We start from the raw sequence: 57,671 nt of genomic DNA on the forward strand, positions 1-57,671 counted from the left end.
CCGCGGAGCCCGCGCAAGCCGCGGAGCCCGCGCAAGCCGCGGAGCCCGCGCAAGCCGCGGAGCCCGCGCAAGCCGCGGAGCCCGCGCAAGCCGCGGGGGCTCCGGGTGTGCGGCGTGGGGCGGCGGCGCCGGCTGCGCCTCTGCTGACCGATGGGTACGGGCGGGAGGTCACGCTTCGGGGGTTCAACGTTTCCGGGAGCACGAAGCTGTACGAGAACGGTCTGCTCCCGTTCCGCAGCACCGCTGACGCCGCGAGTTCGGCGAGTGCGATGCGGGAGTTGACCGGGGCGAACGCGGTTCGGTTTCTGATCAGCTGGGAGGGGGTGCAGCCGGCGCCGGACCGGATTGACACGGCTTATCTGGACAGGGTGGCTGCGCAGATCCGCCAGTTCACCGATCGCGGTATTCGGGTGCTGCTCGACTGGCACCAGGACCTCTACTCGTCGTACTTGTTCAACAAGGGGAGTTGGTACACCGGGGACGGGGCGCCGAAGTGGGTGATCGACGCGGGGGACTATCCGGCGGAGTCGTGCGGGATCTGCATCCTGTGGGGGCAGAACATGCTCACCAACAACGCAGTGCGGCAGGCGGCGTACGACTTCTGGCACGACCGGGCGATCCAGGACGCGTATCTGTTCCAGGCTCGTAGCGCGCTCACTCACCTCAGGAGCCGCGTGCCGTACGCGATGATCCTCGGTGTTGATCCTTTCAACGAGCCGTTCGACGGTGGGCTGGACGGGGCTTCCGGCACGACGTGGGAGGCCACCTACCTGGTGCCGTTCTATCAGCGTTTCCGGGCGGTCATGGACGAGTCCGGGTGGGCCGACCGGCCGCTCTACGCCGAGCCGCTCGTCTTCTGGAACACCTCGTTCGGCGAGGCCGGTGGGCTGTCCACGATTCCGCCGCTGGGTTCGCGCTACGTGTTCAACAGCCACTACTACGACGGCTCCAGGATGACGCTCGACCCGAGCGGCGCGGGTGACGGCACCTACGCGGCGGCCATGAACCGCATCCGGGACCGTGCCACCGCGCTCGGCACTGCCGCCTTCGTCTCCGAGTTCGGCAACGCCCTTTCCGGTACGAGCAGCAGCTCGCGCACACCGTGGATGGTCCGCGCCATGTACCAGGGTCTCGACTCCCGGCTGGCCGGCAAGTCGTTCTGGGACAACGCCGCCACCGCCGGGACCGTGCTCTCCGGGACGCAATGGCACTGGGACACCTACAGCGGTAAGCATCGCGAGCTGATGAACGGCAACCCGGACAAGGTGCAGACGACCGGGGACGGCTGGAACGGTGAGGATCACTCGGTCATCGCCGGCGGCGCGCTTCGGCTCGACGCGCGGGTCCTCGACCGGCTCTATCCCACGGCCGTCGCGGGCCGGAGCGTCGCTTTCGGGTACGAGGATCTGGCGCGCGACGGTTATGCCGGAGCCGGCCGCCAGCAGGCGTGGATGACCGTCCCGTCGCGGCTCCCGGCGATCGCTTCCCTGGTCGCCGGCCGCCAGTACGGCGTGCTCGTGTGGCGGGAGCCGGCCGCACCAATCGGCGCACCCACCGAACTGCACCTGCCCGCCTCGTTCCCGTCCGCCCGTACCGTGGTGGTCAGTGACCTCGGTGCGGTGCTGGGAGTCCCCGCGTCCGGCCCGATGGCGGTGGCGGCCGAGACGGGCGCGACCACCGCACGGCGCCTGCTGCTCACCCCGTCCGGCGCGGCCGCGGGAACCGTCCACGTCGCCCTCGTCGTCAACGCCGCGGGCACCCAGGCGATCCCGGCGGCGGCCCTGACCGCCGCCCGCACCGAACTGCTGACCTGGGCCGCGAGCCTCGCCTAGCTGGGGCGGCCGGACCCCTTGTGGACGACCCAGAGGACCCACGTGCCCTTGTCGTCGCCCTTGCGAAGCTCCTTGCAGTACCAGAGCTCCCACTTGCCCTTCTTCTCGCCGGCCTCGCCGTCCGCCTCACAGCCGCTCTGGTACACGTACCAGTCCTCGACCTCGAACTCCGGGCCGGGCGGCCCCGCCGGGGCCACAAAACCACCAGCCGAGGCGGCAAAACCACCAGCCGAGGCGGCAAAACCACCAGCCGAGGCGGCAAAACCGCCGGTCGGGGCGGCAAAACCGCCGGCCGGGGCCACGAAATCGCCGGCTGGAGAGGAGAATGCGGCCGCCGGGGCCGCGGAAACAGCCGTCGCCGCCGAAAGGACAGTCGCTGCCAGGAAATGCGTCATACGCTTCACGAAAACCCCCGGATCAGTCACTTGTAGATGACGTAGAGAACCCAATTACCCCGGCTGCCGCCTTTAGCCACCTTCTTGCAATACCAGTGATCCCAATCGCCATTGTCCTCACCGATGGCGCCGTTGTCCTCGCAGTTTCCGGGAATGTCGTAGAGTGAGTCCATCTCGAACTTCGGCTTCGACTCCGTCGTGCCGGATGCCAAGGCTGCCACGGGCGCTGCCCCCGCGCCGACCGCCACGGCAAGGCCCGCGGTCATCAACAAACGTGTCGTGCGGCTCACGGAAATCTCCTGATCCTCGAATCGGCGCTCGACTGCGCGCACTCATCGTAGGAACCGCCCGGCAGGAGGATAGGCGATACCGAAATATCACTCCCGACGAGAACGCCGGGAATCGGCAGACCATTGCCGGATACTCCGGCCGGGCTCGGAGAGTCCGGGCCCTGACATCAGGATGACCGCGGGGCTTCCTCGTTGAGCAGGGAACCGACCCAGGCGTCGACGAGCGCTCCCCGGTGCAGCAGCCGTCGCCGCAGCGTCCCCTCGACCTGGAACCCGGCCTTCTCCGCGACCCGGCGGGACGGGTGGTTACCCACTTCGGCCCGCCACTCGACCACTTCGAGCCGGAGTTCGTCGAAAGCCCACCGGCACAGCACCTTCGCCGCATCGGTGGCCACACCCCGCCCCCGGGCTTCCGCGGCCATCCAATAGCCGATCTGACCGACACCGATCGGCGTCAGCGCGAGCCCGGCGCGGCCCAGCCGTTCCCCGGTCCCGGCGTCCTCGATCACGAACTCCGCCCGCTCCCGGGTCTCCCAGCCCGCGACGCACATCTGGAGGACGAAGAACTCGGCGTGCTCACGGCGGTACGGCGACGGCAGCCCGAGGAAATGCTGAACCGCCGGCTCCAGCGAGACCCGGTGAACCCAGTCGATGTCGTCCGCCCGGAACGGCCGCAGCACCAGGCGCCCCGCCGGGATCGAAGGTTGCGCCATCTCAGAGCCGTGCCAGGAGGTCATGCCCGGCAGTATGGGATATCGCCCGGCACCCGGGCGACCCTGTGATGGAAAGACCTGACCGCAACCGCCCACTTCAGCCCGGCGGTCGCGCTGCGGCCCGGTGTTGCAGTCGATCGCGCTGACCCCCATGAACTGTGCGAAAAGGCGTACGAAAAAAGCTATTGAATGTGGGTGCCTATCAGTGCGAGATTCTGAATGGCGGCCAGGCCGTAAAGGGCTGTGGTGTTGGTGTCGACCCAGGGCGCTTCGTCGACCGCGTTGAGCACCTCGGGGCCTTCCCGATGGGTCGTCTGCCAGGGTGAGGCATCGGTATAACCATCGGTTGCGGTGAATTCGGTCCAAGCGCGGGCAGCGAGTGTGGTGTCGCCGAGACGGGCGGCGGCATAGGCGGTGAGCCGGGAATGGCCCTGTTTGAGAATGAGGTTGCCGAAGTCGGCGCCGCATTCCGTTGCCTGTTCCGCTTTGGTGGCGTTGAAGAGCCGGCAGTACTGGAGCCAGGCGTTCTCGAATTCCGGCAGGTCCACCAGGGCGATCAGTTCGGCGCAGATCTCCACCTGGCCGAACATCGCGCTCAAATGGGAGACGCTGACCGTTTTCGCGGTGGTGGCGAACTCGCCGGTGTCGATGTCGTAGAGGCCGGCGCCGGTGACGAAACCGTTCGGCATCCGGCCGATCGTGCGCATTGTCGCGAGCAGTTTCTTCTCGGCGACGGCGGCTTTCGGGCCGCGCCGCTCCCATTCGGTGAGCCACGCGGCGGCGAGGCCACTCCAGTCGGTGCCGAGGCCGATCGCGAGGGCGTGCGGGTCCGGCGTGTAGGGCTCGGTGCGGATCTTGCGGAGTGGATCGAGGGCGAGGAAGGTGCGGTCGGAGTCGACGAGTTCGTGCATGAGGTCGCCGGCCCGCTCGTCGGCGGTGAGGAAGTAGAAGACGCGGCGGTAGGCGGCGGTGCTGATCCGTTGCTGCTTGGCGCTGTCGGCCCAGTGCTGGACGCCGTGCCGCGTGCCGAGACCGGCCCATTTGCCCAGGTGGTAGACGTCGACCTCGCCGGTGTGTCGGGTCATCGCCTCGGCGAAGCGGAAGATGTCGGCGCGGCCGGAGCGCAGGTAGGCGAACCACAGCCACAGGTCGGGCGACAGCTCCGAATTGTCCCACGCGTAGCCGCCGACGTCGTAGCGCCAGACGTGCCGATCCACGTCGGGCGTGTGCATCACGTCGCCGTGGTTCCAGAAACCGTACCAATGCCGCTGTTCGACCTGGTCACGGTAGTAGTCGAAGAGGAAGTCGAGCCGGTCCTCGACCTTGGCGCGGGCGGGCGTGGATCGGTCGGCCGGGCTGAACAGCCCGCCGAAGGCCCCGGACGCGGCAAGGTGGGCGGGCGGCGCGATCACCTGGGGTGGATTTTTTACCGTACGGCCCAAAGCTGCCAATTGTTCGGATGAGGGGGTCGCGGCCAGGGCGACGAAGGTGAGCTCGGTGGTGCGGGCGATGCCGTACGGCGTACCGAAGCCGGGTTCGTAGTCCTCGTACGTGATGTTCAGGCCCTCGATCTGCTCCGGATAGGTGTCCTGGCCGAGCCCGTCGTGATAGAAGCGCGTGTCCATCGGCCCGGCCTCCGGCGACCAGAGCCACACGGTGGCCTCCGCCTCGCCGGTGTCGGCGCCCCGGATGTCCAGCTGCGACGGGTACCGCTGCCAGAAATCGCGCATCCCGAAACCGAGCCCGCCGCTGACCCCGCCGACGTATCCGAACCCGCTCGACCGGCGGCCGGCGTCCACGTCGATCCAGCCATGGCCGGCCTTCGTGCGTTTCCTGATCGTGTAGCCCTCGGAGCTGAGCTGGCTGAGCGTGTAGTCACCCCACGTGGGAATGAGCGGAAGCCGGGTGGTGACCCGCTGGTCCCAGGTGGCCGGGTCGGGCAGAGGCCGGCCGGCGACCTGGGCCGACCGCACGGTGGCACCGGGGTCCCGCCGCAGGCCGGTGATGCCGCGCACCGCCTCGCGCAGCACGCCGTCGCCGTCACCGGAGAGGCGGATGTGCCGGTCGTAGTGCTCGTCGCGCATCGGCACCGCGACCCGCACGCCGAGGCCGGCGACGAACTCCTTCTGGCCCTCGCTGTCGAAGAGGAAAGTATGCACCATCCGGACGTGCTCGGCGCCCGCGTAGAAGTAGAAACGCACGGTGAACGGCAGCCACGACCGGCCCCGCCGCCGATGGGTGCCCTCGACACGGACGACCGCCCGGACCGGGCCGCGCTGCTCGACGGTGACCCTGGTGACGGCGCTGGTCAGGCGCTCGCGGGAGGTGCGGCGCTCGTCGTCGCCGTCGTCGGCGGTGGTCTGGCGGAGGCTGATCAGTTCGAGGTTCCGGGCGATCTCGGTGCCGCCGCGGGTGATCGAGCGGATCAGCGCGCTGCCGCGGCTGCCGATCGTGAAGCGGACGGTTCCGGTGTCGGCGGTGACGGTGTCCCGCTGTTCGGTGACGGTGACCGCGGTGGCCGGCTGTGCACCGGCCGCACGGCTCAGCACGTAGGACTCGGCGAGGGGTGCGTCGGCGGCGAGGGCGTGCGCGCTCCATTTGAGCGAGCCGTCCGGCCAGTAGCCGATCGGCCAGGTCTGGATCGGGACCGCAGTGCCGCCGGTGGTGTGCAGGGCGAACGGGGTGCCGGCCGGGAGGGCGCCCTTCGGCCAGGGAACGCCCCACGTGCTGCCCGTTCCGACGGCGGGTGTGCCCTCCAGCCAGTTCAGGGTCACGGTTTCCGGCGCCTCCTGCGGCGCGGCCCCCTTGATCGGGGTGGCCGTCCACGACGGGGCTTCCATCGGGGCGGTCATCAGTGGTGCGGCGGCCATGCCCCGCACAAAGGTACGCCTGGATATCTCGGACATGGTTCTCCCGCCCTCTGCAACGTTTCAGGATTGCGCACCCGTCATCGATGCGATTCGATGGAGTGGCGGCAGCGTCGCACGGTCGTTGTCAGCACGTCAACCACCGGAATTCATAGACAGGAGCCTTTATCGCAGGCGGCTTGACAGGTTCCAAGTGATCGCTAACATCGAGCCGATCCGACGGGCGCCGGGAATCCCCAACCGGGCTCGTCACGCCGCATCTCACATCCCCCGAACAGAGATCGGAGCACCCATGAATCCCCGCAAGCGCCGATGGCGCGCCGGACTGCTCGCCGCCGTCACGATGACGGTCGCCGGCGGCGGTGTCGTCCTCGGCATTGGCCAGGCCTCGGCCGCCGACTGCGGCGCGCTGAGCTACCAGGCGCAGGCAACCCTGAGCGGCAGTACCTGGACCGCTCGCAACAGTGCCGGCAGCAGCGTCTACACCGGCACCGACATGCGCGCGGCCGTGCAGGCCGCCATCGGCAGCCTCTCGTCGGGCCGCACCTCCAAGCAGAACGTGCTGGTGCGCGGCTCCGGCACGGTCAGCGCCGGTTCGCGGATCTCGCTGCCCAGCTACACGCTGATCGACGTCTGCGGCACGATCAACGTGACCGGTAGCGGCACCGGTGACCAGGCGCCGATCTACACGCGCGGCACCACGGACGTCGAGGTCGCCCACCTCAACGTGACGGGCGGCCCGCTCTACGGCATCTTCGCCCGCAGCGTGAACAACCTGACCCTGGGCGCCATCGACATGCGGCTGTCCAAGGGTCTGGGCGTGCGCATCGACAACTACGGCAACACCGCGGTCATGAGCAAGAACATCAAGATCGGCACGGTGTACGTCTCCGGGGCCAGCTCGCACGCGGTCGAGACGTACGGCGTGGACGGCATCACCATCGGAACGGTGACCGCCCGTAGCGTCGGCGAGTCCGGTCTGCTGCTCAACCAGACGATCAACGCCACTGTCGGTACCGTCGACGCGGACAACGCGGGCGCGGGCACCGGGTACGCGGCGTTCCGGATGGCGAACCGCAACGGGCGGATCGGCAGCAGCTACAACACCAACATCCGGGTCGGCACGGTCAAGGCACGCGGTGGTGGCCGTGGCGTCTTCTGCGTCTCGGAGAGCGGTGGTTTCGTCATCGACCGGGTCGACATCGCGAACACCGGCAACAACGCCGTCCTGATCGAGAACTGCTACAACGGCACCATCGCCGGCGTCTCCGGCACCATCAGCGGCGGCGGCGAGGTCCGCATCTCCTCCCGCACCGAATTCTCACCGTCGTCGAACATCACCTTCAAGAACCTGACGGTCAGCAACACGAACATCCGCTGGAGCCCGTGCACCGGCTCCAACAACGTGGTCACCAACGTCACGCGCACGAACTCGACGCTCACCTGGTGCTGATCCCAGTCCGGCGGCCCGGCGGCACTTCTCGCCCGCCGGGCCGTCGGGCGGTCGGGCTTATGCCCCGCAGCCGGCTCCGCGTCGCGGCTTGGGCCCCCCTGACGGCCAGCTGCGTGAGCGGGCTGGTGGTGAGGGGTGGTTTCGCGCGGTTTGGGCACCGCTCACGGCCAGCTGGGTGAGCGGGCTAGTCAGGCGGGCCGCCGGGCGGTCGGGGTGACCAGGCCGGTCTCGTAGGCGACGACCACGGCCTGGACGCGGTCGCGAAGGCCGAGTTTGGTCAGGATGCGGGTCACGTGGGTCTTGACGGTCGCCTCGCTGAGCTGGAGCTCGGCGGCGAGTTCCAGGTTGCTCAGCCCGCCGGCGAGCAGGGTGAGCACCTCGCGCTCCCGGGGTGTCAGGGCGGCCAGGTCGCGGTGCAGCGAAGCCTGTTCCGGGTCGGCCCGGGTGAACCGCTCGACCAGCCGGCGGGTGATCGCCGGGGCCAGCAGAGCGTCACCCTCGCGGACCTGGCGCACCGCGTGGATCAGGTGATCCGGTGTGACGTCCTTGAGCAGGAAGCCGCTGGCACCGGCGGTGAGTGCGGCATACACGTACTGATCGAGGTCGAACGTGGTCAGGATGACCACCCGGACCGGATCGCCGCTGGTGGTGACCGGCGCGTCGGACAGAATGCGGCGGGTGGCCTCCAGCCCGTCCATCTCAGGCATCCGGATGTCCATCAGCACCACGTCGGGACGCAATCGCCGGGTCGCGGCGACCGCCTCCGCACCGTTCGCGGCGTGGCCCACCACCTCGATGCCCTCGGCCGCGAGGATCATCGTGAACCCGGTGCGGACCAGTGCCTGGTCGTCAGCGATCACCACCCGGGTCACGTGCTGCCCCCGTTGACGATGGTTCTCCGGTCGGTCTCGTTCCGGCCAGAGGGGTCGTCGGCTGCCGTCAGGGGAAGTCGCGCGTGCACCTGGAAGCCGCCGCCGACCCGTCGCCCGGATCTCAGGGTGCCGTCGTAGATGCGGAGCCGTTCGGCCAGACCGAGCAGGCCGGTGCCCGCGCTCGGCTCGGCCGGGCGGGCTCCCGGTGGCGGGGCGTCGTTCTCCACCGTGATCACCAGGTCGCGGCCGGTTGGCGTGGGCTCCGCGGCGACGGTGACGGTGGTCCGGGCGCCGGGGGCGTGCCGGAGGGCGTTGGTCAGGGCCTCCTGCACCACACGATAGGCGGCGAGGCCCGACCCGTGCGGCAGGTCGATCGGGATCGCGGAGAGGGTGACCGGCTGACCGGCGCGCCGGACGTTGTCGACGAGCGTCGCGAGCTGGCCGAGGCCGGGCTGCGGGTGCAGAAGGTCTTCGGCGGGTCCGGGCATCTGGCGCGGCCGGTCGTCATGCGGGTCGAGCCACGGGCGCGACGGGTCGTCCTGCGTTGCGGGTCGCGGGTGTGGCGGGTCGTCCTGCGTTGCGGGTCGGGGGTGTGGCGGGGCGTCCTCCGGGCCGGGCGCCAGCACGCCGAGGAGGTGGCGCAGCTCGGCCATCGTTTCGCGGCCGCTGGACTCGACGGCGGAGAGTGCCTCGCGTGCCATGTCCGGCTGGGCGTCGAGGACCTTTCCGGCGGCGCCGGCCTGGATGGTCATCACGCTGACGTGGTGGCTGACCACGTCGTGCAGCTCCCGGGCGATGCGGGCACGCTCCTCCGCCACGGCCAGGCGGGTGGCCGCATGCTGCTCACGCTCGAGAGCCTGTGCCCGCTGCTCCGATGCGAGCGCCCGGCTGCGCGCCGCGCGGATCGCCACGCCCAGCAGGCCGATCGGCACCAGGATGACGAACGCCCCGGACCAGTCGGGCAGGTTCGGCCAGGTATTGGTGTCGTTGGCCGTGATGATGGCGCCGGCGGTGAACAGCGCGCCCATCGACAGCGCGACCGACCGGCCGTGCACGGCGAGCGAGTAGGCGCCGATCAGCAGGGCCGACAGGTTCGCCAGGTTGCCCTCGATGTCGACGAGGAGGAAACCGGCGAACTGGGCCACCCAGCACAGCAGCGGCCACCGCCGCCGGCCCAGCAGAGGCGCGGTGATCAACAGGTTCATCGCGAACAGGGCGGCCTGCGCGGGCTCCTCCTCGGCGGCGAAGTGGGCACCCGCCGGCATGCCCTCCGGCGGCGGCCAGAGGATCATCGAGGGCGGCCCGGGAGCGTCGCCCCGCTCACCCGTCAGCGCCACGGCCGCGAGCGTGAGGAAGAGGACAAGGAGAAGGTCGGCCCACACGGTCGTGCTGCCGGCACGCCACATCGCCGTCAGGCGGGGGATCGGTGACCGGAGCACGGCCCCATTCTGCCGGTCGGCCCGGTTGGGGGCATCAGTCGTTGTGCGTACACAAAAGGATTGATGTCCCGGGTTGAACCGGGACTCAGATGCATCCTTTGGCCGACGACGGCGACCGCACCGCAGCCATAGCGTCCATGGCGACCGGAATCTGCGGAGGGGAACGACATGAGCGACGTGGTGCTGCTGCGGGGTGTCGGAAAGCAGTATGAGCCGGCGGGCCCTCCGGCTCTGGCCGATGTGGACCTGACGGTGGGTGCGGGTGAGGCGGTCGCGGTGATGGGCCCGTCCGGCAGTGGCAAGTCCACACTGCTCAACCTGATCGCCGGGCTCGACCGGCCGACCGGAGGGGAGGTCGGAGTCGCCGGGACGGTGCTGAACAAGCTGTCGGAGAAGGCGCTCGCCCGGTTCCGGCGGGACAACATCGGCATCGTGTTCCAGTTCTTCCACCTCCTCGAGGACCTGACGGCCCGCGACAACGTGCTCGTGCCCGCCCAGTTGGTCGGCAGGTCACGGCAGGAGGCGCGGAAGCGGGCGGACGAGCTGCTCGACAGCCTCGGGCTGGCGGCGCGGGCGAACGCGTACCCGGCTCGCCTGTCGGGCGGCGAGCGGCAGCGGGTGGCGGTCGCCCGTGCGCTGATCAACCAGCCGGCGCTGCTGCTGGCCGACGAGCCGACCGGCGCGGTCGACGCGGCGGCCGGTGCGCAGATCATGCGGATCCTGCAGGATCTCAGCCGCAGCGGCCAGACCATCCTTCTGGTCACCCACGATCCGGACCTCGCGCACCGTTGTGCGACAAGAACAGTCGAGGTACGGGACGGCAGGCTCTCCGAGGCGGTCCCCGCATGAGAGCCGTGCTCAAGGCAGCGTGGGCGGCTGCCCGTCGCCGCCGGGTGCAGAGCCTCGTCGTCTTCGCCGTGGTGCTGCTGGCCAGCGCGACCTCGGTTCTCGCTCTGGGGCTGCTGGTCGCCTCGAGCGCACCCTTCGACCGCACCTTCAAGAACCAGAACGGCGCCCATGCGAGTGCCGCCTTCGACGCCGCCGAGGTGGATGCCGCCGACCTGACGGCCACCGGCTCCCGCCCGGGTGTCACGGGGAGCGCGGGACCGTACGAAATGATCGACGGACAGCTCGCCAAGGGTGGGCCGCGCCGCCCGCCGGGACCGATCGTGGGTCGCGCGGACGCCTCGACGGCCGTTGACCGGCTGGAGATCTCGGACGGGAAGTGGCTGACCGGAACCGGTCAGATTGTGCTCTCCCGGACCACCGCGGGGCTCACTCAGAACGCCTGGAAGGTCGGCGATCAGGTGAGCGTGATCGGCGCCGGCGCGCAGACCCTGACGGTCGTCGGGATCGCCTCGTCGGCGACCGGATCGGCCTCCGCCTGGGTCTGGCCGGACCAGACCGACGTCCTGCATGCGAGCGGGTTCACCACAGGGCTGCAGATGCTCTACCGGTTCGCCGACGCGGGTACGGACGCCGCGGTGGGTGCGTCGCTGGACAACGCCACTGCCGGGCTGCCTCCGGGCGCGCTCACCGGTTCTACCACCTACCTGGCGATCAAGCTGGAGGCGGAAGGGCTGATCAAGGTGATGGTGCCGTTCGTGGTGGCGTTCGCGGTTCTCGGCCTGGTGATGTCCGTGCTCATCGTGGTCAATGTGGTCGCCGGGGCGGTGGTGGCCGGGTTCCGCACCATCGGCGTGCAGAAGGCTCTCGGCTTCACCCCGGGCCAGGTGATCAGCGCGTATGCCGGTCAGGTCCTGCTCGTCGGCCTGCCCGCGTGCCTGCTCGGCGTGGTGGCCGGCCGGCTCGTGGCGATGCCGCTGCTGGCACAGACCGAGTCGGCGTATGCGACGAACGGCAAACCCTCCGTGCCGCCCTGGGTCGACCTGGCGGTGCTGGCCGGCGCCGTTGTCCTGCTCACCCTGGCCGCTGCCGGTCCGGCCCTGCGCGCCGGGCGGCTCTCCGCGGCCCAGGCGATCGCCGTCGGCCGGGCCCCGCGCAGCGGCCGCGGCTTCCTCATTCGCCGGGCACTCGCCGCCACAGCGCTGCCCCGGCCGGTCAGCTTCGGCCTGGCGACCCCGTTCACCCGCCCGGCCCGTGCGGCCGTCACCGTCGTCGCGGTGCTGCTCGGTGTCGCGACCGTCGTGTTCGCCACCGGCCTGTCGGTGTCGCTGACCCGGATCGCCGACGCCGGCAACCGGACCGCAGCGGTACCCGTGCGGGTCAGCGCCGGCGGGCCGATGACCGGTGGCGTCGGCCCGGCCGGTCAGCAGGCAGGACCGCCACCGAACGCGCAGGCAGCCCCGGGCACAGCCGATCCGGCGGCGGTCCGGAAGATCATCGAGGCGCAGCCGGGCACCGCTCACGTCGCCGCGGAGACCTCGATGGACGTCAGCGTCGCCGGGTCCACGGAGCCGGTCGAGGTCCGCGCCTACGACGGGGTCGCCGACTGGACCGGTTATCCGATGCTCTCCGGCCGCTGGTACCAGAACGCCGGCGAGGCGGTGGCGGGCGCGCGGATGCTCAAACAGACCGGTACGCAGGTCGGCGACACCGTGACGATCAGCACCGAGGAGGGCCGGCAGAGCGTGCGGATCGTGGGGGAGGCGTTCAGCAACGGCTCCGACGCCGTGATGCTGGTGGACTTCGGGGCGCTGAAGAACCTGGCCGGCGAGGTGAAGGCGCGCAACTTCGAGATCGGGTTGAGCGAGGGCACGGACCCGTACGCGTATGTCGACGGGCTGACCTCGGCGCTGGGTGGAGCCGGCCTGGCCGCGGCGGCGTCGGTCAGCGCGGACACCCAGGAGAACGAGCTGATCACCGTGATGATGGGGATGATCGCGAGTCTGACGTTGCTGCTCACGGGGGTCGCGGGGCTCGGGGTGCTGAACACGGTGGTGCTGAACACCCGGGAGCGGACGCACGAGATCGGCGTGCTGAAGGCGGTCGGGATGACACCGGGGCAGGTACGGCTCATGGTCATCAGCTCGATGGTGGTGATCGGGGTGGTCGGGGGTGCGCTGGCCGTTCCGCTGGGGTGGGTTCTGCATCAGTGGGCTGTGCCGGTGATGGCCGGGGCTGCGGGTCTCACGCTGCCGGAGGGGATTCTGGCGGTGTTCAGTCCGGTGCGGCTGATGGGGCTGGGGACTGCGGGGGTGGTGCTGGCGGTGGCCGGTGCGCTGGTGCCGGCGGGGTGGGCGGCTCGGACTCGGGCGGCGGCTGCGCTTCGCGCGGAGTGAGCGGCTGAGGCGGCGGCTTGTGGCACCTCGGGGCGGTGGGTGGCTGGGGGATGGGAGTGCGGAAACCGGAGGTGGTCATGACCGCACCGGGTTTCCGTGCAGCGATGTCGTCGACTACTGGCCGTGATGGGGTCGGTGGGGGTTGGGGAGTTGCGGTTCGTGTCGGGGGTGTGGGTGGTCGGGATCCGCCCGCTTTGGGAAGTTGGTGCTGCGTATGGGGGTGGCCCGCGGGTTCCAGATGCTTGGCGGGAGGTGCCCTGAGCGTGACCGATGTGACTGCTTTCGATACAGTCGGTCCTCGCATTCACGGGGGAGGACCGAACATGACTGGCAGCGGGGAGGAGCCGGGCGTCAATCCGGCGGCTTCTGGCGTACCCGATGGGGTTGATCCGCCGGGCGCGACGCCCGCGGGACAGCCGAGCTCGACGGCGGGTTCCGCCGGTGATGGTCCTCCGGTTGAGCCGATCACTGACGTTCTGGCTGGTGGAGCTGTTGCGAACGACCCGCCGGCCGGTTGGCCGGCTCCGGACTCCCGGCCGCCTGCTGACCCCTGGCCCGCGCCCGGAGTGACGCCGGGAGCGGGTGGCCCGGGGCCGGATGCATCGAGGGCTGGGGCTGGGAGTACGGCGCAGTTCGGGGCTCCCGTGTCTGAGCCGACGGCGCAGATGGGGCAGCCGGGTTCGGAGTGGGCGCGGCCGGATGACGAGGGTGTGGTGCCGGGGTTCCCGCCGTCGGCTCCGGGATCCGGGGCCGGGGCGGCGCCGCCGTTTCCGCCGTCGCCTCCGGTGTTCACCGGGGGACAGCCTGGGGCCGCGGGTGCACCGCCGTTTCCGCCGCCGTTCCCTTCCGCGGGGCCCGGGGTGAGTGGGCCTCCGCCGTTCCCGGCTCCCTACGGGCCGCCGACCGGTGGTCAGTCGCCCTACGGCCAGGGGCAGCCGCCATACCCGGGCGCCCCCGGACAGCCTTCGTACCCGGGTGCTGCCGGGCAGCCGGCTTATCCGGGTGCACCTGGTCAGCCGCAGTACCCGGGTGCTTCCGGACAGCCGCCATACCCGGGCGCTTCCGGACAGCCGCCATACCCGGGTGCTCCTGGGCAGCCTCCGTACCCGGGTTCGCCTGGTCCGTACGGTGCTGGGCAGCCACCGTACGGGACCCCGCCGTTCGGGCCTCAGTTCGGTCAGCCGCAGCAGCCGAAGCGACGGGGCCGTGGTGGGGTGATCGCTGCGGTGGTGGTCGGTGTGCTGGTGCTGATCGCGGGGATCGGCACGGCGGGCAGCATCTATGCGCTGCGCTCGTCCGATGACACCGCGACGTCGTCGACCAAGGCGCCGACCGCGCCCGCGACCGAGGGGTCGGAGACTGGCCAGGAGCCCGGGCTGGGCAGCGAGCCGGAATCGGAGCAGGAGGATCCGGTGCAGGAGGGGCCGGAGGCCAGCGAATACCCGGCGGAGAAGGTCTACGACTTCAACCGGATGTGCGACGAGAACGTCTACTACCCGGAGCAGCCGAAACGCGCCGGCAAGGCGCCGCACCCGGTGGTGCTGCTCGTCAACGACGGTGACGGGATCCGCAGCAGCAACGGTACCTACTACTTCTCGCAGGGCCTCTCCGACCCGGTCAAGAACACCTGGGCACCGGAGTCACCGGCGAAGGTGCAGATGATCGCCTGCCTGGACCGCGAGAAGGTCGGCACCAAGATCCGCAGTTGCAAGTACGACGACCCGAAGGACCTGACCGTCACCCTGATGAAGGCGAGCTGGCGGCTGCGGGTCTACGAGGCGGCGACCGGCAAGAAGCTGCTCGACAAGGCGATGACCGGCGACGACAAGGCCTGCCCGTACTTCGTGCTGGTCGGGCCGGACAAGAAGATCTACGCCCAGGTGAGCGACCGGGCGGCGGTCAACGCCCTCAAGAACCTGGTCAAGAAGTAGGCATCCCGTTTCACCGGCCCCGTCGCAGTCGCGGCGGGGCCGGTGTCGTTGTCCACGAGGGCGGCGGGGGCGGCGGTGCGCCTGATGCGGCTGGTGCGTTGACCGCGAACGTTCACCGGGTCTGCGACGCGCCGGGCGACGTCCGCGGCCGCCGCCGAAGACGTTCTGCTGCAGGTTGTGGTTACCGACTTGACCGCCGCGCGTGCCGCGGCTGTCCACGGTGCGGGGTGGGTGGTCTCCGGGGTCAGGAGAAGGTGTTGTGCTGCGTGTTGTGGTCACCGACCTGCACGCCCTTCGAGTCGCGCACGTCGACGGTGTACCTGGCGGCCGGTTTGACCGCTGCCAGCACCCGCTGCGCCGCGGCGATGACCTGCTCGTCGCGGTCGGCGCCGGCCTCGGCGACGTCCGCGCCGAGGCGGGTCTGCCACACGCCCGGGTCGGTCTCCACCGCTTCCAGGGCCTGGTGCGCCCGAGGGCGGCCGGGCAGGCGTTCGCGCAGGGCGTTCCGTAGTTCGAGCTGAGCGTTCTCGGCGGCTGCGGTGTTGCCGACCGCCAGAGCCTTGACGATGATCTCCAGGTTCGTCACATGATCACCTTCCGTAGCCGGCAACCGATTCTGGCACGAGGAATCGATCACGCCCGCTCCGACACGGTCGATCGGGCGGCGGCCAGCTGCCGGCCGAGGGGCACCGGGGTGCGACGGAAACTATTGGACGAGGCGGTAGTTGGGGATCTTCGGCTCCCGATCGGCGCGGGGCCGGCGAATGTCCTGGATGACGGCGCCGTCCGGGATGGCTGTGCGGGACACTCCGATGCCGTGCAGGCAGTGGTCGCACCAGAAGTGGGCGTACCCGATCAGCCGCTCCAGGTCACCGGTGAAGACCAGGCGCAGGCGGTGGTTGCCGCACCGTGGGCACGGCTGGTCGAGAGGGCCGGGCACCGCGTCGTAGGCGGCACTGTACGAGTCGAGCCACTGATCGTAAGTCGCCATCATCGTGTTCTCGGTTCGGGGCGGATCGGTTGATTGTTCCACCATTGCTCCTCGTGGGCGTAGGCCCGGTCCTCGAAGGCGTCGAAGTCTGCCGCGTCCTCGGGGAACGGCCTGCCGGCCGCGAGCTCGTCGTGGTGGAACCGTTCGTGGGCGAGGGTCCGGGCCAGGTTCTCCTCGCTGCGGAAGGCGGTCGGGAACAGCACGACGGAGCCGTCCGGCAGTGTTCGGCCACAGATGCCGCGCACGGTTTTGCTGCCCAGGGAGATGTTCAGGCCGGCGACGTCGATGCCGTACTTCGTGGCGACCTCGCGTACCGAGTCGAGGGTGAACAGTTTGACCGGCCCGGTGCCGCGTTTCTGCACCCGGTTGAGGGACGGCTCCGGAGCGCGGCTGAGACGCGTGAGGATCCTCCTGATCCGGTCGATGAGGTCGCTGACGTGCCCGGCGAGCGGCACCAGATTCCGCAGGCTCGACAGGAGGCTCCGCAGCCAGCCGGTGATTCTCGCGGTCCAGGTGCTGATCAGGGCGGCGACCTGCCCGAGTACGAGAGGCGTCGCCGCGCCGAGCGAGGCGACCGTTTCGGCGGCGTAGATGATCAGCCGGGACACCACTGTCGCGACGGCGTCGCGTACCAGGAGCCGGACGGCCGCAATGAGGAACCCGGCGCCCTCGGTGATCGCGGCCATCGTCTCCGACGCTCGGGCCAGCGCGCCGAGGGCCTGTTGCTGCTGTCCCGTCCATAGGCAGTATCGGTCACCGGCGGCGCCGCTCCACTCGGACAGATCCGCTCGCACGGAGCGTCCGATCTCGTCGGACTGCCGGTCGAGTTCACCGGCGACGTCGCGCCAGGCGCGTGCGTTCGCCGCGATGGTCACCGGGTCACCGGTGAGCCACTCCAGCGCCTCGCTGAGCGGCTTGACGTGCTCGATCAGCCAGGCTGCGCCGCACTGCAGCAGCGCGCCGGCCGGGTCGATGACCATCGCGAGCGCGTCCAGTCCGGCTCCCACCACGCCGAGCGATCCGTCGACCCAGCAGCCGTTCTCCACACCGCGGCGGATCGACTCCAGATCCTCGGCCAGCCAGACCCCCGCCCACTGATCGGGTGCGGGGGCGAGGAGGTCGCCCATCAGCCGCCGCCGTCCTGCCGGAGGCTGAACGCGGCGGCCTCGTCGGTGGACGCGTAAAGGCTCGCTGCCTCGCGCAGGGTCTCGGCGGCGTCGCGGATCGATTGCTTCGCCGTGGCGATCGTGTCGGTCAGTGGTGTCTGCAACTCGGCGAGCAGGACCGGGACCACCGCACAGAGGCGGCCGTAGGCGCCGGACTGCGGAATTCCGGCTGCTGATCGAGCGGCGCCGACCTCATCAGCGATGGCGTCGAGGCGGTCGGCATGCCGGTGCACGTTCTCAGGCGACACGTTCATGAAGGGGTGTACGCCGCCGCCGCTGAGCCGGCTCACCTCAGCGCGCCTCCGATTTGGGAGCGCTTCCATGGATCAAAGTCAATCAACTCTTCGGGGGATGCGTTGACGACGATCTATGGGACAGGGTGCTTCACGGACTGCAACGCAACACCTACACGGGGGAGTGTCTCGGTGCGCGTGTCTAGTCGGTTCAGGCTGCTCTGCCATGTCCTGGTAGCGCTGATCCTGGCCTCCTATCTGGTAACCCAACCTCTGTCACCCGCCCTGGCCGCGCCCGTCGCGGTGCCGGGGGCGGGACCTGTCAACAGCCCCTTGCCGCAGGCGGCGACGCCGAATCATGGCTTGGGCGAGGGCGAGAGTGCTCCGCCCGTACCCCCGCCTCTGGAAGCTGATGGTGCTGCCAGGGTGCCCAGCGCCGCGGAGAAGGCGCAGCGGAAGGCCAAGGCGACAGCCGCGGCGCGTGCGGTGTCGGCGCGGCGGGCCGCGCTGCCGGGGCGGCCGATTGCGCGGCCCGGGTTCCTGCTGGGGGACACGTCGCTGGTCGTTTATTGGGATGCCGAGGTCAACGAGGGTGACCCGAATTCGTGGGGACGGTGGTTCGCGACTGTCACCGACACGGAGTCGGGGGCGGAGCAGCGGTCGGCCGAGTTGGCGCAGAAGGATCTGAGCAGGTGTTACAGCCCGGCGCTGTTGTGCCGCAGTTTCGGTGCGGCTGACGGGTGGGTGCTCGATCCGGCGCGGAGTTACACCGTGACGGTGACCGAGGTCACTGTGGACGGTACCGAGCTGACCAGTGCGGCGTCGGCGCCGGCGAAGTCGCGCACGACCGAGGATGTGCCGGCTGTGCCCGCGGGGCAGGCGGCGGGGTGCGGTTGTGCGACGGTGCTGGGGCAGGCTGTGGTGGCGCAGGCGATGCGCGGGGCCACGGTGAACACGGCTACCGGCGCCTATCTGCGGGTGGAGAAGGATTTCGCGATGCCGTCCTACGGCATCCCGTTCAACCACGCGCGCTACTACTCCTCGGGCAACACCGCGACCGGCATGTTCGGTGCGGGGTGGAGTTCGTCCTATGACATCCGGGTGGCGGCCGCGGACAACGGCGCGGTGCGGGTGCGTGCGGAGGACGGCTCGGAGGCGGTTTACACCGCGAACCAGGACGGGACATTCGAAAGACCTGCTGGGGTACGGGCGAAGCTGTCCAAACTCGACGCCGGGTGGCAGCTGGTCCCGCCGGACCAGCGGGTGCTCCGGTTCAACGCCGCCGGGCAGCTCCAGTCGATCAAGAATGCTCGCGGGTTCGGGGTGACCCTGGCGTACACCTCGGGTGGTCTGCTCAGCACGGTGACCGACGCCGGTGGCCGGGTGGCCCGGTTCGAGAGCCGCGCCGACCTGCGCCTGGTCACGAAGATCACGCTGCCGGACGGCCGGTCGACACAGTTCGACTACCAGGACGGGCGCCTGCTCAAGACGCAGGATCCGCGCAACTACGTGACCAGTTACGGCTACGACGCGGCCGGGCGGATGGCCGAGATCACCGACGCGCGCGGGGCGAAGCTGATCCGCAACGCCTACGACGCCTCGGGACGGGTCGCCGAGCAGCTCGATCCGGAGGGCGGGAAGACCACCTTCGCCTGGTACGCCGCCGAGCAGAAGGCGGTGACCACCGACCCGGACGGCGTGGTGGTGACCGACGGCTACAAGAACAACGTCCTGCTCTACAGCCAGAACGGTGGCAACGACACCGTCAACCACCGCTACACCGGGCGGCTCAACAAGAGCCTCGTCGTCGACCCGAAGGGCAACCAGGAGGAGACCCGGTTCGACGAGAACGGCAGCCCGGTCGCGCGGACCGCGCCGGAGCCCTTCTCGTTCACCGAGACGAGCACGTTCGACGGCCGCACCAACCTGACCGAGTTCAAGGACGGGCGCGGCAAGACCTGGAAGTACGAGTACAACCAGTACAACGAGATGGTCGCCCAGCTCGACCCGGAGCAGAACACCGGCTACCGGTACACCTACGACGCCAAGGGCCAGCTGGCGACGCGCACCGACCCGCGCGGCAAGGCCACCACCTACGAGTACGACGCGCACGGCAACCGCACCGCGGAGATCTCGCCGACCGGGCGGCGCACCGAGATGACCTACGACGGCACCGGCCGCCTCGCCTCCGTGGTCGACCCGCGCGGCACGGTCGCCGGGGCGAACCGGGACGCCTACCGCACCCGGTACGTCTACGACGCCCAGGGCAAGGTGACCGAGGTCTGGCAGCCGGGCAAGTCGCAGCCGGCCCGCACCACGTACGACGAGCTCGGCAACGTGGTCGTCACCACCGACCCGCTGAGCAACTCGGCCCGCTACACGTACGACCGGGCGAGCCGCCTGATCGAGGCGAAGGACCCGATCGGGAACGTCAACACCACCCGGTACACGCCGGGCGGCCGGCGGGCGTCGGTGAGCGACGGCGAGAACAACACCACCAGCTGGACGTACGACCGGAACGGCCGGGTGGCGACCGAGACGTCACCGCGGGGCAACGCCGCACCGGCGCAGAAGGACCTGTTCACCGCGGTCTACCACTACGACTACAACGGCAACCTGATCCGCGCGGACCGGCCGTACGGCTCCGGCGGGCAGCGCGTCGAGGTGGACACCGCCTTCGACCCGCTGGACCGGCCGACCGAGCAGCGTGACCAGTTCAAGCAGGGCACCTCGGTCGACTACGACAACAACGGCAACGTCGTCGAGATGACCAACGAGCGCGGGGAGACGCTCACCAACTCCTACGACGACGCGAACCGCCGTACCGGCAGCGAGGGGCCGGGAGCGGGCGCGGCGGGCATCGAGTACGACGACGCGGGCAACCCGACCCGGCAGACCACACCGACCGGCGGCGTGATCACCACCTCGTACGACGACGACGGCCGGGTCGTGGCGATCACCGAGCCGCGGGGCAACGCCGCCGGCGCCGACCCGGGCGACTACACCACCCGGTACGCCTACGACCTGGCCGGCAACCCGGCCTCGGTGACCGACGCGCTGGGCAACGTCTCGCGGGCCACCTACGACGCGAACAACCGGGCCACCGCGCAGACCGACGCGAACGGCAACACCACCCGGTTCGGTTACGACGCCGCCGACCGGCTGGCGAGTGTGACCGGGCCGGACGCTACCGGCGGGCAGTCGCTCGTCTACGGCTACAACGCCGCCGGCCAGGTCATCAAGCGGACCGACCCGCTCGGCCGGGTGTCGTCCACCGAGTACGACCGGGCCGGCCGTGCCACGGTCACCACCGACCCGCTCGGCCGCCGCCGTGAGTACGCCTACGACGCCGACTCCAACCTCGTCGAGGAGGTCACCGCCCGCATCGTCGAGGAGGGCCGGCCGGACCCGAACCGGCCGTCCCGGACGATCTTCTTCGCCTACGACAACCTGGGCCGGCTGATCAGCAAGCAGCTCGGCAGCGGCGGGGTGACCTACTCGTTCGGCTACGACGCCAAGAACCGCCTGGTCAGCGCCGCCGACCCGGGTGGCGTGCAGTCGTACACCTACGACACGACCGACCGGCTCACCGAGGTCACCCGCGGTGGTGAGACCTTCGGATACGAGTACGACAGCACCGACCGGATCACCCAGCGGCAGTATCCGGACGGCACCACGATCAACGCCGGGTACGACGAGGGTGACCGGATCCGCACCCTCACCGCCTCGCGGGGCGGGACGAGCGCCGAGTACCGGTTCGCCTACGACGTCGGCGACAACCTGACCGGCATCACCTACCCGGCGTCGACCGGCATCACCGAGACCCGCAAGTACGACCGGGCCGGGCGGATGACGGGCATCGCCGCGGCCAAGGGCGACACCACGCTCACCGGCTTCGACCTGACGCTGGACAAGGCCGGCAACCCGAGCCGGATCGTGGAGACCACCGGGGAACCGGGGCAGCCGGCGGTCACCGAGGCGACGGCGTTCAAGTACGACCCGGCGAACCGGCTGACGGCGGAGTGCTTCGGCGCGCAGAGCTGCGACGGTGCGTCGGCGGAACGGACCGACTACACCTATGACCTGGTCGGCAACCGGACGAGGATGACCCGGGTCGCGCCGGGGGAGAACACCACCACGAGTTACACGTACGACGGCGCGGACCAGCTGACCCGGGAGAGCGTCACCGGGACGCGGGCCAGCACGCGGGCGTTCGCGTACGACCTGGAGGGCAACCAGACCGAGGCCGGGTCGGACCGGTTCACCTACGCCCTCGACCACACCATGACCTCGTCCACGGTGGACGGGCGGGCGACGGCCTACACGTACGACGCGACGGGCAACCGGATCGCCGCGAGCAGCAACGGCGCCACCCAGACGTGGAGCTGGGACGTCAACGGCGCCCGGCCGCTGCTCGCCCAGGAACGGCAGAGCAACGGCGTCTCCCGCGACTACCTCTACGACCCGTCCGGACAGCCGCTGGCCCTGCTCGTACCGTCCGGCGACACCCTGTCCGCCCACTCCTACCTGCGGGACTTCCTCGGCGGTGTGGCCGCCGTGGTGTCGCCGTCCGGTGCTCCCGAGTGGAGTTACGACTACGACGCGTTCGGGGTGAGCCGCGGCATCACCCAGGGCGCCGCCGGGGCGCCGGCCAACCCGATGCAGTACGCCGGTACCTATCAGGACGTCAGCCAGGGCGACCGGTACGCGATGGGCGCCCGCAGTTACGACCCGGGGACGGGACGGTTCGCCTCGGCGGATCCGGTCACCCAGCCCGTCACCGATCAGGCGGTGTCGACCTACTCGTACACCAACGCCCGCCCGACCGTGCTCACCGACCCGAGCGGTGAGGACCCGGACGGCAACGGCATGGGTGACTCGTACGTCGCCTACTACCAGGCGATGGCCTGCCAGAACAACCCGTCCGCCTGCTCGGCCACCACCGACGCGAACACGCCGGCCGGTGGTGAGGGTGAGCAGGAGACCGACAACCCGGACTGGCTGAACTCGAAGAAGATCGTCGACGAGGCCGAGGGCTTCGTGAAGCAGATCGGCGACGAGATCGTCAATCTGATCCTCGATCTGGTCGGCTTCAACGACGCGAAGGCCTGCATCACCGAGGGCGACATCGTGGCCTGCGTCTCCACGGCGCTGCAGGCGGTGCCGTGGGGCAAGATGTTCAAGGCCGCCAAGGTCGCGATCAAGGCGATCGGTGTTGGCCGGCGGCTCATCGACGCCTACAGCCGCCTCAAATCGGCGAAGAACGCGCTGTCCAGCATCCCGCGCTACATCAAGAAGGTCACGCAGACCGCTGACGAGGCCGCGGACAGCAAGAAGTACGCGGACGAGGCGGCGAAGGCGGCCAGGAGCGCCAAGGACGCCGGCGGCAAGGCGAAAGCCACCTCGCAGAAGGCGGCCGACGGCGCCAAGAAGGCGAAACAGAAAGAAACGTCGACCGGCGAGAGCTGCAAGATCGCCGAGGGCGGCAAGAACCGGCTCAAGTCCAACTCGTTCGCGGCGGGTACGCCGGTGCTGCTCGCCGACGGCAGCACCGCGCCGATCGAGCAGCTCCAGCCCGGTGACACCGTGCAGGCGACCGACCCGGTGACCGGGGAGTCCGCACCGCAGCAGGTGACCGCCACCGTGGAGGGCACCGGCGACAAGGAACTGATCGACCTCACCCTGGTCGGCGCCGGTTCCGGTGGTGGCGGACCGCCTGCGGTCGTGACCGCCACCGCGGGACACAAGTTCTACAGCACCGAGCGCGGCTGGATACCGGCGGCGGAGCTGCGGGACAAGGAGACGCTGCGGGACGCCTCCGGCGCCGAGGTCACGGTGGCCGGGCGGGACGAACGCTCCGCCACCACCACCGTCTACAACCTCACCGTCAGCGACACCCACACCTATTACGTGCAGGCCGGCGACGAGTCGGTGCTGGTGCACAACTGCGGTGAGGGCGGGACCGGCCTCAAGTACGTCACCTACACGAAGGTCCACCCCGTCACCGGAAAGATCTACTCCGGGCGGACGCGGGGTTACGGCGACCCCAACGACATCGTCGCCGCGCGCGAGGCGGGCCACCACATGAACGACGAGGGATTCGGTCCCGCGGTGCTCGACAAGTGGATGGAGGCGACCCTGCCGGTCGCCGACCGGCACAGCGACCTCGCCTATCAGGCCATGCGAGGACGGGAGCAGAATCTCATCGACCACTTCGGCGGCGCCCGCTCGATGGGCGGGACGTCGGGCAACTCCATCAACGGCATCGCCGAGGACAACAAATTGCGGCACGTCTATATGAATGCGGCCAGGCGGGTCTACGGGCTGCTGTAGGATTTCGCGGGGCTCAGCCGGTCACCCGGTTGAGCCCCGCATTTCTGGCGGAACGGGAGTGGGGTCGGGATCGTGGCGGTCAAGTTCGTACCGGGTGCGGTGTTCAAGGTGCCCGCGGGCGACGGGGACTTCGCCTACGGCGTGATGCTCTCCGACTTCCCCTACGTCGCCTTCTACTCCAAGGACACGTCGTTCGGAGACGACGGGGTGCCGAGTGAGCAGCCGATGTTCGTCCTGGTCGTCGCCAAGGCCGCCTATGCGAAGGGCGGCTGGGGTGAGCCGCTCCGCGTTCTGCCGGCCGGCGCGGTGCACCCGATTCCGCGGTTCTTCTGGCAGAGCCCGGTCAACCGGAACGATTGCAAGATCGTCGAGCCGATCAAGCATCGGGTCACCGCCTCGCCCGGCGATTGTGTCGGCCTGGAGTCCGAAGCGGTCTGGGCCGATGTGCACATCGCGTCGCGCATTTCCGACACCTATGCGGGCCGGCCGAACCTCTTCGCCGAATCGCTCAAGGTGAAGGTGTGACGGCGGTACCGCGGCGGATCCCGATCGCCCGCGAGCCCGGCGATCACACCGGCTTCACCGGCGTCCACGACGAGGGCCTCTTCCTCGGATCGATCGTGCTGAAGGACCACTGGCTGGCGGTCCTGCACCTCTTCGGCCACGACGGTGAGCACCGCTCGTCGGAGATCCGGGACGCCGGGCCCGCCGCTGGTGCCGACCGGGCGCGCGCTCATCTCGAAGGCCTCGTCACCGCCCTTCCCGGCGCGCAGTTCGGCGACATCGCGATCCGGCCGTTCCGTCTCGAGCGCGACGGTGTGCTCTTCGGACTGATCGCCGAGGACGACTACGCCGATCTGCTTCCCAACGGCCTGCGCTTCGGCCCGCCGTGGGACGGAGAGTTCGAGACCTGACAGCGGGCCTGCACGCACGGGGGATTGCCCCGGCGCCGTACCCGGGTGCACGTTGGCCTGGAGAGGGTGAGGCCGATGACCCAGGACCTGATGCTGCGCCTGTCCGAGGACGGCGCGGACGCCGAGCGTGTCGACAAGCTGACCGGCTACCTCCGTGGCGAGCTCGTGCAGCTCGAAGTGGACGATGTGCGCCGCGCGCCGGCCGGGGAGGCGCCGGTGGGCAGCCGCGCGTTCGATCCGGCGATGGCCGGTGCGCTGCTGGTGTCGCTCGGCAGTTCGGCGGAGAGCCTGCGGCAGGTGGTGCAGACCGTCCAGGGCTGGCTCGGCCGCGGCCGCGGCGGTGTGCGCCGGACCGTGCGGCTCGAGCTCGGCGGTGACGTGCTGGAGCTGTCCGAGGTGTCCGAGACGGAACAGCAGCGGCTCGTCGACCTCTTCGTGCGGCGGCACGCGGCCGAGGACGATGCCGACGCGGCCGGTGCGCGCGCGGCCGGGGACGGTGCCTACGCGGCCGAAGACGGTGCGTGATGGCCGGGGCGCGCCGCGCGCTGATCGTTGCCAACGACACCTACGAGCACGACGGCCTGCGGCATCTGCAGGCCCCGGCGGCGGACGCCGAGGCACTTGCCGGGGTGCTCGGCGACAGCGAGATCGGCGAGTTCGGCGTCAGCGTCGTGCACAACGAACCCGCCCACGTCGTCCAGGCGGAGATCGAGGAGCTGTTCTCCGAGAGTCGCTCGGACGACCTCCTCCTGCTGCACTTCTCCTGCCACGGCCTCAAGAGCGAGTCCGGCGAACTGTTCTTCGCCGCCCGCAACACCCGCCCTAACCGGCTCGCCTCCACAGCCACCTCGGCCGATTTCGTTCAGCGCTGCATGCGGACCAGCCGGGCCCGCAGCATCGTCCTGCTGCTCGACTGCTGCTACGGCGGTGCGTTCAGCGCGGGCGTGACGGTCCGGGCGTCGGGCGACGTCAACGTGCTGGACAGCTTCCCTCCGGAGCGTCCCGGCGGCGGGCGAGGGCGCGCGGTGATCACCGCCTCCAGCGCGATGGAGTACGCGTTCGAGGGTGATCACCTCGCCGACGACCACGCGCCGCAGCCGTCTGTCTTCACGAGTGCGCTGGTGGAAGGCTTGATGAGCGGTGAGGCGGATCGGGACCAGGACGGGTGGGTGTCGCTGAACGAACTCTACGACTACATCTTCGACCGGGTGCGCGAGCAGAACCCGCACCAGACTCCGAGCCGTGACGTCGAGATGCAGGGCGAGCTCTATCTGGCGCGGCGGCGAGGTGCGGTGACCGTACCGTCGCCCCTTCCGCCCGAGTTGCAGGAAGCCGCGGCCCATCCGCTTGCCGGCATCCGCGCCGGGTCGGTGACCGAACTTGTTCAGGTTGCGCGAGGCGCTCACGCGGGTCGCGCCCTGGCCGCGCGGCAGGCCCTGGAGACCCTCGCGGACGACGACAGCCGCGCGGTCTCTGCCGCGGCCACGGCCGCACTGTCTCAACTGCCCAGCAGTCGTACGCCGAACGAGCACCCGATCCAACCACCTCCCGCCACCGAAAAAGAGCGACCCGTCCCGCCTTCCCGACGGGCCTCCCCGGCGGCCGGGCCCTCGCCTCCGGCCGGGCCCTCCTCCGACGACGGCCCCACTCCCACCCGGCCCGCCTCCCCCGATCCCGCCCCGGCATCCGCGCCCGCGCCCGCCGCTACGGCTCAACCCGTGCCCGCCGCTACGGCTCAACCCGAGGCCGAGCCCGCGCCCGCCGCCACGGCTCAGCCCGGCATCGCTGCCGCGGCGCGCGGTTGGATGACGAAGTGGGGCCGTTGGGTCCCCGGCGTCGTTGCTGTGCTGGTGGTGGCGGCCCTGCTCGTCCCCGCGTTCGTCTCCGGCTTGGTCGATGGCTGGCGCGACAAGGATGCCGCGTCCTCCGGGGCGATGTCCGCGCCGACGGCCTCCGCCGGGGTGGGCACGCGGTTCACCGAGAGTTCCCCGTGGCGGCTTGTCATCGAGGACCGGATGGGCGGCGGTGACACCGGCTGCGAGGTCACCCTGACCAACACCGGGACCGCCGAGAAGCAGACGCTCATGAGGTACGGGACGACGTCCTGGCAGATGCGGACCTCCGGCGAGTTCGGCTGGACCGCGAACAGCCCGAAGTGCCTGGTGAACCACCGTGCCGACGCGGGATCGCTGAAGCTGCCCGCCGAGGTGCGGATCGGTTCCGGGGACACCGATGCGTTCTCGACCACCGAGGGCGTTTCGGCCACCGTCCGGAAACTGAACAGCGGCACCGAGTGCGAGCTGAGCCTGTACGACTCGGAGAACGGGCAGCTGTACAGCACGTACCAGGTGAAGCTGGGCGAGTCGGTCGGCATCGAGAACTCGAAGGAACTGCCGGACATGGCGTATTTCGGGGACGTTCAGTGCGGCTTGGCCCTGGGGACTTTCGGACCGTGATCGAGCTTCGGGCGTACCGGACATCGCTCAGGGTGGCGGCTGGTTGTGGGTGCTGTGCCGGGAGCCGGGAGTCAGCACCGGGAGCCAGCCACGGAGATCCAGCATGGAGAGACACGGTAGCGGCGCGACCGGATTCGTGTTCCCGGTGTCGGCCGGACACCTCGGCGCCATCATCGCCCGCTATCGTTGCGATCCCATCGGAAGTCCACATCGAGGGCTGAGCGAATGGCCTCTGCGCCCGCTGACGATCTCTACCTGGCCGCGCACGACGGCATCGGGGGCCGGGCCCTGCTGCCACGGCAGGTGCTGGGAGTCGCGCTGGGTGCCGCGCTGCTCGGCGAGCTGATGTTCTGGGGACGGGTCGGGCTGGCCGGTGACGCGCTCGCCGTGATCGACGACCGGCCCACCGCTGACCAGGCGGCCAGCACTGTTCTCGGGATGCTGCGGCAGCCGTCGAGCTCGCTCGGCCCTCGGGAGTGGATCGGGCATCTGTCGACGGTGATCGCCCCGGCCCTGGTGGAGCAGCGGCTGACCGCCGCGGGCGTGCTGCGGCAGGAGACCAAGCGGCGGCTCTTCAGCTCCGAGGTGTCGCTCGTGTTCACCGACCCGCGGAGCCCGGGGGAGCCGGCGACCCGGATCCGTACGCACCTGTCGTACAACCAGCCGCTGGACGCCGCGGACCTCATGGTGGCCGGGCTGTTCCTCGCCACCGGCCTCGACGAGATGGTGCTCGACACGATCAACCCGCGGGACCGGGCACGCCTGCAGGAGCAGTTCCGCCGCAACCTGCCGCACCCGCTGCACCAGCTGGTGGCCCACGCCTTAGGGCTTCTTCGGTAGGGCCGCGTGGCCGGCCGTTCGGGCCAGGGTGAATTTGTCGATCTCGGTGAACGGCTGCTTGGTTCCCGGGAGGGCGTCGGCGAGGCTGCGCACGGTGAGGGTGGTGCGGGCGCCGGGCGCGGCGGGCACCACATCGACCGCGATGAACGCGTAGCCGTCGTAGCGGACCTGGGACCAGTCGATGGTCTCCGGTACGCGGGTCCCGCTCGGATGCCCGGCCGGTTTGATCTCGGTCTTCTCCGCCGACCACACGTAGCTGTTCACGATGTTCCCGGTGTTGTTCTCGCTGCTGTTCGCCCCGCCGGGCGGCTGGTAGCCGCGGTACCGCTCGCCGGCACGGAGCTTCTCCGGTCCCTTGGGTTTCACACCCTTCGGCGCCGGTGCCTTGGGGCCGGGCGCGTCCCGGAACGGGTAGCGGGGCCGGCCGCCGGAGCCGACACAGATGTAGGTGACGCCGTCGGTGGCGGGGTGGATCGTCGCGCCGTCCGGTGCGGGTCGTGTGCGGCGGCCGTACCTGATCGGGTCTGTTCGTTCAAGAAGGTGGTTGTGTCCTTGAATGACCAGGTCCACCTGGTATTTGCTGAACAGCGGATCGAGTGCGTCGCGGACGCCGCCGTCGGAGGCGTGGTTGTTCGTCGTCGAGTAGGCGCAGTGGTGCAGGAACACGACGATGAAGTCGATGTCCGCGGCCTTCCCGCCCTCGGCGCGCCAGTCCTTCAGAGTGCGCTTCAGCCACTCCACCTGGGCGCCGCCCGAATAGCCGGTGTTGGTCCGCACCTCGGAGGAGAGCTCGTTGGCGTCGACCGAGACGAAGCCGACGTTGGCGTAGATGAACCGGTACACCGACGGGCAGGACTTCGGCCCGTTGTCCGGGAAGTCCAGCCGGGCGATCAGGCCGCCGTACCCGTGATCGGGGCTGTCACCGAGGAACTTCGTGTCGCCGTAGAGCGGTTCCATGTCGTGGTTGCCGGTCGCGAACATCCACGGCGTGGAGGCTGCCAGGGGCTCGATCTGATTCAGGAAGACATCCCAGGCGTACGGGTTGAACAGGTTCTTGCCTTTGAGCGGCTTGCGGGTCAGCGCCGTCGTGTCGTCGGCGGGCAGACCCGACCCGGACGCGTTGGCGTAGCAGATGTCCCCGGCCAGCAGGGTGAAGACGGGCTGCTGCGTGGCCATCAGCAGGGTCTGGGTCAGTGCTGGCCGCTTGTCCGTGCCGTGCGGCCCGGCGATCGGGTCGTCCGGCAGGTACGCGTTGTTGTCGAACACGCCGGCCGGCCAGGTGCCGCCCGCCGCGACGACGGACTGCGGGTTCTGGCCCCACGCGTACTTCGGGTCGGTGGGTGCCGTGTTGGTGCCGACGTCGGCGAAGGCGGTGAAGGTGAACGGCGCCGGCACCGCCGACTTGCGGGCCGGTGCGGTGGTGAAGTGCGCGTCGCCGCTGACCGTGCCGTCGGAGAGCCGCACCCGATAGTGGTGCACCGTGCCGGGTTTGAGGCCGGTGATCGTCGCCTTCAGGTAGAACTGGCTGCCGACCGGGCCGCCGGGAATCGTGTACCGGCCGGTCAGGTGCTGGATGCCCGCCTCGACCTTGGTGCCGTACTGGCCCGGTGCGGTGCCGACGTCGATGTGGGCCCGCAGGTTCGGCGGCAGCTTGCCGGTCTTGCTGACGAGCTGCGCGGTCACCGCCATCGCCGGCTTGAGCACGCCGTCCTCGGCCGGGACGAACGAGATGTGCCGGCCGGACACCACCACGCCGGCCTGGCCCGCGACGCCGCCACCGGCTGCGAAGGCGGCCTCGGCCAGGCGGAACTGGGCGTACGCGTAGCCGCCGGCACCCGCCATGACGGCCCGCAGCACGGACCGGCGGCTGACCCGGTGCCGTGCCGACTCCCGGGCGTTCTCCTCGCTGTACTCGTCCAGAAGTGTCACGCTGGCAATCCTTCAGCGTCCGGGTGCCCCGCGTCCGGCAAACCACCTACGACAGCGTCGCGAATCCGTCGACGCTCATCCGGGCCCGGCCGCTCGTCGCCCGGTTGACCAGTCTGATCGTGTGGGTGCCGGTCGACGGCCAGGTCACGGTGTAGTAGACCTGCCGGTTACGGGTCACACCGTTGTACTGGCTGACGGTCGAGAACCTCTTGCCGTCCACGTACAGGTCGAGGTCGCTGCCGCCGCGGTCGCGGGTGCCGACCAGGCCGATCGACCGGGCGGTCGTGGTGAAGGTGACCGAGGCGTTGCGGGCGGTGGTGCGGTGCTCGCTGCCGCCGAGGGTGCTTCCGGATTTCACCGTCGACCACGATCCAGACATTCCGGTACGGGTGTTCTGGCTGTTGACTCGCGCGGTGGACCAGCCTCCGCTCACGGTTCCGGCGTGTCCGATCCTGTCGGTGACGGCGAGTTCCCAGGCGGCCGCCGTGCCGGGCCGGATCGCGCCGCTCGTGCTGCGGACGGCCGCGCCCAGGCCGGTGTAGGTGACCGCACCGGCAGCCTGGGTCCGCTTGGCGATCCGCTGCGACTTGACGCCGCTCAGGTCTTGGAGACCCCAGGTGACGGTGACCGGTACGGAGGTGGTGGACACGAGCTGGCCGGGGGTGATCTTCGCGGTCGGGGCCGGGTTGCCGGCCGGGGCGGTGCCGTCGACGGTGACAGTCACCGGGGCGGTAGAGGTGGTGTTGCCGTACAGGTCGGTGGCGACGGCGGTCAGCGTGTGGCTGCCGTCGGGCACCGGGACGGCCGCTGACGTGGCGGTTCCGGCGACGGTGGTGACGGGCTTGCCGTCGACATGCACGGTGACCGTGGCTACGCCGGTGTCGTCGGTGACCGGCGTCCACGTGACCTGCGCCTTCGCCGTCGTCACGAACTGGCCGGCGGCGGGGCCGGTGAGGGCGAAGGCGGCGGGCGGGCGGCTGTCGGTCGTACGGCTGACGGTGACGGGCAGCCCGGCGCTCGTGACATTTCCGGCGCGGACGCTGAACGAGCCGTCGAGGGCGGACCAGCCCTCGCCGGGCCGCAGGGCGGTGACCGGCTCCTCGGGGTGGAAGGAGATCAGCTGGTGCTCCCGGTCGTGGCCGGTCAGGGTGGAGTCGCTGAACCGTACGGCGAGCCCGGTCCCGGCCGCGGGACTGACCCGCTGGTCCAGGCCGGAGCCGTCCCGGTACTCCAGGAACCAGGTGCGGCTCCCGGCCCGGTAGGTGAGCTGCCGCAACCCGCTGCCCGAGCCGACCGGCGCGAGGACAGCCTGGTCGCCGTCACCGATGATCTCCCGGGTCGCGCCGGCCGGGAGCACACCCAGCAGGTCGAGGTGGGCGGCCGTCAGCTGGCCGTGGATCCGGTTGCCCATGATGTCCCACGGGTCGGCGTAGCCCTCGACGGTGCACTCGTCCGACAGGGGGACCTGGGTGGGGCCGTCCCAGCAGATGTACGCGTTGCTGTGCCGCAGGCCGTGGTTGTGGCCCAGTTCGTGGCCCAGGACCAGCGGGGAATGGTTGCCGTTGAGCCAGACGACGCTGTCCCCGGCGGCGGACCGGCCGACGTTGCCGAGGCCGGTCCACGGGCAGGCGGTGGTGGCGGGGAAGTAGATGACCAGGTGGTGGAAGCGGTCCTTGACGGTGTCGCCCGCGGCCTTGCGGGCTGCGGTTTCCAGGGCGGTGGGGTCGCAGGCGGTGGTGGTCACGCTCGTCCAGGGGGTGATGCGGTCCAGGGTGTAGCGGATGGCGCCGCCGGTGGCCTGGTTGAAGTAGTCGTCGACTCGGGTGGCGGCCTGGGTGAGCGTGGCGGTGTCCGGCTGGGCCGGGGCGGGGGTCCAGTGGAGCGGGACGATCGTCAGGTGGTGGGTGCCGGCTTCGGAGGCTGCTTTCGCCGTTCCGGTGATCCTGGTGACCGTGCCGTCGGGGCGCTGGGTGACGGCTACCTCGGAGCCTCCGGTGAGGGTGCCGGCGAGGGTTTCGGGGATGGTGATCGGCTCTTGACCGGGAATGGTCACTGTCGCCTCGGTGCGGTGGTCGCCTGTTTCGGTGCCGTTGAATGTGTCGGCGACGGTGCGTTCCAGGATGCCGTTGACGGTGCTCGTGGATTCCGTTGCTGGTGCTGGTGCTGGTGCTGGTGCTGGTGCTGGTGCTGGTGTTTGTGCTCTTGCTTGTGCGGCGGCGGGGGTGGCCAGCAGTAGCAGGGCAGCGGAGAGCACGGCGGGGAACGGTCGCAAGGGGGGCGCCTCATTCGTCGTCGGACCTGGCTGCGGGGGGATCCCGCTGGTGTCCCGGTCGACGATGAGTGAGGAATGAGCCCGTTCGTGGGGCAGGACGGTGGTAGTCGGGTTGCGTCAGGCGCTTTCGGCACGCTCTTCGAGGAAGCGGGCGATGGCTGCGGCCCACTTCTCGCGGGCCTCGTCGTTCTGTTCCGGGGTCTGCAGGCCCATCTGAGCGGCCACGATCGAGGCGGTGCCGTTCGCGCTCGCGCTCGCACTCGGGTCCGGCTTCGCGCTCGCGTTCGGGTCCGGTTTCGGGCTCGGTTTCGGCTCGCTGGTGACGATGATCGAGGATCCGTCGATCGCCTTGGCCCGCCAGGTGATCCGCCGGTCGGTGCCGCTCACCTTCGGCTCACCGCTGACCAGGCCGATCAGGAAGTCGTCCCGGGCGGCGAAGGTCACCCAGGCGTCCATCAGCTCCCGCATTCCGAGCTTCGTCGCCTTGCTCACGCTCATCTGAAAAGTGCCGTCCGGCCGCTGCCCCGGAATCCGCCTGCCGATGTACTGCTCGTACGCGACCGTCACCGCCTGGGTCCACCAGCCCAGCGGCTCCACGCCCGTCCCGTCGAGCTCCTCGTAGACCTTGAGCGCGATGGCCTTGTGGTCAAGCCCCTCCGCGTTGATGCCCGCCATGAACTCGAGCCACTCGTCCCAGCTCCGGTTCGTGGCCCGTTCCACCGGCTTGATCCGCGAGTTCACCGCCATGCGGGCCATCCTGCCAGCCCGCCACCCCCGGCCGCCCGTCAGGTGATCGCGGAAACGTGAGGTGGTGATAGCCGCACCAGGTTTCCGCGCAGCGAAGTTCTCCTACTACCGTCCACCGGCCTTGTTCCTACTACTGGCCACCGGCCTCGTGCGGTCGCGCCGGTTCTCGCGCCGGGCCACCGCCGCCCGGCCGGATCAGACCCGTCTCGTAGGCGACGATCACCGCCTGAACCCGGTCGCGCAGGTCCATCTTGGCGAGGATCCGCTTCATGTGCGTCTTGATCGTGGACTCCTCGACGAACAGCTCCGCCGCGATCTCCCCGTTCGACAGTCCGCGCGCCACGAGAACCAAAACGTCCCGCTCCCGTGCGGTCAACCCGCGAAGCCGCCGAACCGCAGCCGGGTCGGGCGGGGCAGCCGCCGCCATCTGGTCGATCACCGTACGAGTCACCGACGGCGACAACAACGAGTCCCCAGCAGCGATGGTATGAATCGCCTCGATCAGCCGCTCCGGCCGGGTGCGCTTGAGCAGAAACCCGGACGCCCCAGCACTGAGCGCCCCGAACACATAGTCGTCATCCTCGAACGTAGTCAGGATGAGCACCCGCACCGCCGGCGCCACCTCGCTCAACTCCCGCGTGGCGGCGATCCCGTCCAGATGAGGCATCCGCACATCCATCAAGACGACATCCGGCCGCATCTCGCCAACCAGCACCACCGCCTCCGCACCGTCCGCAGCCTCCCCCACAACACTGATCGTGTCGTCACTGGACAACACCGCCCGCAAACCCGCCCGCATCAAATCGTCATCGTCAACGATCAGCACCCGCAGCGGACCCACCCTCACCCCACCGCCCCCAGATCCCTACATCCCCGCACCGCGCGCCGCATCCCACCGCGCGTCCCGTTACGCCTCCGCTCACCGTCACGCCGCCGCGCTCACTCATCCACCCGTCCATGCCGCCGCACCGCGACCGTGCCGGTCACGCCGGGGCGCCCGCTGTGGCAGGCGGGGCGTAGGGCAGGCAGGCGCGCAGCCGGAAGACCCCGGTGCCCTCGGATTTCGCCTCCAGGACTCCGTCGAGCAGCGCGGCGCGTTCCCGCATCCCGACGATGCCCAGGCCGCCGCCGGGCCGGGGCTCGGCGCCGACCGGGTTGCGGACGAGGATCTCCACCGCGGCCGGACCGTACGACATCCGCACATCAGCCTGCCCCGACCCGTGCCGTGCCGCGTTGGTCAGCGCCTCCTGCAGGATCCGGTAGGCCGCCCAGGCCACCCCGCTGGGCAGCCCGCGTGGCGCGCCGTCGAACCTCGTCGACACCTCGAGCCCGCCGGCTCGGTGCCGGTCCACCAGTTGTTCCAGCGCGGCGGTGCCGGTCGGGGCCGGATCGACCGGCCTGGAATCCTCCCTCAGAGCACGGACCAGCCTGTCGATGTCGGCGATGGTCCCGTGCGCGACCTCCTCGATGGTCTCGATGGCGCGGCGTGACCCGTCGGGATCACGCCCGTGCAGCAGCCGCGCGGCGCCGGCCTGGACCAGGATCACGTTGATCGCGTGCCCGGCCGAGTCATGCAGCTCCCGGGCGATGCGGGTGCGCTCCCGAGCGGCGGCGAGACGGCGCAACGCGTCGATCTCGAGCTCCCGCAGGCGGTCGCGCACCTCCAGCTCGACGATGCGCTCCCGGCGCAGGCGGCTGCGGTCACCTGCCGTCCACACCAGCGCGAACATCGCCGCCCACGCCATCAGCCCGGACGACATGGCCGACAGTGACTTGCCGTGCGCCATCATCAGGGCCATCGCCGTCGGGAGGAACAGCGCGACGCCAACGGCCGCCCACAGCCGCCGACGCGGAGTGTCGCCGCCACCCACGGCCTCGGCCAGCACATACGTCGCGATCAGCAGGGCGGGCGGCACGTCCAACGGGTAGTCCAGCGCGAGCAACGCCAGCGAGGCCGTCGCCGATACACCGAACACCACGCCGGGGAACCGCTGCGACCAGGCGAGCGGCAGGGCCGACACGACGGCCAGCACGACACCGGTCAGATCGAGCGCGCGATCGGTGCCCAGGTCGCCACCGAGGCCACCCTGCTGCAGCATCCCCACCGTGAAGGCGACGGCGGCCGATGCCGCCGCGACGTCTGCCGCGGCACGGCCCCGCGGCCCCAACTTCCATCCCACGCCACCAGGGTACGGGCGGGGCAGTGCGAGGCGAGTCCCTCGCCGGGAGCATCCGCCATCCCCCCACGGGGGGACGACCGAAGCCCTCCCAGGAAGGTTTCGCCGCAGTGCCCGCCGTCCCTAGCGTCGATTCCCGCACATCGTCTCGCTCTTTCGCAGCTCTTCGAGGAGGGTTCCATGACCGGTAGCGCGGTGCGGACCGACGCACCGGCCCGCGTCGGCCGCCGCAGCGTTTTCGAGCGGCTGGCCGGCTGGTCCGATCGGCATCGCTGGTGGGCGTTGTTGCTCTGGGTGCTCGTGCTCGGCGGTGTCACGGCCGGTGCGGCGTTCGCCGGCGACGACTATCACAACGACTTCACCCTGCCCGGGGCCGAGTCGCAGCGGGCCCAGGACGTCCTCGAGGAACACGCGCCGGCCCGCGCCGGCGCCACCCTGGACATCGTCGTGCGCGATCCGGACGGCATCGGCTCGCCCGCCGCCCGCAGCGCGGTCGACGGCATGCTGGCCCAGGTCCGGCAGTTGCCCCACGTGATCGAGGTGGTGAGCCCCTACGACAACGAGGCAGCCGTCTCGCCGGACAAGACCATCGCGTACGCGACTGTCGCTCTCGATGTCGCCGGCGAGTCGATGCCCGCCGAGAACACCCGCCGGATCATCGAGACGGCCCGGGCGGCCGGCAGCCCCACCCTCACCGTCGAGGTCGGCGGCGACCCGGCTCGCGCCGCGGAGGAGGCGGAGGGCGGTGCCGCCGAGGGCGCCGGCCTGCTCGCGGCCATGGTGATCCTGGTCCTGATGTTCGGCTCGTTGCTGGCCGCCAGCCTGCCGATCGTCATCGCCGTGTTCGCGGTCGGCACCGCGATCGGCCTCGTGACGCTCGCCTCGCACGTCGCCACCGTCGCCGACTTCACCTCCCCGCTGATCATCCTGGTCGGCCTCGGCGTGGGCATCGACTACGCGCTGCTGGTCTTCTCCCGTTTCCGCGGCGAACTGTCAGCCGGAGCCCAGCGCTCCGATGCCGCGCGCACCGCCCTCGACACAGCCGGGCGCACGGTCTTCTTCGCCGGCACCACCGTGATCATCGCCCTGCTCGGCCTCGTCCTCCTGGGCCTCGGCGCACTCCAGGGCGTCGCCGTGGCCCTGGCGGTCACCGTCCTCGTCACCATGCTCGCCGCGTTGGTCCTGCTCCCCGCCTTGCTCGGTTTGTTCGGCGCCCGTCTGGAACGCACCATGACCCGCCGCCGGGAACGGGATGCACGCCGCGGCCGATCCTCCCGCGAGGAGGGCCGCCTGTGGCGCCGGTGGAGCGACACGGTGTCCCGCCGCCCCTGGGCAGCCCTGCTCCTCCCTCTGATCGCGGTCCTCGCACTCTCGGCACCCGTCCTCGACATGCGACTCGGTTTCGCCGACGCGGGCAACGACGCGGACACCAAGACAAGCACCCGCGCCTATCACCTGCTGGCCGAAGGCTTCGGCCCCGGCATCAACGGCCCACTCGTGGTCGTCGTGGACGCCGGGGAAGCCCCGGCAGACGCTGCGCCCCCGGGTCCGGCGGGTCCGGCGGGCCGTGCCCAGGCCGCGGCTCAGGCCGTCCAGCAGGCTCTCGCGGCCACCCCCGGAGTCGCGTCGGTGACGCCGCCGATCCCTGCACCCGGTGGCGACGTCGCCACGGTGATCGCCTTCCCTGCCTCGGCTCCGCAGGACGAGGCGACCGCCGACCTGGTCGCCACCCTTCGCGAGGACGTTCTGGCACCGGTGGCCCGCGCCGGCAACGTGACGGTGCTGGTCGGCGGTCCGACAGCCGCGGTCATCGACGTCTCCGCCGCGATCGCCGACCGGCTGCCGCTCTTCGTCGCCGTCGTGGTCGGGCTCTCCGCGCTTCTGTTGCTCCTGCTGTTTCGCTCGGTGCTCATCCCGATCAAGGCCGCCGTGCTCAACCTGCTCAGCGTCGGCGCCGCGATGGGCGTGATCACGCTGGTCTTCCAGCACGGTGCCTTCGGGGTGCCGCCGGGGCCGATCGAGGCCTACGTGCCCGTCATGATCTTCGCGATCGTCTTCGGCCTCTCGATGGACTACGAGGTGTTCCTGCTGGCCCGCATGCACGAGGAGTGGGAACGCACCCGCGACGCGGCCGGCGCTGTCCGCGAGGGCTTGGCCACCACCGGACGCGTCGTGACCGCTGCCGCCGCCATCATGGTCGTCGTCTTCGGCGCTTTCGTCCTGTCGCCCGATCGCATGCTCCAGCAGTTCGGCCTGGGCCTCGCCGTGGCCGTCCTGGTCGACGCGGTCATCATCCGCTGCCTGCTGCTACCCGCCGCCATGCACCTCTTCGGCCCCCGGGCCTGGTGGCTCCCACCCGCCCTCGCCCGCCGCCTGCCCAGGCTGGCCCTGGAGCACCAATAGCCCGGATGGGCGCCCGGGAACGGTGCGTGGGGTGGACGGCCCGGACTGGTGGGACGGCTGCGGCAGTGCGTGGGCGGCCGGCCCGGAGGGGTGGCACGGCTGCGGCGGTGCGGGAGGTTGGCGGCGTGGATCACGGGGCGGGGTTGCGGCGATGCGGGAGGCGGCTGACGGGTGCCGAGTGGGTGTTTGGCACTGGGCTGCCCGTCAGCCGCCTGGTCGGTGGGCCAGGTGGTCACGTCAGGTGGTCACGTCACGGGGGGCCAGGTGGTGGGGTTGGCGATGTCGGAGGGGGTGAGGGCGTTGGCTATGCGGCGGAAGTCGGGGGTGGAGAGGGCGCCGGTCAGGTCGGTGATCTCAAGGTGGTAACCGCCGTGGACCAGGACGCAGGTGGATTGGGTGTCGTAGCAGTGGGTTCCGTTCCGGCCTCGGAGGGCGGGGTCGTCGGGTTCGCCCTTCAGGGTGGCTATGCGGAGTACGGGGAGGCCCATGTTGATGGGTGTGGACAGGGAGATTCCCGGTTGGGGGCCGTTGACCAGGAACACCTCCGAGACGAGGTCGCTGCGGGCCTCGGGGGTCTCGGTCACGGCGGCCACCTGCCAGTTGGCGGGGAGGAAGCCGATGCGGTAGGGGGCTCGGGCGGGCCGCTTACCGGGGGGTGCCTGGTCGAGCAGCATGGCGATCCGGACCGCGTCGTTGCGGGTCAGGGTGGAGGGGCGGCGTTCGGGGGAGAAGGTGGCCCAGGCGTCGGGGGCGTACTGCCAGGCGAGGGCGGTGCGGGTGATGAGCGGGCCGGTGTCGCCGGGCCAGCGGTAAGTGAGGTCGCGGCCGGTGCCGGGGCGCAGGCCTACGTCCACGGGGAAGGGGGCGCTGTAGGTGAGGGTGGCGTCGGACTGGCCGAAATTGGCCGGGTCGTAGACGCCGGGGCGGTAGACGGTGATGATGCCGTCCGTCACCTGGTCGGAGGCGTCGGTGCGGTAGACGGGGACCTCCTGGTAGCCGGCTGCCAGTTGGCTGGTGGGGCCGATGCGGTGGTCCTTGGTGATGTACTCGCCGTAGATCGGGAGCGGGCCGGAGGGCACCGCCAGGTTGGGGCCCAGCGGGGCGGGGGAGGCGGCCATTGACGGAATCGCGGCAGGGGAAACCTGTGCTCCGGGCGTACCGGAGAGAAGTGTGACTGCGGCGGCCACGACGGCCAGGAAGGTGACGGCGCTGCCGGTGGTTCGGCGCCTGCGAAGGCGTTGTGCTGAGCTGATGATGTCGTCAGCGGTCGTGTGCGGTGGTGGGGCGGACTCCTGAACCGACCTCAATACGTCCTCGACGCGGTACGGCATGCTCACTCCCTTCATCGTCGCGTAGTTCGATGTCCTCGGCGGCCAGTACGGTGCGCAGTGTTTCCAGGCCGCGGGCGCACTGGCTCTTCACCGTCCCGGTGCGGCAGCCCAGAATCTGGGCGGTCTCCTCGACGCTGAGACCCTCCAGGAACCGCAGCACCAGCACCGCCCGCTGGCGCGGTGGCACCCGGCTCAGCGCCGCCCGGAGACGTAATCGCTCGTCGACGTGCCCGGACGGATCGGGGCGCGGTATGTCGGGGAGGGCGTCGCCGACCGGGCGTTCGCGGCGCCAGGGGCGTCGTTTCTCGCCGATCGCCGCGCGCATGACCATGGTCCGGGCGTAGGCGTCCGGTGATGCGACACGGTTCCAGCGCAGGTAGAGGCGGGCCAGGGCACCCGACACGGCGTCCTCGGCGGTTTGCCAGTCGCCGCACGTCACATAGGCCAGGGCGCGCAGTGGCTCGAAACGCGCCCGGACGAACTGGCGGAAGTTCTCGTTGTCCTCGACATCCACTCAGGTGTGCCTCCTTGATCAGAGATGCCGACTTACAGAGATGTCGGCACATAGAGGCGCGCGCGGCAGCCGAGGGTTGCACACGGGGGCGACTTTTCTGCCGGGCCGGGACGAGGCCGGGAAGTGGGGGGCAGCATGGTCGGATGAGACGTCGCTGGCTGTTCGCTGATCAGTTGGGCCCGCACTTCCTGGACGAGCCGGGCCAGCCGGTCCTGCTGGTCGAGTCGAAGGCGGTGTTCCGGCGGCGCGTCTTCCACCGGCAGAAGGCCCACCTGATCCTGTCGGCGCTGCGGCACCGGGCGCAGGACGGCGACGTGCGGCTGGTGCGGGCTGAGACGTACGCCGAAGCGGTGACCGAACCGCTGAGCGTCTGCCATCCCACCTCCCGCGCCGCCCGCGGCCTGGTCCTGCGGCTTCCGGACGTCGAGATGCTGCCGGCGCGCGGGTTCGTCACCGCGCCGCAGGATTTCACGGCCTGGGCGGACGGGCGCGGGCACCTGCGGCTCGAGGACTTCTATCGGTACGCCAGGCGGCATCACGACGTCCTGATGGACGGTGCCGAGCCGGCCGGTGGCCGGTGGAACCTGGACGCCGACAACCGGGAGCCGCCACCGCGCGGGGTCACCCGGCTGGACGTGCCGCCGCCCCCGGAGATCGTCGAGGACGCGATCGACGAGGAGGTCCGCGCCGAACTGGACCGGTGGGAGCGGGAGGACGGCATCAGGTTCGTGGGCAACGACGGGCCGCGGATGTTCCCGGCGACCCGGCGGGAGGCCCTGGACCGGCTGCGTCACTTCGCCGATCACCGGCTGCCGGAGTTCGGGCCGCACGAGGACGCGATGCTCGCCGGTGACCCGCTGATGGCGCACAGCATGCTGAGCCCGGCGATCAATTTGGGACTGCTGGATCCCCTCGAGGTGATCGAGCGGGCGGAGAAGGCGTACCGGGAGGGGTCGGCTCCGCTGTCGAGCGTGGAGGGGTTCGTCCGGCAGATCCTCGGGTGGCGTGACTTCATCTGGCATCTGTACTGGTATTTCGAGCCGGAGTACCGGGCCGCCAACGAGCTGCGGGCCAAGGGTGACCTGCCGAAGTGGTTCGCCGAGCTGAACGCCGGCGCGGTCGAGGCGCGGTGCCTGTCGGACGTGCTCGCGGGGGTTCGCGACCGTGGCTGGGTGCATCACATTCCGCGGCTCATGGTGCTCGGCAACTACGCGATGCAGCGGGGCTGGCGGCCGGCGGCGGTCGCGGGCTGGTTCCACCGGTGTTTCGTCGACGGGTACGAGTGGGTGATGACGGCGAACGTGATCGGGATGAGCCAGTTCGCCGACGCCGGGCGGATGAGCAGCAAGCCGTACGCGGCGGGCGGCTCCTACATCAACAGGATGAGCGACTACTGCGGCGGCTGCCGGTACGACCCGAAGGTGCGCGCCGGTGACGGCGCGTGCCCCTATACCGCCGGGTACTGGAGTTTCCTCGCCCGGCACGAGCAGGCCCTGGCCGGCAACCACCGGATGCGGCAGCCGCTGCGGGGCCTGCACCGGCTCACCGACCTGGACGCCCTCGTCGAGCAGGAGAAGGCACGCGGCTCCCGGGCACCCTAGTCTTTCTCGGCTCGGTCGGCGGCGACGACGCGGTTGCGGCCGCTGCGTTTGGCCTCGTAGAGGCAGGCGTCGGCGCGGCCCAGCACCGCGTCGAGGCTGCCCGGTGCGGTGGCGCGGGCGGCGCCCACGCTGATCGTCACCGGTACCGGGCCGGCCGAGGTGTCGATCGGGGCGCGGGCGACCTCGGCACGGATCTGCTCGGCGATGGCCGCGGCGCACGCACCGTCGCCGGGGAGCAGCAGGACGAACTCCTCGCCGCCGTAGCGGGCGAGCAGGTCGGCGGGGCGGCGGCCGGTCCGGAGGCGGGTGACGACGCCGCGCAGGACCTCGTCGCCGACCTGGTGGCCGTACCCGTCGTTGATCTTCTTGAAGTGGTCTACGTCGAGCATCAGCACCGCGATGCCGTCCGGGCGCTCCGCCACCGTGGCGAACTCCCGCTGCGCCCGCTCGAAGAAGGACCGCCGGTTCGCCACCCCGGTCAGCGGGTCGACGGTGGCGAGTTGCTGGACCTGGGCGAACAGCAGGGCGTTCTCGTAGGCGGTCATCGCCTGCCCGACCAGCGCCGCGATCACCTGCGGGTCGGCGGTGCGCGCGGTGGGCGGTGCGTCAGCGAGCACGAGTACGCCGAGCCGGTTGTCGCGGATCGTCAGCGGGATCAGCTGCCGGCCGTCGCGCGGGACCACACCGTCCGGCAGTTCCTGGGCCAGCGCGGCGGCATTGCCCTCCAGCAGGGCGGCGGTTCCGGGCACCACGAGGCGTCGGGTCGTGTCGCCGTCCCGGTAGCGCAGGGTCGCGGCGTTGTCGTCGCCGGCGGTCACCAGCACTGCCTGCTCGGCGGCGCCCGCCTGACGTACCGCGGTCATCAGCCGGTCGAGCACGTCCTCCGGGTCGAGCGTCGCGGCGAACGCGGCCATCGCCTCCCGCAGCATCTCCGCGAGGTCGCGCTGATGGTGTGCGGTGGCCACCGCGACCTCCAGCTGCGCCGCGCGGGCCGTCTCCAGCGAGATCGCGATCTGGTGCGTCACCGCGGTGAGGATCTCCAGGTCGGCGGCGGTGAAGACGCCCTTGGCGAGGCGGCTGTCCAGGTAGACGACGCCGAGCAGCCGGTCGTCGAGCACGATCGGGCCGGCCAGGATGCTGCGAAGGCCGTACCGGATCATGCTGTCCGATCGCAGCACCTCGCCCTCCTCGTTGCCGGTGACGACGACGGCCCGGCGCTGGGCGCGGACCCGGTCCACGATGCTCGTGCTGTAACCGCGCAGCTCGGCGACGTCGCGGCCGTGCGCGTCCCGGCCGACGTGCCGGCCGAGGCCGGTGGCGGCGTCCGGCTCCAGCAGCAGGAAGGCGCGTTCGGCGCCGAGGATCCGGATGACCTCGTCGAGGGCGATCCGGGCCAGCTGGGCCGGGTCGAGGACCCGGGAGGCGGCGAGGCTGACCTGCTGGAGAGCGGCCCAGCGCTGGCCGTCCCGGTGGCCGGCTACACCGGCGCGGGCGTCGGCACCCTCGAGACCGTCCAGGCCGAACTCGGCGATCATCCGTTGCGCCCGGTGCGGCCAGCCCTGTGCGTGTGCCAGCGAGAGCGCGAACGCCGCCTGGCGGCGAGCATGCTGGGGAAGACCGAGATCAATCATCGCGTACGCCTGTACGCGCGCCGCCTCGTACTCGACCAGCGGGGCGTCGACGGCCCGCAGGTCACCCGCGGCGGCGGCGAGGCGGGTCAGCGCCTTCTCCGGCGCACCGGCGAGGACGGCCAGGGCCGCCTCGCCGACCCGGTGGTAGGCGCGCAGGATCGGCCGGTGCGCGACCCGCCCCAGCGTGGTGACGGCCGCCCGCGCCGCGGCGAGACGCTGCGGCCGGTTCTGCTCGGTGGCGGCGCGGAGCCGGTCCAGTTCGGCGTACGCGCGCAGGCAGTAGAACGTGTGCTGGGCCGGCAGCAGGTCGCGCGGGCCCAGCCCGTACGCGTCGAACGCGGCCATCGCCCGCTCGTAGTCAGCACCGGAGTCACCGCGCTCGACAGCGGTCTGCAGCCTGCCGATCAGCAGGTCCACCCACTGGTGCAGCGGCAGGTCGGTGCCGTCGATCGTGTTCAGCAGCAGGGCCGCCTCGCCGGCCCGCCCGCGCAGGGCCAGCAGGCACGCGTCGGCCGCCACCACACCGCTGCGCCCGCCCTGGCCGCTCGACACCGCGCGGCGGCGGGCCCGGTCCAGGCCGGCCTCGGCGGTCGCCATGTCACCGCGCAGCACCCAGTCCCACGACACGACGGCGTACGCGTCCAGCGCCAGCCCGAAGTCCAGCCACCGGTCGTGCTCGTCGAGCATCCGGTGGACGTCGGTGCCGTCGTCGGCGCCGCCGCCGTGCCGCCCGACCGCCCGGCTCCAGGCGACCCGCGCGACGAGCGGCCGGTCGTGCAGCGCCGCCGCGTCCCGGGCGACCTTGGCGGACAGCCGGCTCGCGAGCCCGGACATCCCGGTGAACTCGAGCAGCAGCGCCACCGAGCTGAGCGAGCGCACGCCCTCGACGGTCCGCCCGGTGCGGCAGGCCAGGTACGGCGCCCGCAACGCGAAGATCACCGCCTTGGCCGGCTGGAGCTCCCGCACGTACGCGGCGCCCAGGCTCTCGTGGATGGAGCACTCCAGCAGGTAGCGCTCGCGCGCCCGGGGATTGCGGGTGTGGTGACCGATCCGGGTCACCCAGATGACCACGGCCAGCAGGAAGTAGCCGACCGAGGACGCCACCCTGCTGACGTCGCCGCGGGGCAGGCGCCGGCCGAGTTCGGCGAGCGCCTGTTCGCCGGCGCTGATCTGCTCCTCGGTGTTCCAGGCCGACTGGTGTACCTCGCTCAGCCGGTAGAGCAGCCGGGCACGCCGCAGCGGGTCGGCCGTCTGCTCCAGGGTGGCGCGCAGCGTGGCGGCGGCGTCGTCGAGCCGGGTGGACCGGTGATAGGCGCCGGCCAGGAGCTCACCGAACCGGTCGTCCGGTGCGACGCCGCTGACGGCGGCGACCGTCGCGGCGTGCTCCAGGAACGTCACGGCGGTCTCGGGGGCGTGCTCGGCCAGGGCGAGCACCCCGGCGGCGCGGCAGGCGGCGATCGCGGCGGCCGGATCGTGACCGGGGGTGCCGTGCATGCGGTGGTGGGCGAGGGCGTAGACGTCGGGCGCGGCCGGCGAGGCGTGCCGGCTCAGCACGTCGGCGATCCGGTCGTGCAGGCGCTGCCGGGAGTCCCCGTCGAACTGGTCGGCCAGCGCCTCACGGATCCGCTCGTGCAGGAACCCGTAGCTGCCGTCCTCCCGTTGTTCGACCAGGCCGAGGCGGGCGGCGCCGGCGAGCAGCGTGGTGACCGCGCGGTGCGAGAGCTCGCCCAGTTCGGCGAGCAGGCCGGCCCGGAACTGGTAGCCGGCGGTCGCGGCGATGCCGAGCAGGAGGCGGTTGCGGGTGTCGAGCTCGTCGACGCGGCGGCGTACCAGGTCGGAGACGTCCTGGGGGAGGGTGAGGACGTCGAGCGCGGCCGGGTCGACCAGCCACTCGCCCCAGCTGACGGTGACCACTCCGGCGTTGATGACGGCCCGCACGTACTCGGCGAGGACGAACGGGTTGCCCCGGCTGCGGGTGGCCAGGCGGGCGGCCAGCTCGCCGCTGATCGTCAGGCCACCGTTGAGGGCGGTGACCAGGGCGCCCGCCGAGGCGACGTCGAGCGGCGGCAGGACCATCGTGGTGAGCCGCTCGCCCAGCAGGCCGCGGACGGCGGCAACCGGTGCGGCGTCCGCGCCGTCCTCCCGGGCGGTGAGCACGACGAGCAGCGGGGCCCGGTCGGCCGCGGTGGCGAGCTGCTCCAGGACCCGCACGGTCGTACGGTCGAACCACTGCACGTCGTCGAGGTGCAGCAGCAGCCCGCCGGTGCGGCGGGCCAGCTCGACGAGGAAACCGGCGACAGCGGCGGTGTATCGCTCCTCGTCGACGTCCGTACCGGCGAGGGCCGGGGCGTCGAAGATGCCTGCGAGGGTCTCCGACAGCTCGCTGATGACGCCCGCCGTGTCACCGGCGGCCTCCCGCACCAGGTCGAGTGCCGCGCCGTCCGGCCGGCGGGACAGCTCACGCAGATAACCGTCGACAGCGGCGCGCAGCGGTGCCATCGGCTGTTTCTCGCCGTGGGCGCCGGCGCCGTACAGCACCGGGCAGCCGGGCGGGACGTCGCGGGCCAGCTCGCGGACCAGGCGGCTCTTGCCGATGCCGGACCCGCCGGTGACCATGACCAGGCCACCCTTGCCCTGGAAGGTCTGCGCCCACCGCACACCCAGCTCGTCCAGCTCGGCGTCACGGCCGGCGAACACCTCGGCGGCCTGCTCGGCGTCGCGACCGGCGAACACCTCGGCGGCCTGCTCGGCGTCACGGCCGGCGAACACCTCGGCGGGCGGAACGGCGAGGTCGCGGAGCAGGCCGGCCGCGGTCCGGTGGCGGTCGTCGGGGTCCTTGGCGAGCAGCCGCTGCACGGTCGCCGCGAAGGCGGCCGGCAGGTGCGGTGCGGCGGCCCGCAGGTCGGGCACCGGCGCGACGGCGTGCTGCCGGAGCAGCTCACCGAGATCGGCGGCGGCGAACGGCGTCGCGCCGGTCGCCGCCTCGAACAGGATGACGCCCAGGGAGTAGAGGTCGGTACGCCCGTCCACCGCCCGGTGCAGCATGCCGCCCAGCTCGGGCGAGCAGTAGAGGGCGCTGCCCGCCACCCGGTCGGTGCCGTCGGCGGTCAGCTGCGCGCCGAGCGAGAAGTCGATCAGCCCGATGCTGCCGTCGTCGCCGAGCAGGATGTTCGCGGGGGTCAGATCGCCGTGCACCAGATCCGACCGGTGCGCCGCCACCAGAGCCGAGGCCACACCCGCCGCGACACGCAGCAACGTGTCCGTGGGCAGCACTCCGGCGCTCAGCACCTCGGTGAGCGGCCGGCCCTCCAGCACGTCCATCACCAGGTACGGCCGGTCGCCGGTCGTTCCGATCTCGTGCACCACCGGCACACCGGGATGCCGGATGGTCGCCAGCTTGGCCGCCTCGCGCCGGAGCGCACCGAGGGCCGAACCGGTCTCGTCGGGGGCGAGGACCTTCAGCGCGTACTCCCGGCCGCCCCGCCGCACCCGGTACACCACACCCTGGCGGCCACGGCCCAGCTCGCCGGCCACGGTGAAGCCCGGCGGGCACGGCGGGGGCGCCGTGGCGTCTGCTGTGGCGCTGAGCGAGGTGACGGTCACGCCCGCCTATCGTCGCTCCTCCGGCCGACTTGAACGTTATCCGCGGCCGGGCGGGGTACTTCAGCACAGCCGGACGGAAGCGGCAGCCGGACGGAAGCGGCAGCCGGAAGGGAGAGACAGTGACCGCGGTGACCCGTGACGATCTCGGCGCCTGGCTGCTCAAGGGCAACGCCGACCACACCGACCTGCTCGGCCGCTTCACCCGGGAGCCGCGGGTGGAACGGTGGTGCGTGCAGCGCAGCTACCGCCTCGACCTGATGAGCGCGGGCCAGCCGGTGCTGTTCTGGGCCAGCGGGAGCCGGCGGCGCGGCCTCCCGTACGGGATCTGGGGCTGGGGTGAGCTGAGGGGGCCCGCCCGCCGTGAGACCGATGGACCCGGCTGGTGGGTGCCCCTCGACCTGACGATCGCCGGCCCGTCGGCGTGGATCCCCCGCGAGGTGCTGCGCGCCGACAGCGAGCTGGCCGGCCTCGAGGTGCTGCGGCAGCCGCAGGCGGCCAACCCGTCCTTCGTGACCCGGCGGCAGCTGGAGGCGATCCGCCTCCTCCAGCGGACCTCTCGGTATGAGGCTCGGTCAGGCTGACCTGTCGTGCCGGGGGAGGGTCGCCCAGACGACCTTGCCGCCGTTTGCGGGCAGGACGCCCCAGCGGTACGACATGGCGTTGACCAGCAGCAGGCCGCGCAGGTCTGCCGGGTCGGCCGAAGCCGGTGGTGGCAGCACGGGCTCCGCGGTGCTGCCGTCGCGCACCGCGATGATCAGGTAGCGGCGGCCCAGGGTGAGCCGGAAGTCGATGATCGTCTGGGCGTGCTCGACCGCGTTGGTGACCAGCTCACCGGCGACCACGCTCGCCGGGCCGGTCAGATGCGGCAGGTCCCAGCGGTCGCACCCGGCGGTGATCAGCTCGCGCGCGTGCCGGGCGGCACCGCTGACCGGCAGCAGCGTGTCCTTGATCATCGGGGTGCGCGGGGCCGGCTCCGCGGTGAGCGCCTGCTCCACCGAGGGGTGCATCATCATCCGTCCGTAGCCCGAGGTGAGCAGGCGGGCCAGCTCGGGGCCGGGTGCGGCGAGCATCAGCGGAGTGCCCGGCCACAGGGCGGCCTGCCGGGAGGCGGCCAGGAACACCGACGCGGCGGCCGGCTCGGTGACGACGGTGGCGGTCAGGTCGACCACGACCGCGTCGGGCTCCTCGACCAGGCACTTCAGCAGGGCGGCGCGCACGGTCGGCGCGGAGGAGACGGACAGCTCACCCTCGACGCGCACGAGCAGGCGCGTCCCGATGGGCTCGATGTCGCACCGCACAGCAGACACCACTCCATTGTTGCGCGTTTGTCAGAAACCGGTGTCGGCCTCGGCCGGCTTCATCGACGTGACCCTGAGCACCCCGATCAGCCCGATGCTGTCCAGCACCTGGTGGACCAGGCCGTGCGCGTTGACCACCCGGAACCCGCAGTTCCGCAGGGACGTGGCGTCGTGGCCCTCGAGCAGCGCGCGCACCCCGGAGGCGTCCAGGAAGGTGACGTGGCCGAGGTCGACGATCACCTCGGTCACCCCGGCCTGCTCGGCGGCGTTGGCGATCAGACCGGCGAGGCCGTCGCCGGTGTCCTGGTCGAGCTCGCCGGTGACCCTGAGCCACGATCTGCCGGCGCCGCCGTCCTGCTTGCTCACCGCGAACGGAGTGACCATGAAATCCCCCTGCGGCGAACCGGGCGGGCGCCCGTTCGCCCAGGCCACCCTACCGTCGTGAACCGGCCGGCTGACCCGCAGGAAGTCCCCGCTCCGGCCGGAACAGACCTTCGGGGGACAGACCAGGGCCCCGAACGAGGGACGAGACGGCACGCCGGTGTATGAGTTGCCCGGCATACCCGGTGCCAGGTGGGGTAGGCGGGCGGGGCCCCACCCCCCTCCCCACGGCGGTGCACCATGAACCAGGATCTCAACCTGTCCCGCACCTCCGCACCACGGGCCGGGCGGGTGATGTGCGCCGACAGCCTGGGCCGGACACTGCTGGCGATGGCCGTGCCGCCGGCGCAGCGCCGCGGCGGCATCCTGCGGCGGGTCCCGACGCTGGGCCGGCGCTGTGAGCTGCCGGAGGAGTTGCGCCGTGAGGTCCTCGCGGCGGACGCGGTGGACCAGGCCGTACCGCTGGCGCACGTGCAGCACATCGACGCGGAGGCGGTGGCGAGCTGGATCGTCGCCCAGTATCCGGCGGCGGCGTACCCGGCGGTGGTGCTGGGCTCGCCGCACGGCGCGGCCGTGCATCTCGCGGCTGCCTGCGGCGCCGCCTGGCTGCCGACCACCTTCACCGTCACGGTGCCGTGGCCCGGTGGTTCCCCGGCCAACTGGGTGGGTGCCATGGTGTGGGGCACCAGGCTGGCGGAGCGCATTCTCGACACCAACCCCGGGGTCACCGTACGACAGGTGCACGATCCCGTGGCCCGCGGAGCCCTGTGCGGGGCCACTGTCTCCCTCCAGATCAGATGGCAGACCGTGCCGGCGGCGTACCGCACTTTCCTCCGGTCGCGGGTCGTGCCCGGCGGCGCGTCGGTGCTGGCGCGCGACCTGCGTACCTGGCCGGTGCTGGACGGGCCGGCGGGCTACAGCTTCCAGGTGGGCTCGCCGACCAGCGGCTGGACCCCCGACGACTACAGCGTCTGGACCTTCGCCGCGCACGACTGGCCGGCACCGGGGCCCGGCGTGCCCCGGCAGTACGCCGAGACCAGCGGCGAGCCGGCCATCGAACCGGAGCTGCGGCGGCTCGCGGCCGGGAACGGCTCGTCGTGCCACCGCCTGCTCTACACCGACCCGCACGTGCTCAGCGCCTGCGTGGCCGACCTGTACCGGGACTGGCAGCCGGCACCGGCCGGGGAGCGGCACGCCGTCGTCGGAGCCGGCCGGATGACCGATCCCTGGCAGGTCGTCGACGGGGGGATGGTGCCCTACTGGTGCGAGTCGTCAGCCAGCACGGCCACCGAGACGGCGGAGATGTGGCTGGCCGCCAGCATGCCGTTCGACCGGATCAGCGTGCTGCCGGACCCACCGGGAGCCCTGTTCGCCGGCACCGCCACCCTGTCGCACTGGCGGGCCATCGCCCGTTTCGCCGGTCGCGGCGGCGCGATCGACAGGTACGTCGCCGGCCGCTACCCCCTGCTGCCGTCGGCCGCCGGCCACGCGACCCGGTACCTGCAGAGCGCCGTCCCAGGACGGCGCCGCCCCGCCCCGATGATCGCCGGCGACGCGGTGCGCCACCTCAGCGGAACCGGCTCCCGCCTGGGCCTCCTGGTCACCTGAGCGGGCGCTCCGGCCCGCCCCGCGCGCGACCGAGCCGGCCCTGCGGGGAGGACCGCAGGGCCGGCGGAGGTTGTGTCAGGAGTCGGCGGCGATCAGGTGTGTCACCACGGGCGGGGTGGTCGACAGTTCGCGTACGCGGCGGTCCAGGGCCTCGTCGGCGCCGGTCAGGCGGCCGCCGTGCTGGCGCAGGTGCTCGCCCCAGCTGGGTACGACGTAGAGCTCCACCATCCGGTCCTGGTTCTCCCCGGCGCGGAAGACTCCCCACTGCACGGCGCCGGTGCGCAGGCGGGAGCGGCGGACCGCGGACATCGCTGTCAGGAACTCCGCCTCCCGCTCGGCGGGCACGATGTAGGTGACCTCGACGACGACCGGGCCGGCGTCGCGTTCGGGCTGGTGGGTCAGTTGCGGTTCGGGCCAGGGTGTGGCCGGGTCGCGGTTGAGGTGGCGGCTGGTCAGCAGGGGTGCCAGCGGGATCGTGGCGGCGCCGGCCAGGGTGAGGGCGGCGGCGATCAGGAACGCCTCGACCAGGCCGATCCGGTCGGCGAGGACGCCCCAGGCGAGGGAGCCGAGCGCCTGGCCGCCGAAGAAGACGACCTGGTAGGTGGCCAGGCCGCGGGCGCGAACCCAGTGGGGGAGCAGGAGCTGGACCTCGGCGTTGAGGCTGGAGAGCACGGCCATCCAAGCGGTGCCGGCCGGGATCAGGGCGACGATCACGACGGCGGGGGTGCGGACGGTGCCGAGGATCGTGAGGACCAGGGCGTAGGTGACGCTCGCGGTGGCGAGCATGGCGGTGCCGGAGAGGGCGGAGCGGATCTTCGGCATGACCAGGGCGCCGAGGACAGCTCCTATGCCGAGGGCGGCGAGCAGTAGCCCGTACCCGCTCGCCCCGAGACCCAGCCTGCGCCCCGCCACCAGGGGCAGCAACGCCCAGAGTGCCATCGCGGGCACCACGAAGACGCTGCTGCGCAGCAGCAGCCGTCGCATGATCGGCGAGTAGCGCACATAGCGGCCGCCCGCGCGCAACGCCGCGACGAACGGCTCGGGGCCGGCGCCCTCGTCCTGCGGCCCGCGCCGCCACAGCAGCAGGGCCACCACGAAGATCAGGAAGGTCGCCGCGTTGATGCCGAAGACGGCCGCCGGCCCGGCCTGCGCCACCAGGACGCCGGCGATCGCCGGTCCGATGGCCCGCGCCGAGTTCATGCTGATCGCGCCGAGCGACGCGGCGGACGGGATCAGCGGTCGCGGCACCAGCTCGGGGATCACCGACTGGTAGGTCGGGTTGGTGACCGCCATGCCGCAGCCCAGCGCGAACGTGAGCGTCAGCAGCAGTGCCGGTGACATCTCGCCGGCCAGGGTGAGCGCGGTGAGCGCCACGCCGACCGCCAGCTGGAAGAGCTGCACGCCGATCAGCAGCCGGCGCCGGTCCAGCGAGTCGGCCACCACACCGGCCGGCAGCCCCAGCAGGAGCACCGGCAGGGTGCCCGCGGTCTGCACCAGCGACACCAGCGTGCCCGCGTTGGGCTCGTCGAGCAGCAGCCACTGCGCGCCGACGGTCTGCATCCACGTGCCGATCTGGCTGCCGAGCACGGCGAACCAGAGCAGCCGGAAGACGCCGATGCGCAGCGGTGCCCAGGTGGAGGGCTCGGGAGCGGTGATGGTCGCCGTCATGGCGACCGGGTGCCCGCACAGCCGCCGGTCTACTCGCTGTGCCGTCGATGACATCGCCGCGTGAACCCGCGCGGGAAGCGGGCTGTGCCGTCCACGACATCGCCGCGTGAACCCGCGCGGGGAATGGGTAGCCTCGCTCGATGCGACTGGGCGTTGTCGACGTTGGTGCGAACACTCTGAATCTGCTGGTGACCGATTCGTGCGGGGTCGCCCCGCTGCCGGTCTACGCCCGCAAGCTCCGGACCGGGGTGTCCGCGCGGCTCAAGCCGGGTGGTGCCGTCAGCCGGGCCGGGCGGCAGCGGGTGGTCGCGGCCGTGACCCAGGCGGTCAAGGAGGGGCGGCGGGCCGGTGTGGACGAGGTCTTCGCGTACGCCACAGCGGTGATCCGTGACGCGCCCAACCGCGACCAGGTGCTCAAGGACGTGGAGTCTGCCACCGGTCTGCGGCTCGGCGTGCTCACCGGCGTGGAGGAGGCCCGGCTGACGTTCCTGGCGGCGCGCCGGTGGCTGGGCTGGCGGGCCGGGTCGATGCTGATCGCCGACATCGGCGGCGGCTCGGTCGAGCTCGCGGTCGGCCCGGATCGCCTGCCCGACGAGGCGCTGTCGTTGCCGCTGGGAGCGCGCGAGCTCACCCGCGGGTTCCTGCGCGACGGTGACCCGCCCAGCGAGCACGCCGTCCGGGTCCTGCGGCGCCACGTGCGCGAACAGGTCGACCAGGTCGCGGCCCGCTCGTGGTGGCGCTCGGCGGACACCGCGGTGGGCACCTCCAAGACGTTCCAGCAGCTGGCCCGGCTGACCGGGGCGGCACCGCTGCGCCGGGGGCCGTTCGTGACCCGCCTGCTGCGGCGCCGCGACCTGCGCCCGTGGATCGACCGGCTCGCGGGGGCGCCGGTGCGGCGGCGGGCGCGGTTCCCCGGGGTGTCGATGCACCGCGCCTCGCAGATCCTGGCCGGCTCGATCGTCGCGTACGAGCTGATGGGCGGCCTGGGGATCGACTACCTGCAGATCTGCCCGTGGGCGCTGCGGGAGGGGATCCTGCTGTCCCGCCTGGAGGGTGACACGCCGCCGCTCGGCGTCAGGTGGACGCCGTGGGAGATGCTCGCGGTGCCGCCGGACGGCTGGCCCGGCTCGGCCTTCTTGGATCGAGGGCGATCAACGGCATAATCGGAGGATGAGGCGGCGCCGCTTGATGGCAGGAGCAGTCCTGCTGGCCTGCGCGGTGGCCGCCGCGGGATGGACGATCGTCCTCGTCGCGCGTGCCGGCCTGGAGGACGCCGACCGGCTGTCCAGTGTGATCGGCGCGGCGGGCTCCCTGGTGCTCGGCGCCACCGGCCTGTGGGTGGCGCTGCGCGCGCGGCAGGACGCGGCAGGTCAACCGGCCTCGACGCAGATCAACCAGGCGTCCGGCCACGGCACGGTGTACGGCGTTCAGGGCGGCACCCTCAACGTCACCGACCCGTCTGTTCCCGATGACCGGTGACACCCCGGCCCGGCAGGTCAACGTCGCACACGACAATGCCACCGTGCTCGCGGTGCAGGACGGTGACCTGCACGTACACCAGCGGATCGGCACCCACCTGATCGAGGAGCTGTCGTTCGGCGAGGCACCGCCCCTGCTGGACGAGCAGCCGAGCCGCCTGCTGAACGCGGACAACCGGGTGGTCAGCTTCACCGGCCGGGAACGGGAGATCGCCGAGCTGACGGCGTGGCGGGACACACCTACCTCGGCGGCCGTCCGGCTCGTGCACGGTGGCGCCGGGCAGGGCAAGACGCGGCTGGCGTACCGGTTCGCCGAGCTGTCCCAGGCGTCCGGGTGGATCGCTCTGCACGCCCGGCACAGCCGCGACGCCGTACGGCCCGTCGAGGTGTCCGGCGGCAGCGACGTGGTCCCGTCCGGCCGGATCCTGGTGCTGGTCGACTACGCGGAGCGCTGGCCGCTCTCCGACCTGCTGGCCCTGCTGCTCGACGGGCGCCTGCACCGCAGCGCGGGACTGCGGGTGCTGCTGCTGGCCCGCCCGGTCGGCAACTGGTGGCACGCCCTGACGTACCGGCTCTCGCAGTCGCTCGGAGCGCACGCCGACAGCGTCGAGCTGGCCCCGCTGGGCGAGACCCAGGTGGGTTACCGGGAGGCGTTCGAGGTGGCCCGTTCGTGCTTCGCTCGGGTTCTCGGCGTGACCGATCCGGGCCATCCGGCGCCGGAGGCCGAGGGTTCGGTGCTGACCATCCACATGGCGGCTCTGGCGTACGTGCTGGCGGTGCGGCACGGCGACGTCCCGCCGACGGATCCCGGGCACCTCTCGGCGTACCTGCTGTCCCGGGAGCGCAACCACTGGCAGGCGATGTACGACAACGAGCGGCGGATCGAATCCCCGCCGCAGGTGCTGGGCCGGGCGGTCTTCGTGGCCGCGCTGACCCGTCCGCTCGACCACGCGGCGGCCGTTCTCACGCTGCGGTCGGCGGCGGTCGCCGACAGCGTGGAAGCCGCCGCGCGGGTCCTCGACGACCACGCGATGTGCTATCCGGCGCACAACCCGGAGACGCAGCTCGAGCCGTTGTACCCGGACCGGCTCGCCGAGGACTTCGTGGCCCTCCAGACGCCCGGTCACGCACTGCCCGGGTTCCGCCCCGACCCGTGGGCCACCGGCGCCCTGCCCGCACTCGCCGGCGGCGGCCCGGGGACGGCCGGCACCGCGCTGCCGCTGCTCGTCGAGGCCGCCCGGCGGTGGCCGCACCTCGCCGAGAAACACCTCCTGCCGCTGCTGGCGGCCCACCCCGAGCTGGCCGTCCAGGCCGGTGCCGTGGCTCTGTCGGTGCTTGCCGCCGCCCCGATGATCCCGCTCGATGTGCTCGCCGCGATCGAGGCCTCCCTTCCGAACGACCCACCGCAGGACCTGTACGCCGGAATCGCCGCCATCACCGAGCGGCTCGCCCGCGACACCACCGACCCGGCACGCGCGGCCCGGCTCCTGCGCAAGCTCGGCTGGCGCCTGCTCGACTCGGGCCGTGTCGCCGACGGCCTCGCCACGCTCACCGCGGCGGTCGACACCGCACGCCGGCTGGCCGCCGGGAACCACACCGCCCACGTCGCGCAGCTGGAGTCGGCGTTGCGCGCGGCCGGGCGCGCGCACGCCCGGGTGGGTGACTGGAAGAAGGCCGCCGCCGCCCTCGGGCAGGCCGTCGCCTGCTGGAACGACCCGGCCGGCCGGGCGGTGCCGGGACCGGAGGACATCGCGAGCTGCCTGGCCGACCTCAGCCTCGCCCTCTGGCACATCGGCGACAACGCCTGGTCACTCACGGTCCGCGACCAGGCCCTCCAGCAACTCCGCCGCCTGGTGAGCACCGACCCGCGGCACCGGCGCACGCTCGCCCGCACGCTCGTGCAGCAGGCCGAACAGCTGCGCCGGGGTGAGCGCCGGGACGACTCGCTGGACGCGCTGGACGAGGCCACCGACCTGTTGCGAGCGGTCGCCGGCGGCGTGGGGTCCGGTATCGAGTCGGACATCGCGACGGCCCTGCTCGCCCGGGCCAAGACGTTGCAGTCCCTCGGCCGGCTCGCCGAGGCCGAACACGCCGCGTCGGGCGCGGTGCGGTTCTACCGGCAGCTCGCGGGCCTGAACGTCGCCTTCGACCAGGACCTGGCACAGGCCCTGGAGGCGGAGGCCGACATCCTCGCCGCCCGCAATCGGTGGGCCGGGGCGATCGAGGCGCAGGCGAACGCGACGGCGATCCACCGGCGGCTGATCCGGATCAACGCCGAGCGTTACGGCCTGGACCTCGTCCACACGCTGATCCGGTTCGCCCGCCTCTGCCGCGACGCCGGGCGCAAGCACCGCGAGGGGCTGGAGACCCTGGCCGAGGCGATGCGGCTGTTGCACAGCGGCCAGTGGGACGCGGCCACTCAGCAACGGCTGCTGGCGGTCGCCCAGTCCCTCGGCGCCGATCTGCTGGAGGCGTCCGGCCGGCGGGAGGACGCCGACACCCTGCGCCGCCCGCGCCCGGCGCGGCAGCCACCGTCGCCGACGGCGACACCGCAGCGCACGAGGCCGTCGTCGCAACGGCCGGTGTCCACCGCGGAGGACCGGGCACGGGGCCGGTCGATGGCCGACCTTCCGCCGTACACGGCACGGCGCCTGCTCGAGGAGCTGGAACCGCGCAGCGTCGCGGCGACGCTGGTGACGATGAACCCCCGGCACGATTGGCTGGAGATGATGTTCCGCGGCTTCCACAGCGACGACGCGTTACGGATTCTGCGCCGGCTGGTGCAGTTCGACGAGCTCGTCAAGAACCCGGTGGTGCTGCAGCGCACGGCGAAACTGCTGCTCGGTTGTTCCTCGCAGTTCGTCGCCGGTGTGCTCGGGCAGGCGGCACCCCTGACCGCCGCCACGATCCTCAGCTTCGACGAGTGGACCATCGAGGCGCGGCGCGTACTGAGGCTCATGGACCCGGCCGAGTCGGACCCGATCGTGCGCCTGCTCGCCTACGACCCGGAGCGGCCGTTCGGTCAGTGAGGGGCCGGGCTCGTCAGGGCCGGGAAGGGGTCGGCGACCGGGCGGCCGTAGTGGTAGCCCTGGAGCAGGCGGTAGCCCAGGTCGTACAGGGCCTGCGCCTGCTCGGCCGTCTCCACGCCCTCGGCCACCGCGGTCAGGCCCAGGCCCTCGCAGACCTGGATGAGCGCCCGGGCGATCACCACGTGCCGTCCCGCCTCGGTGATGTTGTCGACGAACGACTTGTCGACCTTGAGGACGTCGACCGGGACGGTCTGCAGCAGGCCGAGCGACGAGTGGCCGGTGCCGAAGTCGTCGAGCGCGATGCGGACGCCGAGGGCCCGCAGCTCGTGCAGGGCGGTCACCGCCTGGCCGCCGGCGAAGACCGCGGTCTCGGTGACCTCGACGGTCAGGCACTGCGGTGGCAGGCCGGCGGTGGCGAGGGCGGCCGCGACGGTACGCGGGAACTCCGGCCGGGCCAGCTGACGTGCCGACACGTTGACGCTGACCCGGTCGGGCGCACGGGTGCCCAGCTCGCTACGCCAGCGGGCCATCTGCTCGCACGCGGTCCGCAGGATCCACGCGCCGAGCTCGACGATCAGGCCGTTCTGCTCGGCGACCGGGATGAAGTGGGCCGGGCTGATCATGCCGCGCTGGGGGTGGTGCCAGCGGACGAGAGCCTCCACGGCCGCGACGCGCCCCTCCGGTACCGCGACGATCGGCTGATAGACCACCGCGAACTGGCCGCCGTGGATGGCGGCCGCCATCTCGGCGCCGAGCCGGGCGTGCTCGCCGGCCCGCTCGTCGAGCGCCTGTGACCAGCACCGGTACGGCTCCCCGGTCTCCTTGGCCGCGTGCATCGCCGACTCGGCGCGGCGCAGCAGCTCGACCGGTTCGCCGGCCTCGGCCACGCCGAGACTCGCGCCGACGAGCAGCTGGTGCCCGGCGGCGTCCACCGGGGCGGCCAGCGCCGTGAGCAGGGCGGCGACGTCCGGACCGGGCAGCAGGAGCGCGAACTCGTCCCCGCCGACGCGCGCCACCAGAGTGTTTCCCGGTGCCGCTTCGAGGAGACGGGCGGCCACGACCACCAGGACCTGGTCGCCGACCGGCCGGCCCAGCTCGTCGTTGATGTTCTTGAAGCCGCTGAGCCCGAGGAAGGCGATGTGCCGGGGGCCGGTCACCGTCGCCTCGGCGAGGGCGTGCTCGAAGTGGCGCCGGTTGGGCAGGCCGGTCAGCTCGTCGCGCATCGCGACCAGCTCCAGCTGGTCGGCCTGTCCCTGCACCTTGCGTACCAGCCAGGTCACCCGGGTGGCCACCAGCACGATCAGGACGGCCGAGCTCGCCCCGATGGCGATGCGGTCGACCGCGTTGTCCCCGACGCCGGGGATGAACAGCATCGCCGGTGCCAGCAGGGCGCACGCGGTCAGCACCAGGGGCTGGCCCCGGCCGGTCCGGGCGGTACGGGCCGGGTTCTTCTCGGCCTCCGAGGCCATCGCGGGGTGCAGGGCGGCGGCGGCCCACAGCACATAGGCGAGCAGGAAGCCGGCGGAGAACTCGTCGCCGTCGCCGCCGGAGTAGAGGCTCACCACGGAGAAGCCGACGTCCGACACCAGCAGCAGGACGGTGGCCACGGTGAGCAGCCGGGTGCTGGTCGTGCCGGTCCGCGCGGTCATCAGCCGGGCCAGGATGGCCAGCAGCAGGGCGTCGCCGGCGGGATAGGCGGTGCCGATGATGCGCTCGAGGGCCGAGGCGGACGAGTCGGCGGCGATCGGGTGCAGCACGAAGATCCAGAAGACCAGGCCCAGGCTGACGCCGGCCATGGCGGCCTCGGTGATCCGGGCTCCGGCCCGGCGGCTGCGCACCAGCAGCCACAGGCCGGCCGCCAGCACCGGGTAGAAGAGCAGGTAGAAGACGTCGGCCAGGGACGGGTACGGCTCCTGCTCCAGGACGAACACGTAGAACGCCCACACCAGGTCACCGCAGGCGGAGACGGCCTGACCGGCGGCGAACCAGTACCACATGGTCCTGTTCCGCGGCCGGTGCAGGCGCACGCCGACC

At 71.5% G+C, this 57,671-nt stretch carries 40 protein-coding genes (1 of these 40 only partly in view); 18 read left to right on the forward strand and 22 right to left on the reverse strand.

Annotation, left to right across the window (positions count from 1 at the left end):
- The coding region (locus tag ACFQV6_RS24450) for a cellulase family glycosylhydrolase (RefSeq protein WP_378029900.1) at positions 1-1,832 on the forward strand (1,832 nt) is incomplete at its 5' end.
- On the opposite strand, the gene ACFQV6_RS24455 is transcribed toward ACFQV6_RS24450, so the two are convergent.
- The 4 genes from ACFQV6_RS24455 to ACFQV6_RS24470 form a co-directional block, all read right to left on the reverse strand.
- Positions 1,829-2,227, reverse strand: a complete 399-nt coding sequence (locus ACFQV6_RS24455; RefSeq protein WP_378029901.1) for a hypothetical protein — start codon at positions 2,225-2,227, stop codon at positions 1,829-1,831. The two genes, ACFQV6_RS24450 and ACFQV6_RS24455, sit on opposite strands and share 4 nt — an antisense overlap.
- 26 nt (positions 2,228-2,253) lie before the next feature.
- Positions 2,254-2,517: a hypothetical protein gene (locus ACFQV6_RS24460; RefSeq protein WP_378029902.1), complete on the reverse strand. Its 264-nt coding sequence runs from the start codon at positions 2,515-2,517 to the stop codon at positions 2,254-2,256.
- Positions 2,518-2,684: 167 nt separating this feature from the next.
- Positions 2,685-3,254, reverse strand: a complete 570-nt coding sequence (locus ACFQV6_RS24465; protein WP_378029903.1) for a GNAT family N-acetyltransferase — start codon at positions 3,252-3,254, stop codon at positions 2,685-2,687.
- Positions 3,255-3,412: 158 nt separating this feature from the next.
- Positions 3,413-6,100, reverse strand: a complete 2,688-nt coding sequence (locus tag ACFQV6_RS24470) for a hypothetical protein (RefSeq protein ID WP_378029904.1) — start codon at positions 6,098-6,100, stop codon at positions 3,413-3,415.
- A gap of 289 nt (positions 6,101-6,389) precedes the next feature.
- Between ACFQV6_RS24470 and ACFQV6_RS24475 the strand changes: the two genes are divergently transcribed.
- The gene (locus tag ACFQV6_RS24475) at positions 6,390-7,550 is read left to right on the forward strand and encodes a hypothetical protein (RefSeq protein ID WP_378029905.1); all 1,161 of its coding nucleotides are present in this window, start codon (positions 6,390-6,392) and stop codon (positions 7,548-7,550) included.
- Positions 7,551-7,738: 188 nt separating this feature from the next.
- Here the strand turns inward: ACFQV6_RS24475 and ACFQV6_RS24480 are convergent, their stop codons facing one another.
- Positions 7,739-8,422 (reverse strand): response regulator, encoded by a 684-nt coding sequence (locus ACFQV6_RS24480; protein ID WP_378029906.1) that lies wholly within the window; start codon positions 8,420-8,422, stop codon positions 7,739-7,741.
- Positions 8,419-9,861: a sensor histidine kinase gene (locus ACFQV6_RS24485; protein WP_378029907.1), complete on the reverse strand. Its 1,443-nt coding sequence runs from the start codon at positions 9,859-9,861 to the stop codon at positions 8,419-8,421. The genes ACFQV6_RS24480 and ACFQV6_RS24485 overlap by 4 nt, the downstream gene beginning before the upstream one ends.
- 168 nt (positions 9,862-10,029) lie before the next feature.
- Here ACFQV6_RS24485 and ACFQV6_RS24490 point away from each other — a divergent pair, with 168 nt between their 5' ends.
- The 3 genes from ACFQV6_RS24490 (at position 10,030) to ACFQV6_RS24500 (ending at position 15,034) form a co-directional block, all read left to right on the forward strand.
- Positions 10,030-10,710, forward strand: coding sequence for an ABC transporter ATP-binding protein (locus tag ACFQV6_RS24490; RefSeq protein ID WP_378029908.1), 681 nt, complete (start codon positions 10,030-10,032; stop codon positions 10,708-10,710).
- Positions 10,707-13,103: an FtsX-like permease family protein gene (locus tag ACFQV6_RS24495; protein WP_378029909.1), complete on the forward strand. Its 2,397-nt coding sequence runs from the start codon at positions 10,707-10,709 to the stop codon at positions 13,101-13,103. The genes ACFQV6_RS24490 and ACFQV6_RS24495 overlap by 4 nt, the downstream gene beginning before the upstream one ends.
- Before the next feature lie 1,214 nt (positions 13,104-14,317).
- Positions 14,318-15,034 carry a hypothetical protein gene (locus tag ACFQV6_RS24500; RefSeq protein WP_378029910.1) on the forward strand — a complete coding sequence of 239 codons (717 nt, stop codon included), beginning with the start codon at positions 14,318-14,320 and terminating at the stop codon, positions 15,032-15,034.
- Positions 15,035-15,278: 244 nt separating this feature from the next.
- On the opposite strand, the gene ACFQV6_RS24505 is transcribed toward ACFQV6_RS24500, so the two are convergent.
- The 4 genes from ACFQV6_RS24505 to ACFQV6_RS24520 all read right to left on the reverse strand — a co-directional run bounded on the left by ACFQV6_RS24505 (position 15,279) and on the right by ACFQV6_RS24520 (position 17,481).
- On the reverse strand, positions 15,279-15,620 hold the full coding sequence (locus ACFQV6_RS24505) for a hypothetical protein (protein ID WP_378029911.1): 342 nt from the start codon (positions 15,618-15,620) through the stop codon (positions 15,279-15,281).
- 120 nt (positions 15,621-15,740) lie between these two features.
- Positions 15,741-16,025, reverse strand: coding sequence for a hypothetical protein (locus tag ACFQV6_RS24510; RefSeq protein WP_378029912.1), 285 nt, complete (start codon positions 16,023-16,025; stop codon positions 15,741-15,743).
- Entirely contained in the window at positions 16,025-17,152 is a 1,128-nt protein-coding gene (locus ACFQV6_RS24515; protein ID WP_378029913.1) for a WXG100 family type VII secretion target, read from the reverse strand. The genes ACFQV6_RS24510 and ACFQV6_RS24515 overlap by 1 nt, the downstream gene beginning before the upstream one ends.
- Positions 17,152-17,481 carry a type VII secretion target gene (locus ACFQV6_RS24520; protein ID WP_378029914.1) on the reverse strand — a complete coding sequence of 110 codons (330 nt, stop codon included), beginning with the start codon at positions 17,479-17,481 and terminating at the stop codon, positions 17,152-17,154. The genes ACFQV6_RS24515 and ACFQV6_RS24520 overlap by 1 nt, the downstream gene beginning before the upstream one ends.
- Before the next feature lie 369 nt (positions 17,482-17,850).
- Between ACFQV6_RS24520 and ACFQV6_RS24525 the strand changes: the two genes are divergently transcribed.
- From ACFQV6_RS24525 to ACFQV6_RS24550, 6 genes are all read left to right on the forward strand, one after another.
- On the forward strand, positions 17,851-23,757 hold the full coding sequence (locus ACFQV6_RS24525) for a polymorphic toxin-type HINT domain-containing protein (RefSeq protein ID WP_378029915.1): 5,907 nt from the start codon (positions 17,851-17,853) through the stop codon (positions 23,755-23,757).
- A 72-nt stretch (positions 23,758-23,829) separates the two neighbouring features.
- On the forward strand, positions 23,830-24,282 hold the full coding sequence (locus tag ACFQV6_RS24530; RefSeq protein ID WP_378029916.1) for a hypothetical protein: 453 nt from the start codon (positions 23,830-23,832) through the stop codon (positions 24,280-24,282).
- Positions 24,279-24,671 carry a hypothetical protein gene (locus tag ACFQV6_RS24535; RefSeq protein WP_378029917.1) on the forward strand — a complete coding sequence of 131 codons (393 nt, stop codon included), beginning with the start codon at positions 24,279-24,281 and terminating at the stop codon, positions 24,669-24,671. The genes ACFQV6_RS24530 and ACFQV6_RS24535 overlap by 4 nt, the downstream gene beginning before the upstream one ends.
- Positions 24,672-24,746: 75 nt before the next feature.
- Positions 24,747-25,196, forward strand: coding sequence for a hypothetical protein (locus ACFQV6_RS24540; RefSeq protein ID WP_378029918.1), 450 nt, complete (start codon positions 24,747-24,749; stop codon positions 25,194-25,196).
- Complete coding sequence (locus ACFQV6_RS24545) at positions 25,196-27,127, forward strand: caspase domain-containing protein (protein ID WP_378029919.1); 1,932 nt, start codon at positions 25,196-25,198, stop codon at positions 27,125-27,127. Before ACFQV6_RS24540 ends, ACFQV6_RS24545 begins: the two co-directional genes overlap by 1 nt.
- Positions 27,128-27,352: 225 nt before the next feature.
- Positions 27,353-27,967, forward strand: a complete 615-nt coding sequence (locus ACFQV6_RS24550) for a GPP34 family phosphoprotein (RefSeq protein WP_378029920.1) — start codon at positions 27,353-27,355, stop codon at positions 27,965-27,967.
- Here the strand turns inward: ACFQV6_RS24550 and ACFQV6_RS24555 are convergent.
- The 5 genes from ACFQV6_RS24555 to ACFQV6_RS24575 form a co-directional block, all read right to left on the reverse strand.
- On the reverse strand, positions 27,950-29,896 hold the full coding sequence (locus tag ACFQV6_RS24555; protein WP_378029921.1) for a purple acid phosphatase family protein: 1,947 nt from the start codon (positions 29,894-29,896) through the stop codon (positions 27,950-27,952). The genes ACFQV6_RS24550 and ACFQV6_RS24555 overlap by 18 nt on opposite strands.
- A gap of 46 nt (positions 29,897-29,942) precedes the next feature.
- Complete coding sequence (locus ACFQV6_RS24560; protein WP_378029922.1) at positions 29,943-32,168, reverse strand: hypothetical protein; 2,226 nt, start codon at positions 32,166-32,168, stop codon at positions 29,943-29,945.
- Between the two features lie 117 nt (positions 32,169-32,285).
- Positions 32,286-32,915 (reverse strand): hypothetical protein, encoded by a 630-nt coding sequence (locus ACFQV6_RS24565; protein ID WP_378029923.1) that lies wholly within the window; start codon positions 32,913-32,915, stop codon positions 32,286-32,288.
- 130 nt (positions 32,916-33,045) lie between these two features.
- Entirely contained in the window at positions 33,046-33,747 is a 702-nt protein-coding gene (locus ACFQV6_RS24570) for a response regulator (RefSeq protein ID WP_378029998.1), read from the reverse strand.
- A gap of 151 nt (positions 33,748-33,898) precedes the next feature.
- Entirely contained in the window at positions 33,899-35,095 is a 1,197-nt protein-coding gene (locus ACFQV6_RS24575; protein WP_378029924.1) for a sensor histidine kinase, read from the reverse strand.
- Between the two features lie 177 nt (positions 35,096-35,272).
- Between ACFQV6_RS24575 and ACFQV6_RS24580 the strand changes: the two genes are divergently transcribed.
- On the forward strand, positions 35,273-37,495 hold the full coding sequence (locus tag ACFQV6_RS24580) for an MMPL family transporter (RefSeq protein ID WP_378029925.1): 2,223 nt from the start codon (positions 35,273-35,275) through the stop codon (positions 37,493-37,495).
- Between the two features lie 245 nt (positions 37,496-37,740).
- Here the strand turns inward: ACFQV6_RS24580 and ACFQV6_RS24585 are convergent, their stop codons facing one another.
- A complete protein-coding gene (locus ACFQV6_RS24585) occupies positions 37,741-38,826 on the reverse strand; it encodes a hypothetical protein (RefSeq protein ID WP_378029926.1) in 1,086 nt (361 codons plus the stop codon).
- Positions 38,756-39,340 (reverse strand): SigE family RNA polymerase sigma factor, encoded by a 585-nt coding sequence (locus ACFQV6_RS24590; RefSeq protein ID WP_378029927.1) that lies wholly within the window; start codon positions 39,338-39,340, stop codon positions 38,756-38,758. The genes ACFQV6_RS24585 and ACFQV6_RS24590 overlap by 71 nt, the downstream gene beginning before the upstream one ends.
- 143 nt (positions 39,341-39,483) lie before the next feature.
- Here ACFQV6_RS24590 and ACFQV6_RS24595 point away from each other — a divergent pair, with 143 nt between their 5' ends.
- On the forward strand, positions 39,484-40,941 hold the full coding sequence (locus ACFQV6_RS24595; RefSeq protein ID WP_378029928.1) for a cryptochrome/photolyase family protein: 1,458 nt from the start codon (positions 39,484-39,486) through the stop codon (positions 40,939-40,941).
- Here the strand turns inward: ACFQV6_RS24595 and ACFQV6_RS24600 are convergent.
- Positions 40,938-46,175 carry a diguanylate cyclase gene (locus ACFQV6_RS24600; protein ID WP_378029929.1) on the reverse strand — a complete coding sequence of 1,746 codons (5,238 nt, stop codon included), beginning with the start codon at positions 46,173-46,175 and terminating at the stop codon, positions 40,938-40,940. The two genes, ACFQV6_RS24595 and ACFQV6_RS24600, sit on opposite strands and share 4 nt — an antisense overlap.
- A 119-nt stretch (positions 46,176-46,294) precedes the next feature.
- Here ACFQV6_RS24600 and ACFQV6_RS24605 point away from each other — a divergent pair, with 119 nt between their 5' ends.
- Positions 46,295-46,756, forward strand: coding sequence for a hypothetical protein (locus ACFQV6_RS24605; protein WP_378029930.1), 462 nt, complete (start codon positions 46,295-46,297; stop codon positions 46,754-46,756).
- Here ACFQV6_RS24605 and ACFQV6_RS24610 read toward each other — a convergent pair.
- On the reverse strand, positions 46,748-47,482 hold the full coding sequence (locus ACFQV6_RS24610) for an STAS domain-containing protein (RefSeq protein ID WP_378029931.1): 735 nt from the start codon (positions 47,480-47,482) through the stop codon (positions 46,748-46,750). The genes ACFQV6_RS24605 and ACFQV6_RS24610 overlap by 9 nt on opposite strands.
- A 21-nt stretch (positions 47,483-47,503) precedes the next feature.
- Positions 47,504-47,857, reverse strand: a complete 354-nt coding sequence (locus tag ACFQV6_RS24615; RefSeq protein ID WP_378029932.1) for an STAS domain-containing protein — start codon at positions 47,855-47,857, stop codon at positions 47,504-47,506.
- 237 nt (positions 47,858-48,094) lie between these two features.
- On the opposite strand from ACFQV6_RS24615, the gene ACFQV6_RS24620 reads away from it, so the two are divergent.
- On the forward strand, positions 48,095-49,462 hold the full coding sequence (locus tag ACFQV6_RS24620) for a hypothetical protein (protein WP_378029933.1): 1,368 nt from the start codon (positions 48,095-48,097) through the stop codon (positions 49,460-49,462).
- A 75-nt stretch (positions 49,463-49,537) separates the two neighbouring features.
- On the opposite strand, the gene ACFQV6_RS24625 is transcribed toward ACFQV6_RS24620, so the two are convergent.
- Positions 49,538-51,130: an MFS transporter gene (locus tag ACFQV6_RS24625; RefSeq protein WP_378029934.1), complete on the reverse strand. Its 1,593-nt coding sequence runs from the start codon at positions 51,128-51,130 to the stop codon at positions 49,538-49,540.
- A gap of 140 nt (positions 51,131-51,270) precedes the next feature.
- Between ACFQV6_RS24625 and ACFQV6_RS24630 the strand changes: the two genes are divergently transcribed.
- Genes ACFQV6_RS24630 through ACFQV6_RS24640 form a run of 3 tightly spaced genes read left to right on the forward strand, consistent with a single transcriptional unit; the run spans position 51,271 to position 55,637 of the window.
- Positions 51,271-52,293, forward strand: coding sequence for a Ppx/GppA family phosphatase (locus ACFQV6_RS24630; protein WP_378029935.1), 1,023 nt, complete (start codon positions 51,271-51,273; stop codon positions 52,291-52,293).
- Positions 52,294-52,300: 7 nt separating this feature from the next.
- Positions 52,301-52,609: a hypothetical protein gene (locus ACFQV6_RS24635; protein ID WP_378029936.1), complete on the forward strand. Its 309-nt coding sequence runs from the start codon at positions 52,301-52,303 to the stop codon at positions 52,607-52,609.
- The gene (locus tag ACFQV6_RS24640) at positions 52,599-55,637 is read left to right on the forward strand and encodes a hypothetical protein (protein WP_378029937.1); all 3,039 of its coding nucleotides are present in this window, start codon (positions 52,599-52,601) and stop codon (positions 55,635-55,637) included. Before ACFQV6_RS24635 ends, ACFQV6_RS24640 begins: the two co-directional genes overlap by 11 nt.
- On the opposite strand, the gene ACFQV6_RS24645 is transcribed toward ACFQV6_RS24640, so the two are convergent.
- Positions 55,631-57,671, reverse strand: partial view of a putative bifunctional diguanylate cyclase/phosphodiesterase gene (locus ACFQV6_RS24645; protein WP_378029938.1) — the 3' portion only. 221 nt of this gene lie beyond the right edge of the window; the window shows 2,041 of its 2,262 coding nt (coding positions 222-2,262); the start codon falls outside the window, past its right edge — the gene reads right to left on this strand; it ends in the stop codon at positions 55,631-55,633. The two genes, ACFQV6_RS24640 and ACFQV6_RS24645, sit on opposite strands and share 7 nt — an antisense overlap.

The organism is Actinoplanes sp. GCM10030250, from assembly GCF_042666575.1.
GTDB lineage: Bacteria > Actinomycetota > Actinomycetes > Mycobacteriales > Micromonosporaceae > Actinoplanes.

Bases quoted from the DNA above. Each gene is read 5' to 3' on its own strand.
- ACFQV6_RS24455 (WP_378029901.1), bottom strand. From the start codon at position 2,227: ATGACGCATTTCCTGGCAGCGACTGTCCTTTCGGCGGCGACGGCTGTT.
- ACFQV6_RS24465 (WP_378029903.1), bottom strand. From the start codon at position 3,254: ATGACCTCCTGGCACGGCTCTGAGATGGCGCAACCTTCGATCCCGGCG.
- ACFQV6_RS24470 (WP_378029904.1), bottom strand. From the start codon at position 6,100: ATGGCCGCCGCACCACTGATGACCGCCCCGATGGAAGCCCCGTCGTGG.
- ACFQV6_RS24475 (WP_378029905.1), top strand. From the start codon at position 6,390: ATGAATCCCCGCAAGCGCCGATGGCGCGCCGGACTGCTCGCCGCCGTC.
- ACFQV6_RS24490 (WP_378029908.1), top strand. From the start codon at position 10,030: ATGAGCGACGTGGTGCTGCTGCGGGGTGTCGGAAAGCAGTATGAGCCG.
- ACFQV6_RS24495 (WP_378029909.1), top strand. From the start codon at position 10,707: ATGAGAGCCGTGCTCAAGGCAGCGTGGGCGGCTGCCCGTCGCCGCCGG.
- ACFQV6_RS24510 (WP_378029912.1), bottom strand. From the start codon at position 16,025: ATGGCGACTTACGATCAGTGGCTCGACTCGTACAGTGCCGCCTACGAC.
- ACFQV6_RS24515 (WP_378029913.1), bottom strand. From the start codon at position 17,152: ATGGGCGACCTCCTCGCCCCCGCACCCGATCAGTGGGCGGGGGTCTGG.
- ACFQV6_RS24540 (WP_378029918.1), top strand. From the start codon at position 24,747: ATGACCCAGGACCTGATGCTGCGCCTGTCCGAGGACGGCGCGGACGCC.
- ACFQV6_RS24545 (WP_378029919.1), top strand. From the start codon at position 25,196: ATGGCCGGGGCGCGCCGCGCGCTGATCGTTGCCAACGACACCTACGAG.
- ACFQV6_RS24550 (WP_378029920.1), top strand. From the start codon at position 27,353: ATGGCCTCTGCGCCCGCTGACGATCTCTACCTGGCCGCGCACGACGGC.
- ACFQV6_RS24565 (WP_378029923.1), bottom strand. From the start codon at position 32,915: ATGGCGGTGAACTCGCGGATCAAGCCGGTGGAACGGGCCACGAACCGG.
- ACFQV6_RS24580 (WP_378029925.1), top strand. From the start codon at position 35,273: ATGACCGGTAGCGCGGTGCGGACCGACGCACCGGCCCGCGTCGGCCGC.
- ACFQV6_RS24585 (WP_378029926.1), bottom strand. From the start codon at position 38,826: ATGCCGTACCGCGTCGAGGACGTATTGAGGTCGGTTCAGGAGTCCGCC.
- ACFQV6_RS24595 (WP_378029928.1), top strand. From the start codon at position 39,484: ATGAGACGTCGCTGGCTGTTCGCTGATCAGTTGGGCCCGCACTTCCTG.
- ACFQV6_RS24615 (WP_378029932.1), bottom strand. From the start codon at position 47,857: ATGGTCACTCCGTTCGCGGTGAGCAAGCAGGACGGCGGCGCCGGCAGA.
- ACFQV6_RS24620 (WP_378029933.1), top strand. From the start codon at position 48,095: ATGAACCAGGATCTCAACCTGTCCCGCACCTCCGCACCACGGGCCGGG.
- ACFQV6_RS24625 (WP_378029934.1), bottom strand. From the start codon at position 51,130: ATGACGGCGACCATCACCGCTCCCGAGCCCTCCACCTGGGCACCGCTG.
- ACFQV6_RS24630 (WP_378029935.1), top strand. From the start codon at position 51,271: ATGCGACTGGGCGTTGTCGACGTTGGTGCGAACACTCTGAATCTGCTG.
- ACFQV6_RS24635 (WP_378029936.1), top strand. From the start codon at position 52,301: ATGAGGCGGCGCCGCTTGATGGCAGGAGCAGTCCTGCTGGCCTGCGCG.
- ACFQV6_RS24640 (WP_378029937.1), top strand. From the start codon at position 52,599: ATGACCGGTGACACCCCGGCCCGGCAGGTCAACGTCGCACACGACAAT.